53 protein-coding genes (2 of these 53 running past the window's edge) are annotated in these 55,711 nt (G+C 68.6%); 23 read left to right on the top strand and 30 right to left on the bottom strand.

Going from position 1 to position 55,711, the window contains the following annotated elements; translation table 11 throughout:
- Positions 1-790, bottom strand: the 5' portion of a protein-coding gene (locus LGR54_RS20460; RefSeq protein WP_230363807.1) for a phosphoserine transaminase. It extends 386 nt beyond the left edge of the window; 790 of the gene's 1,176 nt are visible here — the first part of the coding sequence; its start codon is at positions 788-790; the stop codon falls past the left edge of the window.
- A gap of 347 nt (positions 791-1,137) precedes the next feature.
- Between LGR54_RS20460 and LGR54_RS20455 the strand changes: the two genes are divergently transcribed.
- A complete protein-coding gene (locus LGR54_RS20455) occupies positions 1,138-1,656 on the top strand; it encodes a helix-turn-helix domain-containing protein (RefSeq protein ID WP_230363806.1) in 519 nt (172 codons plus the stop codon).
- Between the two features lie 171 nt (positions 1,657-1,827).
- Here LGR54_RS20455 and LGR54_RS20450 read toward each other — a convergent pair whose 3' ends face one another.
- Positions 1,828-2,079, bottom strand: coding sequence for a GlsB/YeaQ/YmgE family stress response membrane protein (locus tag LGR54_RS20450; protein ID WP_230363805.1), 252 nt, complete (start codon positions 2,077-2,079; stop codon positions 1,828-1,830).
- 218 nt (positions 2,080-2,297) lie between these two features.
- Between LGR54_RS20450 and LGR54_RS20445 the strand changes: the two genes are divergently transcribed.
- Complete coding sequence (locus LGR54_RS20445; protein WP_230363804.1) at positions 2,298-2,876, top strand: cytochrome b; 579 nt, start codon at positions 2,298-2,300, stop codon at positions 2,874-2,876.
- Positions 2,877-2,989: 113 nt separating this feature from the next.
- Here the strand turns inward: LGR54_RS20445 and LGR54_RS20440 are convergent, their stop codons facing one another.
- Both LGR54_RS20440 and LGR54_RS20435 read right to left on the bottom strand, forming a co-directional pair.
- On the bottom strand, positions 2,990-3,667 hold the full coding sequence (locus tag LGR54_RS20440) for an outer membrane protein (RefSeq protein WP_230363803.1): 678 nt from the start codon (positions 3,665-3,667) through the stop codon (positions 2,990-2,992).
- Positions 3,668-3,828: 161 nt separating this feature from the next.
- Entirely contained in the window at positions 3,829-4,755 is a 927-nt protein-coding gene (locus LGR54_RS20435) for a tellurite resistance TerB family protein (protein WP_230363802.1), read from the bottom strand.
- A 259-nt stretch (positions 4,756-5,014) separates the two neighbouring features.
- Between LGR54_RS20435 and LGR54_RS20430 the strand changes: the two genes are divergently transcribed.
- Genes LGR54_RS20430 through LGR54_RS20405 form a run of 6 tightly spaced genes read left to right on the top strand, consistent with a single transcriptional unit; the run spans position 5,015 to position 12,091 of the window.
- Positions 5,015-6,265 (top strand): sarcosine oxidase subunit beta family protein, encoded by a 1,251-nt coding sequence (locus LGR54_RS20430; RefSeq protein WP_230363801.1) that lies wholly within the window; start codon positions 5,015-5,017, stop codon positions 6,263-6,265.
- An 11-nt stretch (positions 6,266-6,276) separates the two neighbouring features.
- Positions 6,277-6,570 carry a sarcosine oxidase subunit delta gene (locus LGR54_RS20425; protein ID WP_230363800.1) on the top strand — a complete coding sequence of 98 codons (294 nt, stop codon included), beginning with the start codon at positions 6,277-6,279 and terminating at the stop codon, positions 6,568-6,570.
- Positions 6,567-9,587: a sarcosine oxidase subunit alpha family protein gene (locus LGR54_RS20420; RefSeq protein ID WP_230363799.1), complete on the top strand. Its 3,021-nt coding sequence runs from the start codon at positions 6,567-6,569 to the stop codon at positions 9,585-9,587. Before LGR54_RS20425 ends, LGR54_RS20420 begins: the two co-directional genes overlap by 4 nt.
- A complete protein-coding gene (locus LGR54_RS20415) occupies positions 9,580-10,137 on the top strand; it encodes a sarcosine oxidase subunit gamma (RefSeq protein ID WP_230363798.1) in 558 nt (185 codons plus the stop codon). The genes LGR54_RS20420 and LGR54_RS20415 overlap by 8 nt, the downstream gene beginning before the upstream one ends.
- Positions 10,134-11,366: a GlxA family transcriptional regulator gene (locus LGR54_RS20410; protein WP_230363797.1), complete on the top strand. Its 1,233-nt coding sequence runs from the start codon at positions 10,134-10,136 to the stop codon at positions 11,364-11,366. The genes LGR54_RS20415 and LGR54_RS20410 overlap by 4 nt, the downstream gene beginning before the upstream one ends.
- A 41-nt stretch (positions 11,367-11,407) precedes the next feature.
- A complete protein-coding gene (locus LGR54_RS20405) occupies positions 11,408-12,091 on the top strand; it encodes a nucleoside/nucleotide kinase family protein (protein WP_230363796.1) in 684 nt (227 codons plus the stop codon).
- Positions 12,092-12,156: 65 nt separating this feature from the next.
- Here the strand turns inward: LGR54_RS20405 and LGR54_RS26105 are convergent, their stop codons facing one another.
- Positions 12,157-13,281 (bottom strand): FUSC family protein, encoded by a 1,125-nt coding sequence (locus LGR54_RS26105; RefSeq protein ID WP_230363795.1) that lies wholly within the window; start codon positions 13,279-13,281, stop codon positions 12,157-12,159.
- Positions 13,282-13,504: 223 nt separating this feature from the next.
- Between LGR54_RS26105 and LGR54_RS20395 the strand changes: the two genes are divergently transcribed.
- The gene (locus LGR54_RS20395; RefSeq protein WP_230363794.1) at positions 13,505-14,308 is read left to right on the top strand and encodes a DUF72 domain-containing protein; all 804 of its coding nucleotides are present in this window, start codon (positions 13,505-13,507) and stop codon (positions 14,306-14,308) included.
- Positions 14,309-14,314: 6 nt separating this feature from the next.
- On the opposite strand, the gene LGR54_RS20390 is transcribed toward LGR54_RS20395, so the two are convergent.
- Positions 14,315-15,043: a hypothetical protein gene (locus LGR54_RS20390; protein ID WP_230363793.1), complete on the bottom strand. Its 729-nt coding sequence runs from the start codon at positions 15,041-15,043 to the stop codon at positions 14,315-14,317.
- Between the two features lie 167 nt (positions 15,044-15,210).
- Between LGR54_RS20390 and LGR54_RS20385 the strand changes: the two genes are divergently transcribed.
- Complete coding sequence (locus LGR54_RS20385) at positions 15,211-16,320, top strand: AraC family transcriptional regulator (protein WP_230363792.1); 1,110 nt, start codon at positions 15,211-15,213, stop codon at positions 16,318-16,320.
- Here LGR54_RS20385 and LGR54_RS20380 read toward each other — a convergent pair.
- The gene (locus tag LGR54_RS20380; RefSeq protein WP_230363791.1) at positions 16,308-16,745 is read right to left on the bottom strand and encodes an EamA family transporter; all 438 of its coding nucleotides are present in this window, start codon (positions 16,743-16,745) and stop codon (positions 16,308-16,310) included. The two genes, LGR54_RS20385 and LGR54_RS20380, sit on opposite strands and share 13 nt — an antisense overlap.
- 260 nt (positions 16,746-17,005) lie before the next feature.
- Between LGR54_RS20380 and LGR54_RS20375 the strand changes: the two genes are divergently transcribed.
- Positions 17,006-18,265 carry an SRPBCC family protein gene (locus LGR54_RS20375; RefSeq protein WP_230363790.1) on the top strand — a complete coding sequence of 420 codons (1,260 nt, stop codon included), beginning with the start codon at positions 17,006-17,008 and terminating at the stop codon, positions 18,263-18,265.
- 13 nt (positions 18,266-18,278) lie between these two features.
- Positions 18,279-19,460 carry a hybrid-cluster NAD(P)-dependent oxidoreductase gene (locus LGR54_RS20370; RefSeq protein ID WP_230363789.1) on the top strand — a complete coding sequence of 394 codons (1,182 nt, stop codon included), beginning with the start codon at positions 18,279-18,281 and terminating at the stop codon, positions 19,458-19,460.
- 58 nt (positions 19,461-19,518) lie between these two features.
- On the opposite strand, the gene LGR54_RS20365 is transcribed toward LGR54_RS20370, so the two are convergent.
- A complete protein-coding gene (locus LGR54_RS20365; protein ID WP_230363788.1) occupies positions 19,519-20,166 on the bottom strand; it encodes a hypothetical protein in 648 nt (215 codons plus the stop codon).
- Positions 20,167-20,327: 161 nt separating this feature from the next.
- Here LGR54_RS20365 and LGR54_RS20360 point away from each other — a divergent pair, with 161 nt between their 5' ends.
- The 6 genes from LGR54_RS20360 to LGR54_RS20335 all read left to right on the top strand — a co-directional run bounded on the left by LGR54_RS20360 (position 20,328) and on the right by LGR54_RS20335 (position 28,319).
- Positions 20,328-21,326 (top strand): GlxA family transcriptional regulator, encoded by a 999-nt coding sequence (locus LGR54_RS20360; RefSeq protein ID WP_230363787.1) that lies wholly within the window; start codon positions 20,328-20,330, stop codon positions 21,324-21,326.
- 75 nt (positions 21,327-21,401) lie between these two features.
- Complete coding sequence (locus LGR54_RS20355) at positions 21,402-22,187, top strand: YoaK family protein (RefSeq protein ID WP_370638248.1); 786 nt, start codon at positions 21,402-21,404, stop codon at positions 22,185-22,187.
- Positions 22,188-22,357: 170 nt separating this feature from the next.
- Positions 22,358-24,397 carry an NADH:flavin oxidoreductase gene (locus LGR54_RS20350; RefSeq protein ID WP_230363786.1) on the top strand — a complete coding sequence of 680 codons (2,040 nt, stop codon included), beginning with the start codon at positions 22,358-22,360 and terminating at the stop codon, positions 24,395-24,397.
- Between the two features lie 57 nt (positions 24,398-24,454).
- Positions 24,455-26,362, top strand: a complete 1,908-nt coding sequence (locus tag LGR54_RS20345; RefSeq protein WP_230363785.1) for a DUF3483 domain-containing protein — start codon at positions 24,455-24,457, stop codon at positions 26,360-26,362.
- The gene (locus LGR54_RS20340; RefSeq protein ID WP_230363784.1) at positions 26,359-27,555 is read left to right on the top strand and encodes an electron transfer flavoprotein subunit alpha/FixB family protein; all 1,197 of its coding nucleotides are present in this window, start codon (positions 26,359-26,361) and stop codon (positions 27,553-27,555) included. The genes LGR54_RS20345 and LGR54_RS20340 overlap by 4 nt, the downstream gene beginning before the upstream one ends.
- Positions 27,552-28,319: an electron transfer flavoprotein subunit beta gene (locus tag LGR54_RS20335; RefSeq protein WP_230363783.1), complete on the top strand. Its 768-nt coding sequence runs from the start codon at positions 27,552-27,554 to the stop codon at positions 28,317-28,319. The genes LGR54_RS20340 and LGR54_RS20335 overlap by 4 nt, the downstream gene beginning before the upstream one ends.
- 3 nt (positions 28,320-28,322) lie before the next feature.
- On the opposite strand, the gene betA is transcribed toward LGR54_RS20335, so the two are convergent.
- Positions 28,323-30,002 carry a choline dehydrogenase gene (betA, locus tag LGR54_RS20330; protein ID WP_230363782.1) on the bottom strand — a complete coding sequence of 560 codons (1,680 nt, stop codon included), beginning with the start codon at positions 30,000-30,002 and terminating at the stop codon, positions 28,323-28,325.
- Positions 30,002-32,071 (bottom strand): betaine-aldehyde dehydrogenase, encoded by a 2,070-nt coding sequence (betB, locus tag LGR54_RS20325; RefSeq protein ID WP_230363781.1) that lies wholly within the window; start codon positions 32,069-32,071, stop codon positions 30,002-30,004. Before betB ends, betA begins: the two co-directional genes overlap by 1 nt.
- 378 nt (positions 32,072-32,449) lie before the next feature.
- On the opposite strand from betB, the gene LGR54_RS20320 reads away from it, so the two are divergent.
- The 3 genes from LGR54_RS20320 to choV all read left to right on the top strand — a co-directional run bounded on the left by LGR54_RS20320 (position 32,450) and on the right by choV (position 35,601).
- On the top strand, positions 32,450-33,409 hold the full coding sequence (locus tag LGR54_RS20320; protein ID WP_230363780.1) for a choline ABC transporter substrate-binding protein: 960 nt from the start codon (positions 32,450-32,452) through the stop codon (positions 33,407-33,409).
- Positions 33,410-33,532: 123 nt separating this feature from the next.
- Positions 33,533-34,393, top strand: coding sequence for a choline ABC transporter permease subunit (choW, locus tag LGR54_RS20315; RefSeq protein ID WP_230363779.1), 861 nt, complete (start codon positions 33,533-33,535; stop codon positions 34,391-34,393).
- A gap of 11 nt (positions 34,394-34,404) precedes the next feature.
- Positions 34,405-35,601, top strand: coding sequence for a choline ABC transporter ATP-binding protein (gene choV, locus LGR54_RS20310; RefSeq protein ID WP_230363778.1), 1,197 nt, complete (start codon positions 34,405-34,407; stop codon positions 35,599-35,601).
- A gap of 198 nt (positions 35,602-35,799) precedes the next feature.
- Here the strand turns inward: choV and glmM are convergent, their stop codons facing one another.
- The 15 genes from glmM to ruvC form a co-directional block, all read right to left on the bottom strand.
- Complete coding sequence (gene glmM, locus LGR54_RS20305; RefSeq protein ID WP_230363777.1) at positions 35,800-37,143, bottom strand: phosphoglucosamine mutase; 1,344 nt, start codon at positions 37,141-37,143, stop codon at positions 35,800-35,802.
- 275 nt (positions 37,144-37,418) lie between these two features.
- Positions 37,419-39,338 carry an ATP-dependent zinc metalloprotease FtsH gene (ftsH, locus tag LGR54_RS20300; RefSeq protein WP_230363836.1) on the bottom strand — a complete coding sequence of 640 codons (1,920 nt, stop codon included), beginning with the start codon at positions 39,336-39,338 and terminating at the stop codon, positions 37,419-37,421.
- Positions 39,339-39,417: 79 nt separating this feature from the next.
- Positions 39,418-40,527, bottom strand: coding sequence for a tRNA lysidine(34) synthetase TilS (tilS, locus tag LGR54_RS20295; RefSeq protein ID WP_230363776.1), 1,110 nt, complete (start codon positions 40,525-40,527; stop codon positions 39,418-39,420).
- Positions 40,514-41,452, bottom strand: a complete 939-nt coding sequence (gene ybgF, locus LGR54_RS20290) for a tol-pal system protein YbgF (RefSeq protein WP_230363775.1) — start codon at positions 41,450-41,452, stop codon at positions 40,514-40,516. Before ybgF ends, tilS begins: the two co-directional genes overlap by 14 nt.
- A 180-nt stretch (positions 41,453-41,632) precedes the next feature.
- The gene (pal, locus tag LGR54_RS20285) at positions 41,633-42,139 is read right to left on the bottom strand and encodes a peptidoglycan-associated lipoprotein Pal (RefSeq protein WP_230363774.1); all 507 of its coding nucleotides are present in this window, start codon (positions 42,137-42,139) and stop codon (positions 41,633-41,635) included.
- Positions 42,140-42,319: 180 nt separating this feature from the next.
- Positions 42,320-43,612 carry a Tol-Pal system beta propeller repeat protein TolB gene (gene tolB, locus LGR54_RS20280; protein WP_230363835.1) on the bottom strand — a complete coding sequence of 431 codons (1,293 nt, stop codon included), beginning with the start codon at positions 43,610-43,612 and terminating at the stop codon, positions 42,320-42,322.
- Positions 43,613-43,704: 92 nt separating this feature from the next.
- Positions 43,705-44,724 (bottom strand): cell envelope biogenesis protein TolA, encoded by a 1,020-nt coding sequence (locus tag LGR54_RS20275; protein WP_230363773.1) that lies wholly within the window; start codon positions 44,722-44,724, stop codon positions 43,705-43,707.
- 5 nt (positions 44,725-44,729) lie between these two features.
- Complete coding sequence (gene tolR, locus LGR54_RS20270; RefSeq protein ID WP_230363772.1) at positions 44,730-45,185, bottom strand: protein TolR; 456 nt, start codon at positions 45,183-45,185, stop codon at positions 44,730-44,732.
- Between the two features lie 5 nt (positions 45,186-45,190).
- Positions 45,191-45,904, bottom strand: a complete 714-nt coding sequence (tolQ, locus tag LGR54_RS20265) for a protein TolQ (protein WP_230363771.1) — start codon at positions 45,902-45,904, stop codon at positions 45,191-45,193.
- Between the two features lie 257 nt (positions 45,905-46,161).
- Positions 46,162-46,674: a tol-pal system-associated acyl-CoA thioesterase gene (ybgC, locus tag LGR54_RS20260; protein WP_370638247.1), complete on the bottom strand. Its 513-nt coding sequence runs from the start codon at positions 46,672-46,674 to the stop codon at positions 46,162-46,164.
- Positions 46,675-46,771: 97 nt separating this feature from the next.
- A complete protein-coding gene (locus LGR54_RS20255; RefSeq protein WP_230363770.1) occupies positions 46,772-47,194 on the bottom strand; it encodes a DUF2852 domain-containing protein in 423 nt (140 codons plus the stop codon).
- Positions 47,195-47,275: 81 nt separating this feature from the next.
- Entirely contained in the window at positions 47,276-47,902 is a 627-nt protein-coding gene (locus LGR54_RS20250; protein WP_230363769.1) for a TetR/AcrR family transcriptional regulator, read from the bottom strand.
- Positions 47,903-47,935: 33 nt separating this feature from the next.
- Positions 47,936-48,976: a Holliday junction branch migration DNA helicase RuvB gene (gene ruvB, locus LGR54_RS20245; protein ID WP_230363768.1), complete on the bottom strand. Its 1,041-nt coding sequence runs from the start codon at positions 48,974-48,976 to the stop codon at positions 47,936-47,938.
- Positions 48,977-49,064: 88 nt separating this feature from the next.
- The gene (gene ruvA, locus LGR54_RS20240) at positions 49,065-49,682 is read right to left on the bottom strand and encodes a Holliday junction branch migration protein RuvA (protein ID WP_230363767.1); all 618 of its coding nucleotides are present in this window, start codon (positions 49,680-49,682) and stop codon (positions 49,065-49,067) included.
- 13 nt (positions 49,683-49,695) lie between these two features.
- Complete coding sequence (gene ruvC / locus LGR54_RS20235; RefSeq protein WP_230363766.1) at positions 49,696-50,244, bottom strand: crossover junction endodeoxyribonuclease RuvC; 549 nt, start codon at positions 50,242-50,244, stop codon at positions 49,696-49,698.
- Between the two features lie 138 nt (positions 50,245-50,382).
- On the opposite strand from ruvC, the gene LGR54_RS20230 reads away from it, so the two are divergent.
- The gene (locus tag LGR54_RS20230) at positions 50,383-50,736 is read left to right on the top strand and encodes a hypothetical protein (protein ID WP_230363765.1); all 354 of its coding nucleotides are present in this window, start codon (positions 50,383-50,385) and stop codon (positions 50,734-50,736) included.
- Positions 50,737-50,803: 67 nt separating this feature from the next.
- Here LGR54_RS20230 and LGR54_RS20225 read toward each other — a convergent pair whose 3' ends face one another.
- Complete coding sequence (locus tag LGR54_RS20225; RefSeq protein ID WP_230363764.1) at positions 50,804-51,754, bottom strand: DMT family transporter; 951 nt, start codon at positions 51,752-51,754, stop codon at positions 50,804-50,806.
- Positions 51,755-52,105: 351 nt separating this feature from the next.
- Between LGR54_RS20225 and LGR54_RS20220 the strand changes: the two genes are divergently transcribed.
- Entirely contained in the window at positions 52,106-52,852 is a 747-nt protein-coding gene (locus LGR54_RS20220; RefSeq protein WP_230363763.1) for a sulfite exporter TauE/SafE family protein, read from the top strand.
- Between the two features lie 151 nt (positions 52,853-53,003).
- Here LGR54_RS20220 and LGR54_RS20215 read toward each other — a convergent pair whose 3' ends face one another.
- The 4 genes from LGR54_RS20215 to LGR54_RS20200 form a co-directional block, all read right to left on the bottom strand.
- Complete coding sequence (locus LGR54_RS20215; protein ID WP_230363762.1) at positions 53,004-53,750, bottom strand: YebC/PmpR family DNA-binding transcriptional regulator; 747 nt, start codon at positions 53,748-53,750, stop codon at positions 53,004-53,006.
- A gap of 157 nt (positions 53,751-53,907) precedes the next feature.
- Positions 53,908-54,723: a TIGR00282 family metallophosphoesterase gene (locus LGR54_RS20210; RefSeq protein ID WP_230363761.1), complete on the bottom strand. Its 816-nt coding sequence runs from the start codon at positions 54,721-54,723 to the stop codon at positions 53,908-53,910.
- A gap of 2 nt (positions 54,724-54,725) precedes the next feature.
- Complete coding sequence (locus LGR54_RS20205; protein ID WP_230363760.1) at positions 54,726-55,202, bottom strand: hypothetical protein; 477 nt, start codon at positions 55,200-55,202, stop codon at positions 54,726-54,728.
- Between the two features lie 3 nt (positions 55,203-55,205).
- On the bottom strand, positions 55,206-55,711 hold the 3' portion of the coding sequence (locus tag LGR54_RS20200; RefSeq protein WP_230363759.1) for a 5-formyltetrahydrofolate cyclo-ligase. The gene runs 100 nt beyond the window's last position; only the last 506 of its 606 coding nucleotides appear in the window; its start codon lies beyond the right edge, outside the window — the gene reads right to left on this strand; its stop codon occupies positions 55,206-55,208.

Here is a 55,711-nt window from a genome sequence, read left to right as displayed (position 1 = left end):
CCCAGTCCAGTGCATCGAGATAGTCCTCGACGCACAGCATGGATGGGGTGTTGATGGTCTCGCCCTCGAAGATGCCTTCGATCAGCTTGCCGCCCTTGGTCATGCGGAAGATCTTCGGCAGCGGCCAGGCCGGCACGTAGCTCTCGAGCCGCTCCACCGCGCGCGGGGAGAGGATCAGCATGCCGTGGCCGCCCTCGCCGCCCAGCACCTTCTGCCAGGAGAAGGTCACGACATCGAGCTTCGACCAGTCGAGATTCTGCGCGAAGGCCGCCGAGGTGGCGTCGCAGATGGTGAGGCCGGTGCGGTCCTCGGCGATCCAGTCGGCGTTCGGCACCCGCACACCGGAGGTGGTGCCATTCCAGGTGAACACCACGTCGTGGTCGAAATTCACCTCGGCAAGGTTCGGCAGCGCACCGTAGCCGGCCTTGAGGGTACGGGCGTCCTTCAACTTCAGCTGCTTGACGATGTCGGTGGCCCAGCCCTCGCCGAAGCTTTCCCAGGTCAGCACGTCGACCGGGCGGGCGCCGAGCAGCGACCACAGCGCCATCTCCACCGCGCCGGTGTCGGACGCCGGGACGATGCCGATGCGGTAGTCGGCGGGAATGTCGAGGATTTCACGGGTGAGGTCGATAGCGAGCTTCAGCTTCGCCTTGCCGACCTTGGCGCGGTGCGAGCGACCGAGCGGCGCGTCGCCGAGCGCTTCGAGGCTCCAGCCGGGGCGCTTGGCGCAGGGGCCGGACGAGAAATTGGGATTGGCCGGCGTCGTCGCCGGCTTCGCAGCAGTGCTCATGATAACCATCCTCTCAGATGGACGTCCCACGGTGGGGTGGGATAGCCCGAGCGGGGAAATACGCCCGTCGCGGCGGGAGCGCAAGACGGTCGCACCTGCGACACGTTGGAAACCGGCTCGCCCAGCGGGCAGCTGCTTATCGGATGAGCATGCCCGTTTTCATGCCGACCCGGCACCAGGCGCGACAATCGTTTTCGCGATGCAAACTGAAAAGATGGCGAAGTTGACGCAGCGCAATACGTATTCACGCCGCATTTGGAACAAAAAACTGGATATGACGTTCATTTTCTAGTTAGATTCATACCCCCACACTTGTTGTGGATATCGGAATGACGTGAGGGCAGCACATGACGCAGCTTTCCTGGTTTTCGACATCAGGTTTGCGCCTCTTCATCGACAGGATCATCGCGATTCCTGCCGGTGTTATTGCTTCGGGCAGGAAGACGGAAAGTCTTCACCCGGACAATAAAGAGGTATGCACGCCTGTATTCGAATCCGGGAGCTGGTCTACCGACCATTTTCGACGCACGGGAATCAAACAAATGAAAGCAAACGATCTCGTCGCCATGCGCCTGAATTGGGGTCTCACACAGGATTCGCTGGCCGATCGCCTCGGCCTGCCGCGCCAGTCCTATGTCGAGATGGAAGCAGGCGAGCGCCCGCTCAAGAAATCGCACCTTCTTGCTCTCGAAGAAATCGGCATCGATCTGTGCCTCATCAAGAAGGACATTTCGATGCTGATTCCGGAGGTGCGCAGCGCCATCAATTATCTTGCCGAACTCTCGGTCGAGCACGCCACTCCGATGCTGCATGTCGAGGCGGTAGAGGGACGCGCCTGGGCCGCCGCCCAGAGCAAACTTCAATAATCGAAGCAGTTTCGAATCGTCATCGCGAATCACCCGGCGCCATCGCGGCGCCGGGCAAATTCAGGGCGGACAAGGCGCCGGCCGGCGTCGAGGTATAGAAGCACCTCAAAGCGCCCCTAGACTTTCGTCGCCCCCTGCCGATCGCCATGCTGCATCGCATCACGCAACGCGCTAGCTCCGCACCGCCCTCACGCCCCAGATGAGGATGCAGGCGCCGACGATGCCGGCCACCAGATAGCCGAGCCAGCCGCCGAAATTGATCCCCAGGAAGCCGAACAAAAAACTCGCCACGGCCGCGCCGATGATGCCGAGCACGATGTTCAGGAAAATCCCGGTGTCGCTCTTCATCAGGCTGGAGGCGATCCAGCCTGCCACTCCGCCGATGATGATGGCGGCGATCCAACCAATCCGTGCGTCTTCCATCGAAGGCCACTCCCTTGTGCGACGGCAACCGCACGGGCTGTCCCCGGTCGATGCCGCGGTCCCCTAGTGATGTCGGCGCGAGAGCGCCGGCAAGAGAACGAGCATAGGCCGTTTGTGGTTCCATCACACCGCATTGTGCGATTCTGGGCGGTTCCCGTACGACACCGGGCACACTAGAACGAGCGGAACCTCGTCCAACCTACCCGCCCGGAGACGCCATGCCTTTCCAGTCCGACACCGCCCGGCGCTACGGCACGGTCAGCCGCGCCCTGCACTGGGGCATGGCGCTCCTGTTCGCTTGGCAGTTCTTCGGCATGGCGCTGCGGGCGGCGCTCGGGCGCACGCCGGTCGTCAGCTTCTTCGTCGGCAGCCATGTCACGGTCGGGGTGCTGTTGCTGGCGCTGGTGCTGCTGCGCCTTCTCTGGGCGCGGGCCAATCACGGGCATCGCCCGCCCTATGAGGCCGGCCTGCTCGGCCGCGCCGCCCGCCTCGGCCATGCCGCGCTCTACGCGCTGATGGTGATCGTGCCGACATTGGCGGTGCTGCGGCTTTACGGCTCGGGGCGCGGCTATGCGCCGTTCGGCATCGAGATCTTCGCCCCCTCCGAGACCAGGATCGAGTGGCTGATGGCGCCGGCCAACGCGCTGCACGGCCTGCTGGCCTGGGTGCTGCTCGCCTTGATCGCCGGCCATGTCGCCATGGTGGCGGTGCACCAGTTGCTGCTGCGCGACCGGCTCCTCTACCGCATGGTCCGCACCGCCGGTCCGGCCGACCCGGCGCCGGCCCAAGAACGCTAGCGCGTTTTCGAGCGAAGTGGAGTCCGGTTCGCGTGAAGAAAACGCGCCCGAACAAGACCCTAGAGTACGTCCGGTGAACCGGAGTTCACCGGACGTACTCTAGGCGTTCGCGACTAGTCGAGCAGGATGCGCAGGCCGATGCGGATCTCGTGCGCACCCTGGCTCATGTCAGGCAAATCCCCGCCAACGCCCAGATTGTCGAGGCTGAGATAACGGTAGCCGAGATCGAGCTGCCAGTTCGGCGCCAGGTCGATGGCAACGCCGCCCATCGCCGCCCAGGCGAGCCCCCAGCCGGAACCGAAGCCGGGCAGGTCGAGATCGGCATAGCCGAGGCCGATGCCGGCGCCGACATAGGGGGTGAGGCCGTGCCAGTTGCCGAGGTCGAGATAGCCATTGGCGAGCACGGTGCCGACGCTGTAGTCGCCGGAGATGCCGCCGAGGCTGTAATCCGCCTTGGTGCGATAGTCGGCGGTAAGGTCGAGCCGCAGCCAATCGGCGAACCGCCCACCAATGCCGAGGCCGATCAGCGCGGCATCGTCGATGCCGCCGCCGCCGATGGCGAGATCCGGCGTCTCGTTGAAGACGTAGCCGGTATCGAGGCGCAGATACCAGAAGCGGCTTTCCTCGATCTGCGGCGCCTTGGCGAGCAGGTCGTCGGCGGAGAAATCGTCGGCGGGCGGAACGGCAAGCGTGGGATCGGCGGCCAGCGCCACCCCGCCCGGCGCCAGGGCGAGCCCGGCCACCAGTCCGAGGGCCGCGACACCCCGCCTCCAACGCCGACACACGCCCATGCGAACCGCTCCTGCACTCTCCGGCGCAAGCCGCCGGAATCGCTATTCGGAGCGCAGTCTCGCCGCGATTGCTTAAGTGCCGGTTAACCTTAACGGAGCGTTGCCGCGCGAGACGGCGTGAGGACGGGGGCGACGTCGGCCGCCCCCATACTCGTGGTTGGTCAGCCCTGCCGGGCGGCGCGGGCGGCGGATTCCAGATGCGGTGTCAGCGCCGGGTCGAGCCGCAGCGCCATCGCCAGCCGGGCGAGGAAGGCGCGCTCGGAGGTGGAATCCGGGTCGATGGCGAGCAGCGCCGCTATATAGACCTCCGCCGCCTCCTCCTCGCTGGCCACCGTGCGGGCGAGGGTCTCGACGCTCGCCGGGTTGGCGAGTTCGTCGGTGAGGAAGCGCTCGGCCTCGCCGAGATCGGCAATGCCGTTCTCGTGCAGCTTGGCGGAGATCGCCACCCGCTCGGCGTCGTCGATGTGCCCGTCGGCCAGCGAGGCGGCGATCATCGTGCGCAGCAGCGTCAGCGGCAGCTGCGAATCCGAGGTCTGCGAGGGGTTGAACGGCGAGTTGGGCGGCGGCAGCTGCGCCGGGGTCGGCACCGGGTTGCGCGCGACATCGGCGGTGGTCTGCTGCGGCGCCTCGCCGTTGCGGTAGTTGTTGTAGGCCTTGTAAGCGAGCGTGCCGACGAGGGCGAGCCCGCCCAGCGCCACCGCATTGCCGGCCATCTTGCGCCCGCTCTTCGAGCCCAGCACCAGCGAGACCAGCGCCCCGGCCGCCGCGCCGGACGCCAGCGAGCCGCCATTGCTGCCGAGATAGTCCTTGGCCCGGCCCATCAGGTCGCCGGCGGGCTGAGCGGGAGCCGGCTGCGCGGGGGCGGGCTGCGCTCCCGGGGGCCGCGTGCCGCCGAAGCCGTTCGGGCTGCGGGCCGGCGGCTGGCCGCCGCCGAAGCTGCCGGCGAGCGAGCCCAGCTGGCCGAGAATGCCGTCGAGCGGGCTGCCCGGCTGCCCGGCGCGCGCCGGCACCTGCCCGCCCGTCGGCTGCTGCGGGCTGAGGAACTGGTCGAGGAGGCGCTTGGCGTCGAAACTGCGGGGGTCGAACATGCTCGGTTTCCTTCTTGCGTAGGGAGCGAGGTAGGGGCCGAACATGTCTTCCGCAAGGTAAGAGCCGGTCGCCTTTCGCCCGACACCAGAAGCGCAGATCACATTGACGGCATGAAGGCAGCCGGCGCCGCCCCCGGTTTTCCGCGTCGCATTTCTCATGTCGCATCCGTTCAACGACGGCGCCCAAAAGATGCTCGCTCGGCCGGCCTCGCCGGTTCAGCATGGGTCCATCGCGCTCCTTCCGGGCGGAGACCCCGACATGCAGACCTTCTCCGGCTTCAACCTGCTCCGCCGCGCCCTTGGCGGCCACAAGGGCTGGCAGCCGCAATGGCGCACGCCCGAGCCCAAGGCCGAGTACGACGTGATCATCGTCGGCGCCGGTGGCCACGGCCTCGCCTGCGCCTACTATCTCGCCAAGGAGCACGGCATCTCGAATGTCGCGGTCATCGAGCGCGGCTGGCTCGGCGGCGGCAATACCGGCCGCAACACCACCATCGTGCGCTCCAACTACCTGTTCGACGAGAGCGCCGCGCTCTACGAGCATGCGGTGAAGCTGTGGGAAGGCCTGTCCGCCGACCTCAACTACAACGTGATGTATTCGGCGCGCGGCGTCCTGATGCTGGCGCATAACCATCACGACGTGCAGAGCTTCAAGCGCCACGTCCATTCCAACCGCCTGAACGGCGTCGACAATGAGTGGCTGAGCGCGGAAGAGTGCAAGGCGTTCTGCCCGCCGCTCAACATCTCCTCCATGCGCTACCCGATCCTCGGCGGCGCGCTGCAGCGGCGCGGCGGCACGGCGCGGCACGACGCGGTCGCCTGGGGCTTCGCCCGCGCGGCGGATTCGCGCGGCGTCGACATCATCCAGAACTGCGAAGTCACCGGCATCCGCCGCGGCCCCTCCGGCGCGGTGGAAGGGGTGGAAACCTCGAAGGGCTTCATCGGCGCCAAGAAGATCGGCGTCTCCGCCGCCGGCCACACCTCGGTGGTGATGGCGATGGCGGGGGTGCGCATGCCGCTGGAGAGCTTCCCACTACAGGCGCTGGTGTCCGAGCCGGTGAAGCCGGCCTTCCCGACCGTGGTGATGAGCAACACCATCCACGCCTATATCTCGCAGTCGGACAAGGGCGAGATGGTGATCGGCGCCGGCACCGACGCCTACACCTCTTATTCGCAGCGTGGCGCGCTGCACATCACCACCCACACGCTCGACGCCATCTGCGAGCTGGTCCCGCAGTTCCGGCGCCTCAGGATGCTGCGCAACTGGGGGGGCATCGTCGACGTCACGCCGGACCGCTCGCCGATCATCGCCAAGACCCCGGTTCCCGGCCTCTATGTGAATTGCGGCTGGGGCACCGGCGGCTTCAAGGCGACGCCGGGCTCGGGCCACGTCTTCGCCCACACAATCGCCAGGGACGAGCCGCACCCGATCAACGCCCCCTTCACCATCGAGCGCTTCCGCGACGGCTTCCTCATCGACGAGGCGGCGGCGGCGGCGGTGGCGCATTGAGGAGCTGAGCCATGCTGATCATCTCCTGCCCCTGGTGCGGCGAGCGCCCCGAGATCGAGTTCGTCTATGGCGGCGAGGCGCACATCGCCCGCCCGGCCGATCCGTCCGCCCTGTCGGACCAGGAATGGGCGGACTTCCTCTACAACCGCACCAACCCGAAGGGCACCCACGCCGAGCGCTGGCGCCACATCCATGGCTGCGGCCGCTTCTTCAACGCGGTGCGCGACACGGTGAGCGACTTCTTCGTCGCCACCTACAAGCCCGGCGAGCCCCGCCCCGACCTCTCGCAGGATGACGCGAAATGAGCGGCTCCTTCCGCACCCCGTCCGGCGGGCGCATCGACCGCGCCGCGCCGCTCGCCTTCCGCTTCGACGGTACCACCTATGGCGGCTATGCCGGCGACACCCTCGCCTCGGCGCTGCTGGCCAACGGCGTGCACCTGCTGGGTCGCTCGTTCAAATATCACCGGCCGCGCGGCCTGCTCTCGGCCGGCTCCGACGAGCCGAACGCCCTCGTCGAGGTGAAGCGCGACGCCGCCCGCGTCACCCCGAACCTGCGCGCCACCCAGGTCGAGCTCTATGAGGGGCTGGACGCCGCCAGCCAGAACCGCTGGCCCTCGCTCGCCCGCGACGCCGGCGCGGTGAACGACCTGTTCGCCCCCTTCCTGCCGGCCGGCTTCTACTACAAGACCTTCATGTGGCCGGCGGGGGCGTGGAAGCGCTTCTACGAGCCGAAGATCCGCGCCATGGCCGGCCTCGGCAAGGCGCCGACCTTGCCGGATCCCGACCGCTACACCCAGAACTACGCCCATTGCGACGTGCTGGTGATCGGCGCCGGCCCGGCCGGCATCGCCGCGGCGCTGGCGGCCGCCGCCACCAGTGCCCGCGTCATCCTCGTCGACGAGCAGGCCGAGCTCGGCGGCTCGCTGCTCGCCGCGCCGGACGCCACCGTCGATACCAAGCCGGCTACCGAATGGCTCGCCGACGCCCTCGCCGAACTCACGGCCGCCGGCGTGGTGCTGATGCCGCGCACCACCGCCTTCGGCTATTTCCCGCACAACATGATCGCGCTCGCCGAGCGCGTCACCGATCACCTCGCCGCCCCCGGCCCTGACCTGCCGCGCGAGCGGCTGTGGCAGGTGCGAGCCGGCGAGGTCGTGCTGGCCACCGGCGCGCTGGAGCGCCCGCTGGTGTTCCCGGAGAATGACCGCCCCGGCATCCTGCTGGCGGACTCCGCCCGCATTTATCTCACCCGCTATGGCGTGAAGCCCGGCGAGCGGGCGGTGATCTTCACCGCCGGCGACAGTGGCTACCGCACCGCGCTCGACCTCGCCGCCGGCGGGGTCGCCATCGCCGCCATCGCCGATCTGCGCGCCGCCCCCGAAGGCGAATGGCCGGCCCGCGCGCTGGCCGCCGGCATCGACGTGCGGCCTTCGACCGTGGTCACCGGCACCTCCGGCCGGCTGCGGGTGAACGGGGTGCATCTCGCCAAGGTGAAGAACGGCAAGGCCGGCCTGAACGAGCCGGTCGCCTGCGACACCGTGCTGATGTCGGGCGGCTGGACGCCCTCGGTGCACCTGTTCTCGCAGTCGCGCGGCAAGCTGGCCTGGGACGAGACGCTGGGCGCCTATCTGCCCGGCCAGTCGGTCGAGCGCGAACGCTCCGCCGGCGCCTGTCGTGGCCGCTACGGCCTGGCCGCCGCGCTGGCCGACGGCTACCACGCCGGCGAGGAAGCCGCGGCAGCAGCACTGAAGGGTGCGAAATCCCCCACCCGCTCCACCGTCGCCAGCCGCGCCTTCGGCGTCGTCGCCACCGAGACCGGCACCGATGGCTTCATCGGCGCCACCCCGCATGGCCGCAACCCGGCCTTCGCCAAGGCCTTCGTCGACTGGCAGAACGACGTCACCGCCAAGGATATCACGCTGGCGACCCGCGAGGGCTTCCGCTCCATCGAGCATGTGAAGCGCTACACCACGACCGGCATGGCGACCGACCAGGGCAAGACCTCCAACATGAATGCGCTCGGCATCGTGTCGGAGGCGCTCGGGACCAGCGTGCCGAAGATCGGGCTCACCACCTTCCGCCCGCCCTTCACCCCCACCACCTTCGGCATCTTCGCCGGCATCGCGCGCGGCGACCTGTTCGATCCGGTGCGCGTCACTCCCATCCATGGCTGGGCGGAAGCGCGCGGCGCCGTCTTCGAGCCGGTCTCCCTGTGGAAGCGCGCGCTCTACTTCCCCAATCGCGGGGAGGACATGCACGCCGCCGTCGCCCGCGAATGCAAGGCGGTGCGCACCGGCGTCGGCATCTTCGACGCCTCGACGCTCGGCAAGATCGAGGTGGTCGGCGCCGACGCCGCCGAGTTCATGAACCGCATCTACACCAATGCCTGGACCAAGCTCGCCCCCGGCCGGCTGCGCTATGGCGTGATGCTGCGCGAGGACGGCTTCGTGATGGATGACGGCGTGGTCGGCCGCCTGGCGCCGGACCGCTTCCACGTCACCACCACCACCGGCGGCGCGGCCCGCGTGCTCGCCCATATGGAGGACTACCTCCAGACCGAGTGGCCGGATCTCGACGTCTGGCTCACCTCCACCACCGAGCAATGGGCGGTTATCGCCGTGCAGGGGCCGAAGTCCCGCGAGGTGTTGGCCTCGCTCGTCGAGGGCATCGACCTCTCCAAGGGCGCGATGCCTAATATGAGCGTCGCCGAGGGCCGCATCGCCGGCGTGCCGACGCGGCTGTTCCGCCTGTCCTTCGCCGGCGAGCTCGGCTTCGAGGTCAATGTCCCCGCCGCCCATGGCCGCGCGGTGTGGGAAGCCATCTTCAAGGCCGGCGAGCCGTTCGGCATCACGCCCTACGGCACCGAGACCATGCACGTGCTGCGCGCCGAGAAGGGCTACATCATCGTCGGCCAGGAGACCGACGGCACCGCTGGGCCGGACGACGTCAATCTCGGCTGGGCGGTCGGCAAGAACAAGAAGGACTTCGTCGGCAAGCGCTCACTCAACCGCGCCGCCTTCTTCATGCCGGACCGCAAGCAGCTGGTCGGCCTGCTGACCCGGGATCCCAAGGTCGTACTGGAGGAAGGCGCCCAGCTGGTCGCCGATCCCGGCGCGGCGGTACCGGTGCCGATGCTCGGCCACGTCACCTCCGCCTATATGAGCGCCACGCTCGGGCGTTCCATCGCGCTCGCCATGGTGAAGGGTGGCCGGTCCCGCATCGGCCGGACGCTGCACGTGCCGATGCCGAAGGGTGCGATCGCCGTCGGGGTAGTCGACCCGGTCTTCTACGACGCGGAAGGAGCCCGCCTCGATGTCTGACCTCCTGTTCCCGCTCACCGCCCTCGCCGCCACCGCGTCGGACCTCCCGGCCGCCCGGCTGTCGGCGCTGCCGCCGGCGACGCGCCTGGTGTTCCGTGGCCGCGAGTCGGCCGTCGGCCCGGCCGGCATCGCCTTTGGCGCCGAGCTGCCCCGGCAGGCCTGCCGGTTCAAGCGCAGCGGCGACCGCCTCGCCGCCTGGCTCGGCCCGGACGAGTGGCTGCTCATCGCCGAGGATGCCGATCCCGCCGCGCTGATCGCCGAGATCGAGCCGGCAGTGTTCGGCCTGCCGCACGCGCTGGTCGACGTCTCCAGCCGTTCGCTCGGCATCGCGCTGGAAGGGCCGCGCGCCGCCTATGTGCTGAACCAGGGCTGCCCGCTCGACCTGTCGGAGGCCGCCTTCCCGGTCGGCATGGTCACGCGCACCGTCTTCGGCAAGGCCGAGATCGTGCTGCTGCGCGAGACGCCCGAGCGCTTTCGCCTCGACGTCTGGCGCTCCTTCGCCCCCTATGTCTGGGGCCTCCTGGAGGAGGCGCGGCGGGAGCTCGCGTGAGCCCGCCCGGCAGGGTCGACGGCCGGGGCATCCTCGTCCCCGGCCTCCTCGCCTCCACCCCCGACGCCCCCACCTCCGCTTGCGGGCCGAACTCTGCTATCCTCCGGCGCGAAATCTGCATGACGCCGGGCATGATGGACACGTTCGCTTCCGCCTCCAAGCCTGCCGCGCCCAAGACCGCAGCGCCCCCCGCGACCGCGTCGCCGGCGGCCGCGCCGGTGCTGAATGTCGGATTCATCCTCACCGACAACTTCACCCTGTCGGCCTTTTCGCTGCTGGTCGACCATCTGCGCCTCGCCGCCGATGACGGCGACCGCTCACGCCCGATCCTGTGCCGCTGGCGCATCATGGCGACGAAAGCTGAGCCGATCCGCGCCAGCTGCGGCGTCACCGTCGCCCCGGCCGGGCCCTTCGTCGATCCCGCACAGTTCAGCTACATCGTGGTGGTCGGCGGCCTGCTGCACACCGGCGCCCGGCTCGACGACGAGGCGGTGGCCTATCTCAAGCGAGCGGCCAAGGCCGGCGTGCCGCTGGTCGGGGTGTGCACCGGCTCCTTCGTGCTCGCCCGCGCCGGGCTGATGACCGGGCGGCGCTGCTGCGTCTCCTGGTACCACTACCAGGATTTCCTCGACGAGTTCCCGCATCACCATCCGGTGGCCGACCGGCTCTATGTCATCGACGGCGACCGCATCACCTGCGCCGGCGGCGGCGGCACCGCCGACCTCGCCACCGCGCTGGTCGAGAAGCATCTCGGCCGCTCGGTGGCGCAGAAGAGCCGTCATGTGCTGCTGCTCGACCGCGTCCGCCCCGGCAACCAGGCGCAGCCGCACCCGCCCATCGCCGATCTCGTCGCCGACGACCGCGTGCGCCGCGCTTTGCTGCTCATGGAGCAGAACATGGCCGATCCGCTGCCCATCGCCAGCATCGCCCGGCGCCTGCAGCTCTCCACCCGCCAGCTGGAACGGCTGTTCCAGACCGTGATGGGCCGCCGCCCGGCCGAGTTCTACCGGCTGATGCGCCTGCGCTATGCCCGCTTCCTGCTCGACACCACCGGCCGCTCCATCACCGATATCGCGCTGGAATCCGGCTTCTCGGACTGCGCGCATTTCTCGCGCCAGTTCAAGGCGCTGCACGGCTTTACCCCCACCGACGCCCGCACCGGCGTTCCGCCCGCCGGCGTGCCGGCCCCGGCGCCCTCCAGCCTCGCCGGCCAGCGCCTGTTCGATTGAGCGCGACGCCGCACCGCAGGACAAACCACAGGGAAATGACGATGGCGAACGGGATCGGCCTCGAGCCGCGCGCGGAGACGGACGCCGCCCTGGACCGGCTGGTGCGCGACCTCCTCGCCCGGCCCCGCGAGCGGCGCACGGTGGTGGCGGTCGCCGGCGCGCCCGGTTCGGGCAAGAGCACCCTGGCCGAGACGCTGAAGGCGCGTCTCGACGCCGCCGCCCCCGGCCTGTCGCAGGTGCTGCCGATGGACGGCTTCCACTATGACGACCAGCTGCTAGAGGCGCGCGGCTGGCGTCCGCGCAAGGGCGCGCCCTTCACCTTCGACATTGACGGGCTGGCATCGGCGCTGGACCGCCTCAGGCGCGACGACGGGCGCGAGGTGGCGGTGCCGGTGTTCGACCGCGCGCTGGAGATCGCCCGCGCCGGCGCGCGGCTGATCGGCGCCGAGGCCCGCCTCGTCATCGTCGAGGGCAACTATCTGCTACTCGACGATCCCGCCTGGGCCGGGCTGCGCCAGCGCTTCGACGTCACGGTGCGGCTCGACGTGCCGCTGCCGACGCTGGAGGCCCGCCTGCGCGCCCGCTGGGCCGGCTTCGGCTATGACGAGGCGGCGATCCACGCCAAGCTGGAGGAAAACGACCTGCCCAATGCGCGGCTCGTCGCCACGCGTAGTGTCGCCGCCGATGTCGTCGTCGCCAATACTGGCCCGGACGAGGCCCGCTGAACGCGGCCCTGCCTGTGCGCGGCGGCTGCCCCGCTGCGGTCGCGTGATCGCCCGCGAACGGGGTCCTAGCCACCGCCCGGCGGCAGGCCCTCGCGCTGCGCCGAGCGCAGCGGCAGCAGCAACAGCGCCGCGACCAGCCCCACCGCGCCGCCCAGCGCCGTCTCCCAGATGCGCGCCGCGAGAAAGCCGACCGACTGTTCCCCGCTCGCCGCCAATGTCACCACCAGCGTGAAGGCGAAGGCGCCGCAGGCGACGTCGTAGCGCTCAGGCAACGCCATGGCATAGATCACCATGGCGAGCGCCGCCGCGCCCCACAGCAGCAGCGGCGCGTGCACGGCGAGCGGCAGGCAGGCGAGGCCGATCGGCACCCCGATCGCGGTGCCGATCATGCGTTGCCGCACCCGCTCCACCGTGCCGGCCGCCGAGCCGGCGATCACATAGGTGCAGGCGGTAATCGCCCAGTCGGACTGCTGGAGCCCGATCCAGCGGTTCAGCCCGACGACGGCCAGCGCCGCCGCGGCGGCCTGCACGCCCATGGCCAGTTCCGGCCGGGTGCGGCGCAGCCCGGCGACCCGCACCGGCCCGAGGGTGGGCGAGGCGGCGGGATGCTCCGCCGGCCCGCTCAGCACCCGCGGCACCACCGCCGCTATGGTGGCGATCGCCCCCGCCACCGCCACGGTCCGCAGATCGCCGAGGCCCAGCCCGGCGCCATAGGCCAGCAGCTGGCCGATATAGATCTGCGAGCCGATACCGGCGCCGGTAACGCCGAAGCGCCGCAAATAACCGGTGGCGAACGCCCCGCTCACCAGCACCAGCTCGCCGCCCACGGTTCCCGCGCCGCCGAGCCGGGAAGCCAGCAGGATGAAGCTCACCGCCCCCAGCGTCGCCGCGAGGCACAGCGCCGCCAGGTCGCGACTGGAATCGCGCCGGCTGGCGCGGGCCACCGAGACGCTCGCCCACAAGGCGAAGCCGCCGGCCAGCACGCTCAGCGCCGGGCCGGTTCCGAGCGCACTGGTCAGCTCCGGCATCCGCCCCATCATGGCGGCGAGCCCGAAGGCGGTGACGAGCCGCAAGCCCTTGACGCGACGATGCATGCCGGGATCGAGCCGCTCCAGCAGGCCGGCCCCGACCGCCCTCCCGGAGAGACGCGCGGAGGCACCGGCACGCCCGACCGGCACGCCGTCGGCCACCCTGCCCTCCGCCGCCCCGGCGGGCTCCCGCCGCGGCTCCTCCCGCCTTTCCCGTCCGGCCTCGTCCATCGCCCGTCCCGCGCCCATGGGCCACTATGGCGCCAGCCGCGCTCACCCGGCCAGCCCCAATCCGGCCTCCCCCTTGCGGCGAACCCGGCGCTTTCGGATTTCCCCTGCCGGCAAACCGCCCTAGGATCGCGCCGCATCACGCGAGGAGGTCCCGATGAGCACACAAGCCCCCATCCGCATCGGCATTGGCGGCTGGACCTTCGAACCCTGGCGCGGCAGCTTCTATCCCGACGGCCTCGCCCAGAAGCGCGAGCTGGAATATGCCGCCGGCAAACTGACCGCCATCGAGGTCAACGGCACCTATTACGGCTCGCAGAAGCCGGAGAGCTTCGCCAAATGGCATGACGAGACGCCGGAGGACTTCGTCTTCGCGCTGAAGGGCCCGCGCTTCGCCACCAATCGCCGGGTGCTCGCCGAGGCCGGCTCTTCCATCGAGAAGTTCGTCACCAGCGGCATCACCGAGCTGAAGGCCAAGCTCGGCCCGATCAACTGGCAGTTCATGGCCACCAAGAAATTCGATCCCGACGACTTCGCCGCCTTCCTCGCGCTGCTGCCGAAGACCCATGAGGGCCGCACCCTCCGCCACGCCGTCGAGGTGCGGCATGAGAGCTTCGCCAACAAGGATTTCGTCGCGCTGGCCCGCGAGCACGGCGTCGGCGTGGTGATCGCCGGCGACAGTGCGCACCCGCTGATCGCCGATCTCACCGCCCCCTTCGTCTATGTCCGCATCATGGGCACCGGCGAGGCGCACCCGAAGGGCTATTCCGACGCCGAGCTCGACGCCTGGGCGAACCGCGCCCGCCATTGGGCGGCCGGCCGCACCCCGCCGGACCTCGGCAACACGCTCCTCGCCGAGCCGGCGCCGGAGACCCCGCGCGAGACCTTCCTGTTCGTCATCAGCGGCCACAAGGTGCGCAACCCGCACGCCGCCATGGAGTTGATCGAGCGCACGCGCTGACCGGCGTCAACGCAGCGTCAGCCGCACATAGTCGCCGCTCACGGCGAGCTGCGTCGGCGCCGACGGGTCGTTCGGCCGGGAGGTGTCGACCAGCGCCGCCTTGGCATCGACCCGCCAGCCCACCGGCGCGGCGGCGCCGAGATCGACGGTGGCGTCGAGCGCCCCAGCGCTGAGGCGCAATTCGCGCGGCGCCCGTTCCGCCGCCCCGGCGAGGTCGAGCCGCGCCCGCAGCGCCGCGCCGCTCAGCTCCGCCGTCTCCACCGCGCCGTTGAGCGTCACGTCGCCGGCGCGGGTGCCGAGGTCGAGCACGCCGAAGCGCCCGTCGAGCCGCGCCTCCACCGCGTCGAGGCCGATCCGCACCGCCGCGCCCTCCGGCAGCCGCGCCGTCACCTCCACCACGCAGTCGGAGGCCTCGAAGGCCGAGGGCGTGACCACGTTCACATGCAGCACTGTGCCGGCGACCCACATGCGGCTGTCGCTGCGGCAGTCATTGTAGAACCAGCTCGAATACCAGCGCGCGAACCAGCCTTCGCGACGGGTGCCGAGCCGCGCCTCGGCCGGCCCGCCACCGGTGGTCAGTCGCACATGGGCGGCATCGCCGGCGATCTCGATCTCGCGCACCCCGGCAAGGTCGAGCCGCGCCTCGCCGGCGGCGGCCCCGCCCGGCCGGGCGAGCAGCAGGAAGAGCGCGGCGAGCAGCAGGGCGGAAGGCGTCGGGGGAAAAAGCGGCAGCATGGCGGGTCTCCGTCGAGAGCGCGATCGCGACAGGTCGATCGCGGGTTGGCATTCCCCGCCATCCCGTCGAAACAGCGCCGCCGCCGCGACCTCGATCGCGTTTCAGGTCGACCTCGAGCGCGATCCGGGCCAGAACAGGCCGAATCCGCCGCGCGTCACCCTCCCCGATGATCTTCGTCCCGCTGCCCTTCGTCGTCGCTTTGCTGCTGGTCCTGCTCGCCATCCGCCTCGCGCGGACGCAGGAGGACGGCCGGCATCACCGCCTGTTCCTCGCCCTCATCGCCGCCTATGCGTCGCAATCGGTGCTGATCGGCCTGCACTGGGGCTACGATATCCGCGCCGTGCTGCCGTTCCAGGTGGTGCTGGCGAGCCTGATCGCGCCGCTGGCCTTCCTCGCCTTCCGCAGCCTCGCCAGCGCCGGACCGGAGAACGGCACGCACCCGACTTGGCTGTGGGCGCATCTGCTGCTGCCGCCGCTCGTGGTCGCCGGGCTGGTGCGGTTCCTGCCCTCGCCGGTCGGCCCAGTGGTGGTGGCGCTGTTCCTCGGTTATGGCGCCGCGCTGTTCTGGCTGGCCCGGCGCGGACCGGACGCGCTCATCTCCTCGCGGCTCGACGGCGCGCTGCGCTCCTATCGCGCGCTCATCTTCACCGCCGCGGCGCTGGTCGGCTCGGCGCTGGTCGACGTGGTGATCTCCTTCGATCTCGACTGGAGCGGCGGGCGCCACACGCCTTTGATCATCGCGCTGTTCAACATGGTGACGCTGCTGGCGCTCGGCACCGCCGCCGCCGCCGCCGATGCCGATGCCAGCCCGCCTTCTCCCCCGGCGCCCGAGGCGCGGGCCACAGAACTCGCTACGGAATGCCCCGCTCTCCCGGCGCCGGAGCAGCCCGACGAGGCCGACGAAGCCTCCCTGCGCGCGGCGGACCTCGCCATTCTCGCCCGCCTCGACGCACTGATGGCCGAGCGCCGGCTCTACACCGATGTCGACCTCGATCTCGGCCGCCTCGCCCGTCGCCTCGCGCTGCCGGCGCGGCGACTGTCGGAGGCGATCAACCGCGTCCACTCGATGAGCGTGTCGCATTATGTGAACGGCCTCAGGGTCGCCGAGGCGCAGCGCCTGCTCGGCGAAACCGACCTGCCGGTGACGCGGGTGATGCTGGAAGCCGGCTTCCTCACCAAGTCGAACTTCAACCGCGAATTCCGCCGCCTCGCCGGCATGAGCCCGTCGGAATGGCGGGCGACCCGCCGGCTCGGCAGCGCCGATCAGCCCTTATAGGCGACCAGCACCGCCCCGGCGGCGATCAGAGCCACGCCGAGCCAGTTCGGCCCGGAGAGCTTCTCGCCGAGGAAAAGCACCCCGAACACCGCCACCAGCACGACGCTCATCTTGTCGACCGGCGCCACCCGCGCCGCGTCGCCGATCCTGAGCGCGCGGAAATAGCAGACCCAGCTCAGCCCGGTCGCCAGCCCCGACAGCACCAGGAACAGCCCGCTGCGCGGGCTTATCGTGCCGAGCCCCTGCCAGCCGCCGGTGGCGGTGAGGATCAGGCTGATGGCGGCGAGGATCACCACCGTGCGGATGAAGGTGGCGAAGTCGGCCCCGACATTCTCCACGCCGATCTTGCCGAAGATGGCGGTCAGCGCGGCGAACCCCGCCGAGAGGATGGCCCAGAACAGCCAGGATTCGAGCGGTGCGTTCATCTCGCCATTCCCCATGTCGCGTCGCGTCTCGCGCGGTATCCGGCGCCGGACGGCGCGCCCGCGTCTGCCCAAAATGCCGGCTTGCCCGCTCCGCTGCCCGCCAATGTCGCTTTTAGAAAAATCGTCGTCGCAATCGTGAAAGTCAGCACGCGGCCTCCGTCGAACAATTCCAATCCGAGGCCACGCACCGCGCGATACCGCGCGGGGGAAGCCGGCGCCGGGCCGGCGGGCGTTGCCGATCCGGGCGAGGGAGACCTGCGATGCTCGATTCCACCGATACGCCGCTGAAGGCCCTGCTGCGCCGGCGCAAGCCCGGCCACAGCCTCGAGGCTCCCTTCTACACCAGCCCGGAGATCTTCAAGGCCGATCTCGACATCATTTTCGGCCATCACTGGATCTTCGTCGGCGTCGAGCCGGACATTGCCGAGCCCGGCGACGCCATGACGGTGGAGATCGGCACCGCCTCGGTGATCATCGCCCGCGACGACGACATGAATGTCTGCGCCTTCCACAATGTGTGCCGCCACCGCGGCGCCCGGCTGGTGCTGGACTACAAGACCACGGTCGGCAATCTCGTCTGCCGCTACCATTCCTGGACCTACGGCCTCGACGGCAAGCTCCTGTTCGCCGAGCACATGGGCGGCGGCTTCGATCCGTCCTGCCACGGGCTGAAGCCGGTGCATGTGCGCTCGCTGGAAGGGCTGATCTTCATCTGCCTGTCGGACGACCCGCCGGCGGATTTCGACGTGATGGCGGCGAAGATGGCGCCCTATCTCGCCCCGCACGATCTGAAGAACGCCAAGGTCGCCTTCGAGAAGGACATCATCGAGCCCGGCAACTGGAAGCTCACCATGGAGAACAACCGCGAGTGCTATCACTGCGCGGGAAACCATCCCGAGCTCACCGTGCCCCTGTTCGCCTATGGCTTCGGCTTCGCGCCGGAGGAGCTCGACGAGCACGGCCGCAAGGAGGCCGAGGACTACGCGCAGCTGATCACCTCCTCGCATCGCGAATGGGAGAGCTGCGGCTTTCCCTCGACGATGATGGAGCATCTCGACGACATGATCACCGGCTTCCGCACCGAGCGCCTGCCGCTGGCCGGCGACGGCGAGAGCCACACCGGCGACACCCGGGCGGCGTGCAAGAAGCTGCTCGGCCGGATCAACGACCCCAAGCACGGCGCGCTGCATTTCTGGACGCAGCCGAATTCGTGGCACCATTTCATGTCCGACCACGCGGTGGTGTTCTCGGTGCTGCCGCTCGACGCCGAGCGCTCGCTGCTGCGCACCAAATGGCTGGTGCACAAGGACGCGGTGGAGGGGGTCGACTACGACGTCGAGAACCTCGTCGCGGTGTGGGACGCCACCAACGACCAGGATTCGACGCTGGTCGGCTACTGCCAGGAAGGCGCCCGCTCGCCGGCCTACCAGCCCGGCCCCTATTCGCCGCACACCGAGATGCTCGTGGACAAGTTCTGCAACTGGTACATCGGCCGCATGGCCGACCATGTCGGGCGGTGAGGGGCAGACAACCATGGACGCCCTCGCCCCGCTCCCCTCGCCCGAACCCGCCGCCCTGCGCCTCGCCGCCTCGCTTCCCGAGTGGAACCCGGAGGCCGACGACGCCCTCGTCGTGCGCGCGGTGCGCGACGAGACGCCGGATGTGAAGACCTTCGTGCTCGCGCCGCGCAGCCCCTGCGTCTTCCGCTATGCCCCCGGCCAGTTCCTCACCTTGGAGCTGGAGATCGGCGGCGAGACCATCAACCGCTGCTACACCATCGCCTCGGCCCCCACCCGTCCGCACACCCTGTCCATCACTGTGAAGCGGGTGCCCGGCGGCCCGGTGTCGAACTTCCTGCACGACCACATCAAGCCGGGCTCGGTCATCCGCGCCGTCGGGCCGATGGGGGATTTCTCCTGCTTCCTCCAAGGAGCCGGGGGTGCCGGCGGCCGGGCGCCGAAATACCTGTTCCTGTCCGGTGGCTCCGGCATCACGCCGCTGATGTCGATGGCGCGCTCGTTCCACGATCTCGCCGAACCGCGCGACATCACCTTCGTGCATGCCGCCCGCTCGCCGGTGGACATCATCTTCCGCGACGAACTGGAGTTGATGGCCCGCAACCAGCCCGGCCAGTTCCGCTTCGCGCCGATCTGCGAGGCGGACAGCCCGTTCGAGCCGTGGCACGGCCTGCGCGGCCGGCTCAATCTCGGCCTGCTCAACCACATCGCGGCCGACTACAAGGAACGCGAGATCTTCGTCTGCGGCCCCTCGCCCTTCATGGCGGCGGTGCGGGAGATGCTGAAGGGCGCCGGCTTCGATATGGCCCGTCATCACGAGGAGAGCTTCGACTTCGCCGAGCTGGCCAGCGCCGAGCCGCAAATAGCCGCCGAAGTCATCGCCGCCGAGGCTATCGAGGCAGAGGCCGAAGCCAGGGCGGCCGAACCGCAGGTCGCGACCTACACCGTCACCTTCGCCAAGCAGAACCGCAGCATCGAGGTCCGGTCGGACACGTTCGTGCTGGATGCCGCCCGCCGCAACGGCGTGCGCCTGCCCTCCTCCTGCTCGAAAGGGCTGTGCGGCACCTGCAAGTCGAAGCTGGTCTCGGGAACCGTCGACATGAAGCATGGCGGCGGCATCCGCCAGCGCGAGATCGACGCCAGCATGGCGCTGTTGTGCTGCTCGAAGCCGACCTCCGACCTCGTCGTCGATCGCTGATCGGCCTCACTGCACACATCTGTCGGCCGGACCGCGCGAATCGGTCCGACCATCCACCTCACTGCACAGAGGCGGAGCCCGGACGCACCAGGCCAGTGGCGAAATCGGAGGCGCCGTCGACCGCCTTCTTCAGCGTGCCGGCCGCCTCGCTGCCCGCCGACACCACCGCCGCCTTCGCCTTGTCGATCATCTCGACGCCGTCTTCCCATTTCGGCAGCGAAAACAATGCGTTGCTCTCCTGAGACTCGGGCGCGTCGACCACCTGGTAGGTCGGAGCGGCGGCCGTGGCAGTGGTCGCCTCGGTATAGTTGGACCGCTCGATCAGCGGATCGCGGCTGTCGCAATCGTCGGTGCAGCGGTCGAAGCGCTCGACCCCTTGCGGCAGCGCCGCGACGGTCGGCTTGCGAGCCGCCTCGTCAACCTTATGATTCACAACGGCTTTCTCTATCTTCGGCGGCGTGTACACCGCGTCCGATTCGATGGCGCGCACATAGGTCGGCGCCGGATGACCGCCGTGAGTGTCGGGTGCCGCTTCCGCCGGCGGCGGCAGGACCACCTGCGCCACCGGCTGGGGAGCCGGGGCGTCGCCGGTGAAAATCGCCGCGCGCATCAGCACCGTGCTGCCGGCCGTCACCGCCAGCGCGAAGCCGAACGGCAGCGCCGCCCGACGCATCCAGCCTTGAGAACGGAAGAAAAACAATGACATGACAAGAATCCCACGCGACGAGAAAACCCCGTTCGCCTATTGATGTCATCCGTCAGGACATTTTTGCGGCAGCTTTCTTGCCTCCTCATGTCGAGGAGTGGGAATTTTGACAGCAGCCGGCCGTCAGATTCCGGCCCAGCAAGCCCCCCGGAACGCCGCCCATGCGCCCGACCCTCGATCTCGCCAGCATCGCCTCGGTAGGCTTCCTCACCCTGCCGAACCATTCCATGGTAGCGACCGTCAACGCGCTCGAAGCGCTGCGCATGGCGAATTATGTTTCTGAATCAAATATTTACTCGTGGCATCTCCTGACGCCTGACGCCGCCGCGGTCGAGGCCAGCAACGGCCTTTCCCTCTCCCCGGCCCGCCCGCTGGCGGAGGCGAAGGCGGTCGATCTGCTGCTGGTCTGCGGCGGCATCGATATCCGCCACGCCGCCTCCCCGGCCGTCACCGATGCGCTGAGGCGCCACGCCCGGCGCGGCACCGCGCTCGGCGCGCTGTGCACCGGCAGCTTCGTGCTCGCCGAAGCCGGCCTGCTCGACCACCGCCGCTGCGCCATCCATTGGGAGAACCTCGCGGCGATTCGCGAGGAATTCCAGCATGTTGACTTCATCGAGGCGCCCTTCGTCATCGATGGCGACCGCCTCACCTGCACCGGCGGCGTCGCCCCGATGCGGATGATGCTGGCGCTGATCGCCGCCCGCTGCGGCCGCGACCTCGCCGACCGGGTGGCGGAGCAGTTCATCCTGGAGCCCGGCACGCCCGCCCGCCGCCCCTCCGCCCGCCCACGTCCGGCGCTCCCGGATCCGACACTCGCCCGCGCCGTGCGCCTCATGCAGGCGACGCTGGAGGAGCCGCCCGGCATCGCGGCCATCGCCCGGCGCATCGAGGTGTCGCCGCGCCAGCTGGAGCGGCTGTTCCGCCACTATCTCGGCGCGACGCCCACCGCCTATCATCTCGGCTTGCGCCTTGATCGCGCTCGGGAATTGCTGCGCCTGTCGACGTTGCCCGTCACCGATGTCGGCCTTGCCTGCGGTTTCCGCTCGGCGGCACATTTCTCCACCGCCTATGCGCGACGCTTCGGCCGGCCACCGCGGGCCGAGCGGGCCGCCGCCGATCTCGGCGCACTACCTATGGCATTGACCGGACAAAGAGATTAATCCCGCGAGGACAGCAGACCGCTTCGCCGATTTTCCCGTTCCAGAAGGACGCGGCCTCCACCGCGCTGATCGCCGATGACCGCGCCAGATACCCCCGACGACCCGCACCGGCTGGCATGGCGCTATTCGGATTTCACCGCCGGCATGCTCGCCTCCGAACGCACGCCGCTCGCCGATGCGCGGGTCGGCCTCGCCATGACCTTCGTCGCCGGCGCCACCAATGCCGGCGGCCTGCTGGCGGTCGGGCAGTACACCTCGCACATGTCCGGCATCATCTCCGCCATGGCCGACAATGCGGTGATCGGCGCCTCCGGCCTGGTGATCGCCGGCATCGGCGCCCTGCTGCCCTTCATCCTCGGCGCCGCCGTCTCGGCGGTGCTGGTAAACTGGGCACGGCTGCACCATGTCGGGCGCGAATACGCCATCCCCTTGACGCTGGAAGCTTTTCTGCTCCTCGCCTTCGGCCTGCTCGGCAGCCTCGCCCACGCCTCGCCGGTGGCGCTGGTGGCGGATGTGGCGGTGCTCTGCTTCATCATGGGGCTGCAGAACGCCACCGTGACCAAGCTGTCCGGCGCCAAGATCCGCACCACCCACATGACCGGCGTCGTCACCGATCTCGGCATCGAGCTCGGCAAGCTGTTCTATCTGAACCATAATCGCCGCCGCCGGCCGGGCGCGCCGCTCATCTATGCCGACCGCGAGAAGCTGAAGTTGCTGGCGATGTTCGTCGCGCTGTTCTTCGCCGGCGGCGTGATCGGTGCGCTGGGCTTCAAATATATCGGCTTCGTCTTCTGCGTGCCGCTGGCGATCCTCATCCTGATCCTCGCCGGCCCCTCGGTTTTCCGGCGGCTGATGCGCTGAGAAGATGCGCTAAGAACTCTCCGCGACGGCAGCGATCGTCGGTACGAAAGGAAGGTCGTCGCAACCCTTCCGGCGGCATGGCGAAAATCTTCTGTCCGCCATAGGCGAATGCGACCTATCGTGAGACGATCCACGACGATGGACCGGTGCTAGGGAGCGCGCGCCGTCACATGATCCCGCATGCCGAGGCCCTGCTTAAACCTTTGACTATCAAGGGCTTGACCATCCGCAACCGGGTGATGTCGACCTCGCACGCCCCTGGCTATGGCAAGGACGGCAAGCCGCAGGAGCGCTACCAGCTCTACCATGCCGAGAAAGCCCGCGGCGGCATCGGGCTGACCATGTTCGGCGGCTCCTCCTCGGTGGCGCTCGACAGCCCGGCGACGCCCTGGGCGCAAATCTCGGTCGCCGACGACAGCGTCATCCCCTATTTCCAGCAATTCGCCGAGCGGGTGCATGCCCACGGCGCCAAGCTGATGATCCAGCTCACCCATATGGGCCGGCGCACCAAGTGGGACACCGAGAACTGGCTGCCGACCATCTCCTCCTCGGCGCGCCGCGAGCCGGCCTCGCGCACCATTCCCCGCGCGATGGACAAGAACGACATCCGCCGCGTGGTGCGCGCCTTCGCGGAGGCGGCACGGCGCTGCAAGGAAGGCGGGCTCGACGGCTGCGAAGTGTCCGCCGCCCACGGCCATCTCATCGACCAGTTCTGGTCGCCATCGGTGAACCACCGCACCGACGAATATGGCGGCAGCCTCGAGAACCGCATGCGCTTCGGCCGCGAGGTGCTGGAGGCGATGCATGAGGCCACCGGCGGCGACTATGTCATCGGCATCCGCATGTCCGGCGACGAGATGCTCGAGGACGGGCTGTCGCAGCAGGACTGCCTGGAGATCGCCGCCACCTATGCCAGGGACGGCCTCGTCGACTTCGTCAACGTGATGGGCGGGCAGGCGCGCGACGAGATGAGCCACGCCATCTCATTGCCCAACATGTCCTTCCCGGTGGCGCCGTTCCTGTTCCTGCCCAGCGCCATCAAGCGCGAGGTCGAGGTGCCGGTGTTCCACGCCCAGCGCGTCACCGACCTCGCCACCGGCGCCCGCGCGGTGGCGGAAGGCCATGTCGACATGGTGGCGATGACCCGCGCCCACATCGCCGACCCGCACCTCATGCGCAAGCTGATCGAGGGCCGCGACGACGACATCCGCCAATGCGTCGGCGCCGGCTACTGCATCGACCGCATCTATGTCGGCGGCGACGCGCTGTGCATCCAGAACGCGGCGACCGGCCGCGAGGCCACGATGCCGCATGTCATCGCCAAGGCTGCGACCAGCCGCCGAGTGGTGGTGGTCGGCGCCGGCCCGGCCGGGCTGGAGGCGGCGCGGGTTTCCGCTGAGCGCGGCCACCGCGTCGTGCTGTTCGAGAAGGACGACAAGCCGGGCGGCCAGATCAACATCGCCGCCCGCGCCACTTGGCGCGAGGCGCTGTCCGGCATTCCGCGCTGGCTCTACGCGCAGGTCTCGAAGAAGGGCGTCGACATCCGCCTCGGCACCGAGGCGACCGAGGCCGCCATCCTCGCCGAGCAGCCGGAAGTGGTCATCCTCGCCACCGGCGGCCTTGCCCATACCGGCTTCGCCAAGGGCGCCGAGCGTGCGGTGACCACCTGGGACGTGCTCGCGGGACGCGCCGAGCCCTCCGGCAGCGTGCTGCTCTATGACGAGATCGGCGGCCACAACGCCGCCTCCACCGCCGAGGTGCTGGCCCGCAAAGGCTGCCTCGTCGAGATCGCGACGCACGATCTCCAAATCGGGCAGGAGATCGGCACCACCAACAAGCCGATCCATCTGCGCGAGCTCTACAAGGCGGGGGTGATCCTCTCGCCCAACATGGAGCTGATCGAGATCTATCCCGAGGGCAACCGCCTCGTCGCCGCGCTGCGCAACACCATGACGGAAGCCGAGGAAGAGCGGATCGTCGACCATGTGGTGGTCGATTACGGCACGCTGCCGGTGGAAGGGTTGTTCCAGTCGCTGCGCGCGGGCTCGGTGAACGACGGCGAGACCGACCTCGACGCGCTGGTCGCCGGCCGGCCGCAACGCTGGACCGGCGCGAACGGCTACGCGCTCTACCGCATCGGCGACGCCTGGACCGGCCGCAACATCCATGCGGCGATCTATGACGCGCTGCGCCTGTGCAAGGATCTCTAGGAGCCGCCTGGTGACGCCGCCGCCCGCGACGCCACCGACGGCAGCTGACGGACGCCCATGAACGCCGCCTTTGGCCTCAGTCTCGTCCTCGTCGCGCTCGCCCTGCTGGCGGCGGCCGAAGGCGTGCGGATGGCGCGGCGCTGGCGCGTCGGCCGGCCGGCCAGAATCGATTGGCCGACCGGCCTCGCCGCCATTCCCAAGCGCTATCTGGTCGACGTCCATCACGTGGTGGCGCGCGATCCCTACGCGGCGCGCATGCATGCGCTGGCGGCCGGCGGCCTCCTCGCCGGCTCGGCGCTGGCGGTGCTCGGGCTCGTGCCGCCACTGGGTCACGCGCGCTTCTATTGGGGGGTGGTGGCGCTCGCCTTTCTCGTCGCCCTTGCCGGCGGCGCGATGGTCGGCCGGCGACGCTATCCGAGGAAGCCGGCGCGGCTGTCGGGCGGCGCCTTCCAGCGCCTGCCGATGCTGCTCGCCGTCTATGTCGGCGGTGGACTTCTGGTGGCGATGGACGCCGCATTCGGTCTGGCGGGCCCGCTCGGCTGGCTCGGCCTCGTGATCGCGGCACTCGGTGGCTTCGGCCTCGTGCGCATGATCGCCGACGGGCCCATGCGCCATGCGTTTGCCGGCGCCCTGCATCTCGCCGCCCATCCGCGCCCCGGACGCTTCGAAGGCGAGCGGGCGACGGCGCTCCTCCCCGCCGATCTCGACGCCCCGCGCCTCGGCGGGGCGGTACCGGCCGACTTCGCCTGGAACCGGTTGCTCGGCTTCGACGCCTGCATCCAGTGCGGCCGCTGCGAAGTCGCCTGTCCGGCCTTCGCCGCCGGCCAGCCGCTGAACCCGAAGAAGCTGATCCAGGACCTCGCCGGCAGCTTCAAGGCCGAGCCGCCCACCTATGCCGGCAGCCCCTATCCGCAGGCGCCGCCGGTCGCCGGCCTCGGCGGGCCGGAACGGCCCATCGTCGGTGCCGGCGCGCTGATCCACCCGGACACGCTGTGGTCGTGCACCACCTGCCGCGCCTGCGTCGAGGAATGCCCGATGATGATCGAGCATGTCGACGCCATCGTCGACCTGCGCCGTTTCCAGACCATGGAGCTCGCGGCCGTGCCGGCCGGCGCCATCCCCGCGCTCAGCGAGAGCCGTTATGCAGAGGAGCCCGGCGGCCGGCCGCTCGCCGCCCGCACCGATTTCGCCGCCGGCCTGCCGCTGCCGCTGATCGCCGCGAAGGGCAGCTGCGACGTGCTGCTGTGGCTGGGATCGGGTGCCTATGAGCTGCGCCACGGCCGCACGCTGCGGGCGCTGGTGGAGCTCATGCGCAAGGCCGGCATCGACTATGCGGTGCTCGGGCCGGAGGAGCGCGACTGCGGCGATCTCGCCCGCCGGCTCGGCGACGAGGCGACCTTCGCCGACCTCGCCCGCGCCAATATCGCCACCCTGTCCCGCTATTCCTTCCGTCGCATCCTCACCGCCGATCCGCATGCGCTGCATGTGCTGCGCAACGAGTACCCGGCCTTTGGCGGCCGCTATGAGGTGATGCACCACAGCGCCTTTCTCGACGAACTGGCGGCCGACGGACGCCTCGCCCTCGCCGCCGCGCCGGCGGGACGCCTCGCCTATCACGATCCCTGCTATCTCGGCCGCTACAATGGCGAGACCGACGCGCCGCGCCGCCTGCTCGACCGCCTCGGGCTGGAACGCGTCGAGATGGAGCGCCACGGCAAGCGTGCCATGTGCTGTGGCGGCGGTGGCGGCGCGCCGGTGAGCGATGTCGCCGGCGAGCGTCGTATCCCGGATCTGCGCATGGCGCAGGCGCGGGCGGTGGGCGCCACCACGGTGGCGGTCGCCTGTCCGCAATGCGCCGCCATGCTGGAGGGCGTCACCGGCGACGTGGCACAGGTGCGCGATCTCGCCGAGCTGGTGCTCGCCGCTGTCGAGGCCGCGCCGGTCGCTCAGGGAGCGGCGCGATGAGCCGGACACGCCGCGACCCGCGCGAGGAGCGCGAGGTTCGCCGCCTTGCCGGCAGCGCCCGGCCGCGCTGGCGCCTCGACCTGCCGCCTTCTGTCGGCCGCCTCAGGCGCGACCCGCGCCGGGAAGCCGAAGCCGCGCGGGTCCCCGGCGCGGCGCGGCTGCGGCTCGACCGCTCGGGCCGGGCTGCCGGCCCCCTGGCAGCTCCGCCCCTCGCGGCCGAGCCGCTCGTCGCACCCACCATCCGGATCATCGAGGCCCCCGCTTTCCTCATCGCCGTGGTGCCCGACGCTCCCGGAGGCCGGCTTACCCCGCTCGACCGCCAGTTGCTCGGCACCGCCCGCCTGCTCGCCGATGCCGGCGGCGGCGCGGTGCTGACCCTGACCTTCGGCGCGGTCGACGGTCTCGGCACCGCCGGCGTCGACCGCACGGTTGCGCTCACCGCGCCGGCCAGCGGCGATCCCGCCATGCGCATGGGCGCCCTCGCCGCCCTGTTCGCGGCCCTGCAACCGCGTCATATGCTGTTTCCCGAAAGCGCGGCCGGCGGCGATCTCGCCCGCCGCCTTGCCGCTCGCATCGGCGAAACGCTGTTTACCGGCGCCGAAAGCCTCACCGCCAGGCTCGCCACAAGGCCGGCCGGCAATCGCCATGTCGAGCAGCGCACCGCGCCGCCGCGCCTCGTGACACTGGCTCCGGACGCCCAGCTGCCGCACACCGGCCCCGCCCATGAAGCGCGTCGGCTGGAGCCGCCGGAGATCGCCCCGACACCCGCGCATGAAGCGATCCTGTCGGTCGAAGACCTGCCGGTCGCCGCCGACGCGCTGCCATTGGCGGAAGCGGATTTCGTGGTCTCGGCCGGCAGCGGCGTGACCGATTTCGAGCTGTTCCGCGAGCTCGCCCGGGCGCTGGGCGCCACGCCGGGAGCCAGCCGCATGGTGTGCGATGCCGGTCTGATGCCACGCGCCGCCCAGGTCGGCGCCTCCGGTACGGTGCTGGAAGCCGCCTGCTATCTCGCGCTCGGTATTTCCGGCGCGCCGCAGCATTTGCAGGGCGTCGCCCGCTGCGAGCACGTGGTGGCCGTCAATACCGACCTGCATGCCGCCATGGTCGAGCGCGCCGGCCTCGCGATCATCGCCGATGCCCAGCAGGTGATGCCGGCACTGATCGCCGCGCTGAAGGCGGAGGGCCGGCAATGAAGACGCTGGTGCTGCTGTCCGATGCTCGCCACCCGGTCTCCGGCCGCCCGGCACCGGCGCCGACTGAACTGCAAGCCATCAACCTCGCCCGCAGCCTCGCCGACGAGGTGACCGGCCTGCATGCCGGGCCGGACGCCGAGGCGGCACGCGGCGCGCTGGGCCACGGCCTCGCGCGGCTCGAGCACCGCAAAATCCTCGCCGGACACGACCCGCTACCCAGCCTCGTCGCCGCCATCGGCACCGAGGCGCCCGACCTCGTCCTTGCCGGCCGGCGCGCCGGCGCCGGGGACCAGACCGGCCTGCTGCCCTACCGCCTCGCCGAGGCACTCGGCTGGCCGATCGTCGCCGATGCCGTCGCCCTTGCGGTGGAAGGTGGCGTGCTGGAGGTGATCCAGGCGTTGCCCAAGGGCGCTCGTCGCCGCTGGCGGCTGCGGCTGCCGGCGGTCGTCACCGTGCATCCGGCCGCCCCGGCGGCGGCGAGCTTCGCCCTCGGCGCCGCGCGCGAGGGACAGGTCGAGACAGCCATCGGTATCCCCGCCCCGCCCGACGAGCCGGCGATGGAGGAACGTCCCTATCGTCCCCGTCCCCGCCTCATCGCCTCGGCGGCGGCCGGCGCCGGTGCCGCCGAGCGGCTGAGGGCAGCGACGCAGGCGGCCGGTCCCGGCGGGCGGGTGATGGTCGATCCCTCGCCCGAGGAGGCCGCGCAGGCGATCCTCAACCATCTGCGCGCCATCGGTATCTTGAAGCCGGCGGCCGGCGGCTGAACCTCAGCGCTGGGCGTGCTGCCAGTTCGCCGCCTTGTAATAGGGCGCATTGGAGGGGGCGAGCGCCGGCCGGCCGAGAATGTGGTCGGCCGCCTTCTCCGCCAGCATGATGGTCGGCGCGTTGAGATTGCCGGTGGTCACCGAGGGCATGATCGAGGAATCGACCACCCGCAGCCCCTCGACGCCGATCACCCGCGCCTGCGGATCGACCACCGCCATCGGGTCGGCAGGCGCGCCCATCTTGCAGGTGCAGGAGGGGTGATAGGCACTCTCCACCTTGTCGCGGATGAAGGCGTCGATGGCCTCATCGTCCACCACATCGGCCCCCGGCTGGATCTCGCGACCGCGATAGGGATCGAACGCCTTCTGGGCGAAGATCTCGCGGGTGAGCCGCACGCAGGCGCGCATCTCCGTCCAGTCGTCCGGGTGGCTCATATAGTTGAAGAATAGGCGCGGCTTCTCCGCCGGGTCCGCCGACCGCAGGCGCACCCAGCCGCGGCTCTTGGAGCGCATCGGCCCGACATGCGCCTGGAAACCATGCTCGGAGGCCAGCCCCTGGCCGTCATAGGTCACGGCGAGCGGCAGGAAGTGATACTGGACGTCGGGATAGGCCACCCCCGGCCGCGAGCGGATGAAACCGCAGCTCTCGAAGTGATTGGTCGCGCCCAGCCCGTCCTTGCGCAGCAGCCAGCGCAGGCCGATGCCCGCGCGGGCCGCCAGCCCCATGGAGGAATACAGCGTGATCGGCTGCTTGCAGGCGACCTGGAAATAGAATTCGAGGTGGTCCTGCAGGTTTTCGCCCACCCCCGCCCGGTCGGCGACCACCTCGATGCCATGTCCGCGCAATTCAGCACCCGGCCCGACGCCAGAAAGCTTCAAGAGTTGCGGCGAGTTGACCGGCCCGCCGGCGAGGATCACCTCGCGCGCCGCCTTCGCCTGCCGGCGCACGTCGCCCTGCTCATAGGCGACGCCGATGGCGCGGCGCCCCTCGAACAGCACCCGCGTCACCCGCGCATGGGTCTCGACCTTGAGGTTCGCCCGCTGCATCGCCGGGCGCAGATAGGCTTTGGCGGCGGACCAGCGCACGCCGTCCTTCACCGTCATGTCCATGCGCCCGAAGCCTTCCTGGGCGTAGCCGTTGATGTCCTCGCTCGCCGGATAGCCGGCCTCGAGCGCCGCGTCGATGAAGGCGTGGTGCAGCGGGTTGGCGAGGCTGCCATAGCGGGTGGCGAGCGGCCCCTCGCTCCCACGATAGGCGTCGCCCCCCTCCTGCCGGCTCTCGGCGCGCCGGAAATAGGGCAGCACATCGGCATAGGACCAGCCCTGCGCGCCCTGCTCCTGCCAGCCGTCGAAATCGGCGGGGTTGCCGCGGACATACACCATGCCGTTGATGGAGGAGGAGCCCCCCAGCACCTTGCCGCGCGGGCAGTGCATCCGCCGCCCGCCGAGGCCGGGCTCGGGCTCGCTCTCATACATCCAACTGTAGCGCGGCATGTTCATCGGAATGGACAGCGCGCTCGGCATCTGGATGAAGATCGAGCGGTCGGAGCCGCCGAACTCAAGCACCAGCACCCGGTTCTCGCCGCTGGCGGTGAGCCGGTCGGCCAGCACGCAACCGGCCGAACCGGCGCCGACGATGATGTAGTCGAACTCCTGGTCGAACCCGTCCGCCGTGCCAGCCATCAATAGGGGGCCTCCACCGGGCCAAGATTGACGTAGACGCTCTTCAATTGGGTGTAGTGCTCGATCGCCGCCTTGCCGTTCTCGCGGCCGAGACCGGATTGCTTGACGCCGCCGAAGGGCAGCTCGATCGGCGTGACATTGTAGTGGTTGATCCAGCAGGTGCCCGCTTCCAGCCGGGCGATCACCCGGTGGGCGCGGGCGAGATCGCGGGTGAACACGCCGGCGGCCAGCCCGAACCGCGTGTCGTTGGCGCGCGCGATCACCTCGCTCTCGTCCTCGAAGGACAGCACCGCCATCACTGGGCCGAAGATCTCCTCGCGCACGATGGCCATGTCGTCGCGGCAGCCGTCGAACACCGTCGGCGCGACGAAGCAGCCGCGATCGAGCCCGCCCTTTGTTACCCGGTATCCGCCGGTGAGCAGCCGCGCCCCGCCGGCCCGGCCGCGCGCGATGTAGGAGAGCACCTTCTCCATGTGTGGCGGCGAGATCAGCGCACCGACCTGCGTCGCCGGATCGAGCGGATCGCCGACCACCATCTTCTCGACGCGGGCGACCAGCTTTTCGAGAAACGCCGCCCGCACGCCTTCCTGCACGAAGACACGGGTGCCGTTGGAACACACCTCGCCGGCCGAATAGAAATTGGCGAGCAGCGCGCCCGAGACGGCGTCCTCGAGGTCGGCATCCTCGAACACGATCAAAGGCGACTTGCCGCCGAGCTCCAGCGTCACCTGCTTCAACGTGGCGCTGGCATCGGCCATCACCTTCTTGCCGGTGCCGACCTCCCCGGTGAGCGACACCTTGGGGATGGCGGGATGGCGGGTGAGCAGCCGCCCGGTCTCGGCGAAGCCCTGCACCACCTGGAACACGCCCTCGGGCACGCCGGCCTCGCGCATGATCTCCATGAGCTTCACGGCGGTGAGCGGAGTGAGCTCGGCCGGCTTGAAGATCATCGCATTGCCGCAGGCGAGCGCCGGTGCCGCCTTCCAGCAGGCGATCTGCAGCGGGTAGTTCCAGGCGCCGATGCCGGCGACGACGCCCAGCGGCTCGCGCCGCGTATAGCCGAAGGCAACGGGGCCGAGGTCGACATGCTCGCCGGTAAGCGTGGCGGCGAGGCCGGCATAGTAATCGAGGCAATCGGCGCCGGAGAGCACGTCGACGACGCCGGTTTCCTGGATCGGCTTGCCGGTATCGAGGGTCTCCAGCCGGGCGAGTTCGTCATTGCGGCTGCGCAGGATATCGGCGACGCGCTTAAGGGTGCGCCCGCGCTCGGCGCCGGTCATCGCCGCCCAGTCCTTCTGGCCCTTGCGGGCGGCGGCAACCGCCGCCTCGACCTCGGCCTCGCCGTCGATGGCGATCTCGGCCAGCACCTCGCCAGTCGCCGGATTGACGGTCTCGAAATGCCGCGCCCGCCGAACCGCCGGCCCGCCGGCGGGCGCGGCACAGGGCGTTGCGGCGATCTGCGCATCGACGAAGGCCGACGCGATGGCCCGGGCCGAAGCCGAATCCGTCTCGCCGGTGGCGGACAGAGTGGAGCGCAGCCACAGGCCGTCGATGATCGCCGCCACCGCGATGGCGATGCGGTCGGCCTCCTCCTCGCGCACCAGCGGACGCACCGCATGGCGCAGATTGGAGCGCATGCGCGACTGGTAGACCTTCTGCACCCGCCGCAGCCGCTCGGAATGCAGCGCCTGCCCCCAGAAGGCCAGCCAGACGCTGCTGCTCGGCTTGCCGAATTCCTCGGGGGCCAGATTGGCCTCGATCACCGCCTCCACCCGCTCGCGCGGCGAGGCGGCGGCGGCGAGGCGCTGCGCCGTGCCTCGCGCGACGCGCGCGGCTAGGAAGCGCAGCGTCGCCTCCAGCAGCCCGTCCTTGTCGCCGAAATAATGGGCGACCAGCCCCGGCGAGACGCCGGCGCGCCCGGCGATCTGCGCCAGCGTCGAGGCGTTGAAGCCAATCTCGGCGAGCGAATCGATGGTCGCCTCGATAAGCTGCTGGCGGCGGACCTCCTCGCTTTCGCGCCGTCGTCCACCGGTGGCGGCGGCTTCGTCCTGGCGAGCGTGGTTGTCCATGCGCGATCTCCATCGGGTCGATTATTGATCGCTCATATAATAACCGAGCCGACAGGCGATGTCGAACCCTCGAATTCTGTGCAACGCACCAGAAGGGAGCGATGAGCCGCCTGAAATCGCCGCTGCTGAAATCCCGTTCAACGGCACGATTTCAGCGTCGAAAAATTACGCATGACAAACGGACGAATTCGTTATTGAATTGTCATTCAAAAGAGCCGCAAGCGGCCGGGATGCATAGACCACTTCTTCCGGATAGACTGCCGGAAGCAAGACACTGGACCGTCGAGCATGCCGCCCGCGCGCCGCTTTTCATCGACGCGCCCAATGACGAGCGGCAGCCCGCCGGCCAGTTCCTTGACATAATGGGAACAGCGAAAGATGCGCAGCCTCTCCACCTTCGCCACCGTGCTTCTCGGCCTCACCGTCCTTGCCGCCCCGGCCGCCTGGCAGGGCGCGCAGGCCGCCGAGCCGGCCGCCTGCAAGGCGGTCAAATTCGCCGATGTCGGCTGGACCGACATCACCGCCACCACCGCCATCACCTCCGCCATCCTCGAAGCGCTCGGCTATGCGCCGAAGACGCAGGTGCTGTCGGTGCCTGTCACCTACAAGTCGATGCAGACCAAGGACATCGACGTCTTCCTCGGCAACTGGATGCCGACCATGGAAGCCGATCTGAAGCCCTATCGCGACGACAAGACCGTCGACGTCATCGGCGTCAACCTCGAGGGAGCGAAGTACACGCTCGCCGTCCCCGCCTATCTCTATGATGAAGGCCTGAAGTCCTTTGCCGACATCGCCAAGTTCAAGGACAAGCTCGGCGGCAAGATCTACGGCATCGAGCCGGGCAATGACGGCAACCGGCTGATCCTCGACATGATCAAGGACGACAAGTTCGGGTTGAAGGGCTTCGATCTCGTCGAATCCAGCGAGCAGGGCATGCTGGCGCAGGTCGAGCGCGCCACCAAGCGCAAAGAGCCGGTCGTCTTCCTCGGCTGGGAGCCGCACCCGATGAACTCGAAGTTCCCGCTGAAATATCTCGACGGCGGCGACGAGGTCTTCGGCCCGAACTATGGCGGCGCCACCGTCTACACCAATACGCGGGCCGGCTATGCCGCCGACTGTCCGAATGTCGGCGCGCTGATCAAGAACCTGAAGTTCTCGCTCGGCGACGAGAACGTGGTGATGGGCTACATCCTGTTCGACGGCACGGAGCCGGGTGCCGCCGCCAAGAAGTGGCTGAAGGACAACCCGTCCATCTGGCAGCCCTGGCTCGCCGGCGTGACCACGATCGACGGCCAGCCGGCCGTGCCGGCGGTCAAGAAGAGCCTGGGCCTCTAATCGGCCTCACGACCCGCGACCCACCTCCTCCGTAGCCGCGGAGGAGGGTCCCCGTCCGCAGACCGACCGGCCAAGGCGTCCCGGCGCCTGAGCGCGCCTGAGGTGCGTCCATGGAGAGCGCCCATGTTTGACTGGCCCATCTATGACTGGCTGACCGCGCACAAGATCCCGCTTGGGCTGTGGCTGAAGAACGCCGTCGACCTGCTCACCGAGCATGGGGAAAGCGTGTTCGACTTCATCTCGCTGGTGCTCGGCTCTCTGATCGCAGGTCTCACCAGCGCTCTGCTCTTCGTGCCGCCGCTGCTGCTGATCGCGCTGTTCGCGCTCGGCGCCTGGCTGGTGCACCGCTCGGTCGGGCTGGTGGTCTTCATCGTCGGCGCGCTGCTGCTGGTCGCCAATCTCGGCTACTGGCAGGCCACCATGGAGACCCTGTCGCTGGTGCTCTGCGCCACGCTGGTCTGCGTGGTGGTGGGGGTGCCGGTCGGCATCGCCGCCGCCCACCGGCCCTGGCTCTATGCCGCGCTGCATCCCGTTCTCGACCTGATGCAAACCATTCCCACCTTCGTCTATCTCATCCCGACGCTGGTGCTGTTTGGCCTCGGCGTGGTGCCGGGACTGATCTCGACGGTGATCTTCGCCATTCCGGCGCCGATCCGCCTCACCCATCTCGGCATTTCCTCGGTGCCGGCCAATCTCTACGAGGCCGGCAAGGCCTTCGGCGCCACGCGCACGCAGATGCTGTGGAAGATCGAGCTGCCCTATGCGCTGCCGACCATCATGGCCGGCGTCACCCAGTGCATCATGCTGAGCCTGTCCATGGTGGTGATCGCCGCCCTTGTGGGCGCCGACGGCCTCGGCAAGCCGGTGGTGCGGGCGCTGAACTCGGTCAACATCGCCATGGGCTTCGAGGCCGGCCTCGCCATCGTCGTGCTCGCCATCGTGCTGGACCGCGTCTGCAAGCGGCCGCACCGGCGCAAGGGGTAGGAGGACGCGCCATGCCCGCCGTCGAATTCCGCCATGTCGACATCGTCTTCGGCTCCGACCAACAGGGCGCGCTCAAGCTGATCGACGAAGGCCGCACCCGCGAGGAGATCCTCGGCAAGACCGGCGCCGTGCTCGGCGCCGCCGACGTCAATCTCGCCGTGGAGCGCGGCGAGATCTGCGTGCTGATGGGGCTGTCCGGCTCGGGCAAGTCCACCATCCTGCGCGCGGTGAACCGGCTCAACGAGGTGGCCCGCGGCGAGGTGATCGTCGAACATCGCGGCCAGCCGGTCGACGTCGCCCGCTGCAACGAGGCGACGTTGCGCGAATTGCGCATGCACACCGTCTCCATGGTGTTCCAGCAATTCGGCCTGCTGCCCTGGCGCACCGTGCGCGACAATGTCGGCTTCGGGCTGGAACTGCGCGGCATGGGCGCCGCCGAGCGCAATCGCATCGTCGACGAGAAGCTCGCCATGGTCGGGCTGAGCAACTGGGCCGGCAAGTTCACCCACGAGCTGTCCGGCGGCATGCAGCAGCGCGTCGGCCTCGCCCGCGCCTTCGCCACCGACGCCGACATCCTTTTGATGGACGAGCCCTTCTCGGCGCTCGACCCGCTGATCCGCGACAAGCTGCAGGACGAACTGCTCGACCTGCAGCGGCGCATCCACAAGACCATCGTCTTCGTCAGCCACGACCTCGACGAGGCGCTGAAGCTCGGCAACAAGATCGCCATCATGGAGGGCGGGCGCATCGTGCAGGCCGGCACGGCGGAGGACATTCTGCTGCGGCCGGCCAATGCGTATGTCGCCGAATTCGTGAAGCACATGAACCCACTCAACGTGCTGCGCGGCACCGCGGTGATGCGCCCGGCAGCCACGCTGCCGCGTGAAGGGGCGAAGGTCATCCTGGATGGCGCCGCCGGCCGGATCCGCCTGCGGGTCGATGAGGAGAACCGCCCGGTCGGCCTGGAACTCGATGGCCGCGAGGGGCGCCTCGCCATCGCCGATGGCGAAGCCGGGCACATCGACGACGAGGCGGCGCGGCTGTGCGACGGCATCGTCGCGCCGGTCGATCTCAAGCTGAAGGCCGCCATCGAGCTGAAGCAGCACACCGCCTTGCCGATCTTGCTGGTGGACAATCTCGGCCGGCTCGCCGGCCTGTGCGACGATGACGAGATCTATCGCGGACTACTTCGCCGCATCGGCAATTGAGCGTTCAGCCCGCCTTTCCCTCTCCCCGTCGGGGAGAGGGAAAGGCGCAGCGGGTCAGTGTGGGGCCACGCCATTGCGGAGCGAAGAAGGCCCCCTCACTCCAGCCTTCTCCTCAACGGGAAAAGGGAAGCTCTCCCTTCACGGGATAGGTCGGCAACTGCGTGACGGACTCTGAGGTGGTCAGGAGGCGGACAGCACTCAGGCCGCCGCCACCGTCACCGCCTCAACGACGTCGTTCACCACCGCCTCGACGAGGTCGCGGTCATCACCTTCGCCCATGACGCGGATCACCGGCTCGGTGCCGGACGGACGGATCAGCAGGCGACCATGGCTGTTGAGCTTGAGCTCGGCGGCAGCGATCGCCTTCTGCACGCTGTCCGCCTCCAGCGGCCGGCCGGCCTTGTAGCGGACATTCTTGAGGATCTGCGGCAGCGGCTCGAAGCGATGGCAGGCTTCGGAAACCGGCCGCCCCAGCCGCTGCACGACTGCCAGCACCTGCAGCGCCGCCACCAGGCCATCGCCGGTGGTAGAATAGTCGGAGAGGATGATGTGGCCGGACTGCTCGCCACCGACATTGAAGCCATGGGTCCGCATATGCTCGAGCACATAGCGGTCGCCGACCGCGGTGCGCTCCAGCGACAGCCCGAGCGACTGGAAATACCGCTCCAGGCCGAGATTGGACATCACCGTGGCGACGACGCCGTCGCGCGACAGGCGGCCATCTTCCTTGAAGCTCGCGGCGACCACTGCCATCAGCTGGTCGCCATCGACCAGATGGCCCTTCTCGTCGACGATCAGCACCCGGTCGGCGTCACCATCGAGCGCGATGCCGATATCGGCGCGCACTTCGCGCACCTTGGCCATGAGCGCTTCCGGCGAGGTGGAGCCGACCTCGCGGTTGATGTTGAAGCCGTCCGGCTTGTCGCCGATCGTCACCACGTCGCAGCCGAGCTCCCACAGCGCTTCGGGAGCGACGCGATAGGCCGCGCCATTGGCGCAGTCCACCACCACCCGGATGCCGTCGAACGACTGGTTGCGCGGCAGAGTGCGCTTGGCGAATTCGATATAGCGGGCGTGCACGCTCTCGATGCGCTTGGCGCGACCGATATTGGTCGGCGTCGCCAGCTTGGCCGACATGTCGCCGCTCAGCAGTTCCTCGATCTCCGCCTCGATGGCATCGGAGAGCTTGTAGCCGTCAGGACCGAACAGCTTGATGCCGTTATCGTCGAAAGGATTGTGCGACGCCGAGATCATCACGCCGAGATCGGCGCGCATGGAATGGGTCAACATGGCGACGGCCGGCGTCGGCATCGGGCCGAGCAGCAGCACGTCCATGCCGACCGAGGTGAAGCCGGCCACCAGGGCGTTCTCGATCATGTAGCCGGACAGGCGGGTATCCTTGCCAATGACCACGCGATGGCGGTGCTCGCCGCGCTGGAACACCAGACCGGCGGCCATGCCGACATGCAGGGCAAGCTCCGGAGTAATGACGCCGTTCGCCCGGCCGCGAATGCCGTCGGTCCCGAAATATTTGCGCGTCATCGAAGGTCTCCGGCCGGCCGGGAAGCGCGCTGTTCGCGCGTGCGCCCGTCAAACATACGTAGAGGGATTCGCTTACGCGCTCCCTTCATTGTTCCCATGTATCATTCAACATGGCTGAAGAGGCTTCACAAAGTGTAAGCGTTTCTTTCGCTGACAAATACCCGCAATGCGGCGCCTTTCAGGCGCGCCGACGATCCTCGCAAACAAAAACCCCGGCGCGAGGCCGGGGTTTTCCGAGAGAGAGAACAGGCGAAGACGACCAGACCTGCGGGCGATCAGGCCTGCGGCTGCGGCTCCATGCCGGCGTCGGGACGCGGCGGCCGGTTCTTGCCGGCGCTCGGCACCACCGAACCGCGCACATTGGCCGGCTCGATCGTGGTGTCGCGCACCGGCGGATGACCGTCGAGCAGGTTGACGATCTCGTCGCCCGACAGCGTCTCGTATTCCAGGAGCCCCCGGGCGAGCGCTTCGAGCTGTTCCTTGTTCTCGGTCAGGATCCGCGTCGCCTCGACATAACCCTCGTCGACCAAGCGGCGCACTTCGCTGTCGATGGTCTGCGCGGTGGCCTCGGAGACGTTCTGCTGGCGCTGCATCGACATGCCGAGGAACACCTCGTCATTGTTCTCGCCATACGCGACCTGGCCGAGCTTGTCCGAGAAGCCCCAGCGCGTAACCATCATGCGGGCGAGGCGGGTGGCCTGCTCGATGTCGGACGCGGCGCCGGAGGTGACCTTGTCATGGCCGAAGATCAGCTCTTCCGCCACACGGCCGCCCATCATGATGGCGAGGCGCGAGGTCATCTGCTCGTAGGACATGCTGAGCTTGTCGCGCTCCGGCAGCTGCATCACCATGCCCAGCGCGCGACCGCGCGGGATGATGGTCGCCTTGTGCACCGGATCGGTCGCCGGCACCTTGAGCGCCACGATGGCATGGCCACCCTCGTGATAGGCGGTCAGCATCTTCTCGTCCTCGGTCATGACGAGCGAGCGACGCTCGGCACCCATCATCACCTTGTCCTTGGCGTCCTCGAAGTCGCTCATCGTCACCATGCGCTTGTTGCGCCGGGCGGCCATGAGCGCGGCCTCGTTGCAGAGATTGGCAAGGTCGGCACCGGAGAAGCCGGGGGTTCCGCGGGCGATCACCTTCAGGTTGACGTCCGGAGCCACCGGGATCTTGCGGGCATGCACCTTGAGGATCTGCTCGCGGCCGACCACGTCGGGGTTCGGCACGATGACCTGGCGGTCGAAGCGGCCTGGACGCAGCAGCGCCGGATCGAGCACGTCCGGACGGTTGGTCGCGGCGATCAGGATGATGCCCTCATTGGCCTCGAAGCCGTCCATCTCGACCAGCAGCTGGTTCAGCGTCTGCTCGCGCTCGTCATTGCCGCCGCCGAGACCGGCACCGCGATGACGGCCGACCGCGTCGATTTCGTCGATGAAGATGATGCACGGCGCGTTCTTCTTCGCCTGCTCGAACATGTCGCGCACGCGGGAGGCGCCGACGCCGACAAACATCTCGACGAAGTCGGAACCCGAAATGGTGAAGAACGGCACATTGGCTTCGCCGGCGATGGCACGGGCAAGCAGCGTCTTACCGGTGCCGGGCGGGCCGACCAGCAGCACGCCGCGCGGGATGCGCCCGCCGAGCCGCTGGAACTTCTGCGGGTCGCGCAGGAATTCCACGATCTCGGTGAGGTCGCTCTTCGCCTCGTCGATACCGGCGACGTCCTCGAAGGTGACACGGCCATGCGCCTCGGTCAGCAGCTTGGCGCGGCTCTTGCCGAAGCCCATCGCCTTGCCGCCGGCACCCTGCATCTGACGGGACAAGAAGATCCACACGCCGATCAGGGCGATGAAGGGCAGCCAGGAAATCAGCAGGCTGACGAACCACGGCACGTTGTCGGTCAGCGGCTTCGCCGTGATCGACACGCCCTTGCCGTAGAGGCGCTGCACCAGCGAGGGATCGTTGGGCGAATAGGTCTGGAAGGTGCGCCCGTCGGTGAAGGTGCCGGAGATCTCCGGCCCCTGGATGACGACGTCGCGCACGCGGCCCTGATCCACCTCGTTGAGGAGCTGGGAGAAGCTGATGTCGTTCGCGGCCTGACGCTGCGCCGGATTCTGGAACAGCGAGAAGAGCGCCAGCAGCAGGAGAACGATGATCACCCAGAGGGCGAAATTCCGAATATTGGCGTTCATCATGGTCCTTTCGACGCCGGTTCATGCCCGGCGTTGGGTGCCGCCGGCGCTGGCGGCCCTCCCTTTATCGTATCGTAATTTAGGTCCGGCCTTGATCCTTGCCAAGATGCACAGCCGAAACCTCCTGCGCCCCTCCATGCAAATTCACGTCAGCGAGAGCGGCGACACGCCTGCGGGCAGGCGCCGGGACGAAGATCACCGTCCTTGATGTCGCACGCAGAAGCGTGCCGGCCAGCGTACGCGCGCCAGTGCCGCCGGTACGGATCCATTCATGCAGAGCCTCAAGCTTGCCCAGCTCGGGCACCCCTTCGGTGCCGAGCGCGCGGACCGCACGTCCCAGCAGCCGCAGACCAACCTCCTCGGGCAGATCGAGAAAAGCCGCACGCGGCAGCCGATAGGCGCCGGGCGACGTTACGTCAAGCAACTCCGACGCGGCATGGCTCACCATGGCCTCCAGCGCCGCATCGGCACGGGCGGCCCTCTCGGCAAGGCGCGCCAGACGTTCGGCCCCCAGCCCTTCCCTCTCCAGCAGCGGCATCAGCAGACGCAGCCGGGCGCGGGCGAATCGCGTGTCGCGGTTGGAGGGATCTTCCACGAAGCCGACCCCGGCCCGATCGCAGACGGCGATAAGTTCGGCCTTGCGCACCCCGAGCAGTGGCCGCAGCAGAGCGACGCCCTCCAGCGGGCGCTCGGTCGCCATACCGGCCAAGCCGGAAATGCCGGAGCCGCGCATCAGTCGGAACAACACGGTCTCCGCCTGATCGTCGAGCGTATGGGCGGTGACGATCCCGGTCGCCCCGATGGCCTCCGCATGGCGGGCCAGCACCGCATAGCGGGCTTCGCGTGCAGCCTCCTGCAAACCGCGCATGGTCAGTGGCATCCCGAGTTGCAGCACCTCATGCGCCAGGCCAAGGTCGATCGCCAGGCGGCCTACCGCAGCGGCCTCCGCCGCGGCCTCAGGGCGTAGGCCGTGATCGACGCTGGCCACGCACAGCCTCGGGCCCTCGGCTCGCACCCGGCGCCACTGCCGCGCCAGCAGCATCAGCGCGGTAGAGTCCGGTCCACCCGAAACGGCGAGAAGCACCGTGCGATGGGCCAGAAGCCCCGAGAACAGTCGTTCCAGTCGATCGGCGCTCCACGCCGCGTCGGAAGATAAGTCGGGGAGCGATCCGTCGTCAGCAACCGGCACGCTTCTGCTCCCGCTCCACTCCCTGCTTGATGGAAGCGGAAGCACGCGGGTACTTGTTGTTGACGGCGTTGAGGGTCGCGCAGGCCGCATCCTTCTCACCGATCGCGGCCAGCGACTGCCCGAGACGCAGCAGCGCGTCCGGCGCCTTGACCGCATTGGGATAATCGGCGGACACCTTCAGGTAGCTCTGCGCCGCTTCCTTGTAAGCCTGTCGCGAATAGTCCGACTCGCCAAGGCCGAAATAGACGTCCGGCAGCAGCCGGTCATTGGGATATTGCTGCACGAAGCTCTTGAAGGTCTGCGAGGCGAGTGCGTAGTCCTGCCGCTGCATGTAGCCGACGCCGAGATCGTAGAGATCCTTGGGGCTGTTGGTCGGCGGCAACGTCGTCGCACCGCCACCGGCGACCGCGCCCGACAAGGTGCCGAGATCCATCGGCGCGGCGCCGGCACCGCCCGCCGCCGGAGACGGCCCGGCCCCAAGCGGACGCGGCGCCCCCGGCGCCGCCGACTGCTGCGAGGGGTCGAAGGCATCGGAGCGACGCCCCGGCTGCGCAGCCGGGCCGGCCGGGGGCTCGGCAGATGGCGCACGCGCGGGCGCGCCGCCGCCCATGCGCATGTCGAGCTGTTCCTGGAGATGCTTGACCTGCGTCTCCAGCTGCTGATTGCGGTATTGCAGCTGCTCGATCATGCCGGTCATCTGCCGCAACTGGTTCTCGATACGGTCGATGCGCACCGAGGTGCCATCATCGGGCGCCTCCGCCGGCGCGGCCTGCTGGTTGTTCGGGCGCACCTGTCCCGGCGGCCGGAAGATGTTCCCGAAGAAATTGTTATCCGCCTGTGCGAAGGCGGTATCGGCAGCCGGAACCGCCGAGATCAGAGCGACACAGGTGAGGGCGACGGACAAGCGCGCGGCGAACGGATTCATGGCGAACGGTACAGGCCTCAATGTCACGCGGCGCGGGCCGGGAAGCACCGCGTCATACCATTTGAACATACCGGCTCGATCGCGTCCAAAGTTTGACCTGTCGCCAGCCCTTGAACGCAAAACAAAACCCGGCCGGAGCAGTGCGCCGGCCGGGTTTGAAACAGCCGAGAAATGCGCGGATCACGAACCCGTGGCGTTCAGCACGGTGACGGCGCGCCGGTTCTGCGACCAGCAGGAAATGTCGTTGCATACCGCCACCGGGCGCTCCTTGCCGTAGGAGATGGTGCGCATGCGGTTGCCGTCGATGCCACGGCTCGCGAGATAGTCGCGCACGCTCTGGGCGCGGCGGGCGCCGAGCGCGATGTTGTATTCGCGGGTGCCGCGCTCGTCGGCATGGCCTTCGATGGTGAAGGTATAGCGGCCATAGGCCTGCAGCCACTGGGCCTGCTTGTCCAGCGTGGCGCGCGCCTGCGGCGTCAGATCGGTCTGGTCGCTCTCGAAGAACACGCGATCGCCGACCGACACGATGAACTCCTGCGGGCTGCCGGCCGGCGCGGAGCCGAGCTGGCCCATGCCGGGGCCACCCTGCCCGTCCATCGGGTTCTTGGCGCAGGCGGCCGCAAGCATAGCGAGACCGACGACAAGGGCGAGACGCGCCCCGCCGATATGGCGCAACATACGGATCATTCCGCTCAACTCCTCAATCCCCACGACCGGGGCGAACCCGATCTAGCACTCATCTGGTTAATCGAAGGTTCCGTCAACCTTTACGAAACCTTGCGGGAAACGGCAAAATCGGACGGATCATCGAAACCGTCCATTATCGTAAATCACGCCTTAACGCCGCAGCCAGCTGCCGGCACCCGCTCACGAACGCAGCGGCGACCACGCGGGGTCGGACGCATAGCTCGGGGTGGGAATGCGCTGCTCGTTATAGCCGGTGATGTCGACCGAATAGAGCTGCGGACCCGCCGCCCCAGCGGGATCGCGGAAGAACATGATCACCCGCCCGTTGGGCGCGAAGGTCGGCCCCTCATTGTGATAGCCCTCGGTCAGGATACGCTCGCCCGACCCGTCGGGACGCATCACGCCGATGGCGAAATGGCCACCGCCCTGCTTGGTGAAAGCGATCACGTCGCCGCGCGGCGACCACACCGGCGTCGAGTAACGTCCCTCGCCGAACGAAATCCGGTGCTGGTTCGAGCCATCCGGGTTCATGATGTAGATCTGCGACGTGCCGCCCCGATCGCTCTCGAAGCAGATCTGCGAGCCGTCCGGCGAGTAGCACGGAGCGGTATCGATCGCCGAGGTGTCGGTGAGCCGCGTCGTCGCCTTGGAACGCAGATCCATGACGAAGATGTTGGAGTTGCCGCCCTGCTGAAGCGACAGGATCACCCGCTGCCCATCCGGCGCGAAGCGCGGCGAGAAGCTCATATTCGGGAAGTTTCCGACCACCTCGCGCTGGCCGTTCTCGATGTTGAGCAGATAGACGCGCGGCTCGGCGCGGCCATAGCTCATATAGGTGATTTCCTGGCTGGTCGGCGAGAAACGCGGCGTCAGCACGAGGTCGTCGCCGCGCGTGAGATAGGTCACGTTGGCGCCGTCCTGGTCCATGATGGCGAGGCGCTTGATGCGCTTTTCCTTCGCGCCGCTTTCGTCGACGAAGACGATGCGGGTGTCGAAATAGCCCTTCTCGCCGGTCAGCCGCTCATAAATGGCGTCGGCGATGATATGGGCGACGCGGCGCCAGTTCTCCGGCTGGGTGAAATATTGCTGGCCGATCAGCTGCTGGCCGGCGAACACGTCCCACAGGCGGAATTCGGCCTTCACCCGCCCGTCGGGCTGGCGCGTCATGCGCCCGGTCACCAGCGCCTGCGCGTTGATCACCCGCCAGTCCTGGAAGCGCGGCGAGGCGTCCGGGTTGGTGATCTTCTCGACGAAGGCGGCCGGATCGAGCGGCGCGAACAGGCCGGAACGGCGCAGATCGGCAGTGATGATCTGGGTGACGCCCTTGCCCGCCTCGGCGTCCTGCGGACTGCCGCCGCCGACGAACTCGGTGATGGCGATCGGCAGCGGCTGCACGGAGCCGGAGGTGACGTCGAGACGCAGTGCCGCCTGGCTGCGGCTGGGCAGCAGCAGCCCTCCTCCGAGCGCGGCCATGCCGGTCACCACGGACCGCCGACCGATGAGACCGTAACCTTCCGTATTCTTGTACGTCATCATTAAATCTCGACCTCGGACGAACGGTCCCATCAGTAGTTCAGCATGGACGGATTGAAGTCGACCGTCAGGTCCCGCCAGGTGTCATATTTCTCGGGGCGTAGCATCGGGAACGGGTTGTCCTGATGGGCGGCGAGGTTGACGGCGCGCATCGCCGTCTCCTGCACCACCTTGGCATAGGGGTTCCCCGCGCCCTGTACTTCCACCAGTTGCGGAACGCCCTGGAGCCGACGATCAGGCCCGAGGATGAAGCGGATCGAGACGGTGATCCGCTCGACATCCACGCCGCCAGCCGGCAGCGACCAGAACTGACGGATATAGGCGCGCAGTGCGTCGATCTCGGTCTGCGAGAGCGAATTCGCGTCGCCTCGGGTGGCTCCCAGCGACGTCATCGAATTCATCGTGTCGCCGAGCGCCGCCTGCCGCCGCGGATCCTGCTTGTTCAGCAGCGCCGCGATCTGGTTGGGATTGAAGTCGCGCTGCTCCTTCGGCGGTGCCTGCACCACCTTGGGCGGAATGTCCTTCGGCTTCTTGGGCGGAGCCGGCGGTGGCGGGGGAGCCGCCTGCGCGGCCTGCGCCGGCTTCGGCTCGTCCTTCTTCGGCTCCGGCGGCTTGGCCGCCATCGATTCGGCATCCTTCGGCGGCGCCGGCTCGGGCTTCGCCTGAGGCTGCGGCGGGGCCGGCTTCGGCTCCGGGGGCTTGGCCTCGGCCTGCTGCTGCGGGGCGGGCTCGGGCTTCGCCTCGGGCGGCGGAGGCGGCGGCGGGGCCGCGGCTTCCTTCGCCGCCTTGACCTCCGGCTTCTCCGAAACCTTGGCGTCGAGATTTTCCGCCTGCTTCGGCTTGTCGATCTTCTCGACCACCGGCTTGGGCGCCTCGGCCTTCGGGGCGTCCTTCTTGCCGGACATCATCTTCGACAGCTCCGAATCGGAGACGATGTCGATCGGCATGGATTCCTGCACGATCTCGTAAGGGTTCGGAGACGCGAAGGAGATGGCCATGAAGCCGATGATGCCGATATGAAGGACAGCCGAAGAGACGAGACCCGCGCGCATGAAGCTCAGTTCCCCTGCTCGACTTCCGAGACCAGCGCAACGCGCTTGAACCCGGCGCCCGACAGGCGGCCCATGACCTTCATCACCGCGCCATAGTCGACGGTCTTGTCGCCGCGCACGAAGATGCGCTCGTCATAGCCGGCCTTGGCGATCGCCTGCAGCTTCGGCACCAGTTCGTCGACGGAAATCTCACTGTCCTGCAGGAAGACCTTGCCTTCATTGTTGATGGAGACCACCAGCGGTTCGCGGTCCTGCGAGACCGCCTGCGCCTGGGTCTGCGGCAGGTCGAGCGGCACGCCGACGGTCAGCATCGGCGCGGCGACCATGAAGATGATGAGCAGCACCAGCATCACGTCGACCATCGGCGTGACGTTGATTTCGGACATGACGGCGCCACCGCCGCCGCGACGACGTGAACGCCGCGACTGCCAGCCTCCGCCCCCGCCTCCCGACATACCCATGCGCGTCAGCCCCGTTCATCGATCTGGCGCGACAGGATCGCGGAGAACTCATCCGCAAAGCCCTCCAGCCGCAGCGCCAGCCGGTTCACTTGTGACACGAACTTGTTGTAGAAAATCGTCGCCGGGATGGCGGCGATAAGGCCGATTGCCGTTGCGAAAAGGGCTTCCGCGATGCCCGGCGCCACAACCGCGAGGCTGGTGTTCTTCGAGGCGGCAATCGACTGGAACGAGGTCATGATGCCCCACACCGTGCCGAACAGGCCGATGAACGGGCCGGCCGAACCGACGGTCGCCAGCACCAGGAGCCGTGCCTCCAGCCGCTCGACCTCGCGGGCGACGGTGACGTCCATCACCTTGTCGAGCCGCTGGGTCAGGCCCGCGAAGGAACGCGCACCGCCCTCATAGGAGCGCTTCCACTCCCGCATCGCCGCCACGAAGATCGCCGCCATCGCATGATTGGGGCGCGAGGACAGCGAGCGATACAGCTCTTCGAGGCTCTGGCCGGACCAGAAGGTCTGCTCGAAACGGTCCATCTGCCGCTTCATCCGGCCGAACAGGATGGTCTTGTCGATGATGATCGCCCAGACCCAGACCGAGGCGAGCACCAGACCCGCCATCACCACTTTGACGATGAAATGTGCCTGAAGGAACAGCCCGATCAGCGAAAGATCGGCGCTCGGGGCGGCCATGGCCGTTTGCGCCACGTCAGCAGGATTCATGTGATCTCAACCTCAAGCACCAGAGCCCGCCCGCCCACTCGGACGGACGGCACGCATAACGCGCGGACGCCACGGCGGTTTAATCGACACAAATGGACGTTCCCCCGACGGAAGCCGGGTCCTTGCATCCATTCGTTCACCCCTGTTCGTCGGTGAATCCGACGAAACTTGGGCGTGCGACGCCTCACGCCACGCTGATTAAGCACTTGCTAGGGTTAATGCCACGTTAGCGTTGCGGCACCGCAACACCGATCTCTTCAGACCTGTGGTGCCTCGTCCTGCGCCGCGCGCATGGCGGCACGCAAGGCGTCCGGGATGCGACGGGCACGCCCTTGCGAGACGAAGGCGACCTTCACCCGCCCCTCGACCAGCAGCTCGCCGCGACGCATCACTTTTTGCAGCAAAGTGATCGAGGCGCCGGCCACCTCGATGGGGCTGGTGTGGATTTCCAGCACGTCGTCGATGCGGGCCGGGCGCACGAAATCGAGCTGCATGGAGCGCACCACGAAGGCGAAGCCGGGCGCCTCCGCCAGCGCCTCGCCGAACAATTCGCCCTGCACCACGCCGATGAGGCGCAGATGGTCGGACCGCGCCCGCTCCATGAACCGCAGATAATTGGCGTGGTAGACGATGCCGGAGAAATCGGTGTCCTCGTAATAGATCCGAACGGGGAGCACATGGCCGCCCGGCACCAGCCGCCCGGCGAGATGGAGAAACGGATCGGCCGCGAGCTCGCGGGGATCGAGATGGGGCGCACGGGGATCTTGCACGCGGGGTTCCTGTCCACTCATGCCGCCCTCATAAACGAGACCGCGCCCCTTGTGAACAAAGGGCGCGGCCAAACTTCACGCAGATGCGAAGGCGTGATCAGTTGCCGGTGGCACCGTCCGCCGGGGCCTCGGGCGCCTGCGGGGCCGGGCGGCGACGCTCGGCCATGAACTGGTCGAACTCCGCCTTGTCCTTGGCCTGGCGCAGGCGATCGAGGAAGCCGCGGAAATCGCTCTGCTCTTCCTCGAGGCGACGCAGCGTCTCCTGGCGATACTCGTCGAAGGCGCGGTTACCGCTGGGGGGCATGCCGCGTCCCCAGCGGCCGAACGCGTTACGGAACGCCTCGCTGCCTTCTTCCTGCCACCGCGCGAAGCCGCGCCGTCCACCGCAACCCATACGTCCACTCCCGATTGTAAAGGCGAGGATCGCCAAACCGAGCGGCCACCAAGCCATGAAGCCCAGCACCGTCAGCGCGATCCAGGCCGGTTTGCCGTAACTGTCGAGCTTGTATGCGAGCTCCATGGCTGCCGTCCCGGTTAATGTTAAATACATTTACATATATGGACACGGCACGGCCGGTTGTCAATGCCGCAGCGTCGCGGATCAGGCGGAAGGTCCGCCGAGCCCCTTCAGATAGACGAGAAATCCAGCTTCCAGCAGCTCGTCCGGGGTCATCGGCAGCTTGCGCCGGGCGCCGTCGGCGCGGGCGAACAGCGAGGCGACGCCATGCGCCAGCGACCAGGTGTGCAGCGCCACCATCAGTGCCGGCGGCCGGGCCGGCATGTGAGAGACCAACACTTCCGCCGCCTCGCGCAGCACGGCGAAGGCACGGGCGCCGGCCTGCTGCAGGCCCTCATGCGCTTCCAGCGGCACGCCGGATTCGAACATGGCGATGTAATAGGACGGTTGCTGCCGGGCGAAATCGAGATAGGCGCGGCCCATGCGCTCATAGGCGGCGGCCGGCGACGGGCGTCCCTCCTGCCACGCCGCCTTCAGCACCTCGGCGAAGCGATCGAAGCCGGTGGTGGCTACGGCGGCGATCAGTTCGTCGCGATCACGGAAATGCCGGTAGGGCGCCGCCGCGCTCACGCCCGCACGGCGCGCCGCCTCGGCGAAGGTGACGCCGGCGATGCCCTTCTCGGCGATCAGCTCAAGCGTCGCCTGCATCAGGGCTTCCCGCAGGTTGCCGTGATGGTAGGAACGCGTCTCGCCTTTTCCGGTCCAGCTCATGTGAATGTGAATTACATTAGCGCGACGGCGGCGTCACGCATCTTCGCTGTCGTCGAACAGCGGCATCTGGTTGACCGAGGTAGGTATCGCCAGCCCCATATGCTTGAAGGCATGCGCCGTCAGCACCCGCCCGCGCGGGGTGCGCTGCACGAAGCCCTGCTGCACCAGATAGGGCTCGATGATCTCCTCGATGGCGTCGCGCGGCTCCGACAAGGCCGCTGCTATGGTCTCGACGCCAACCGGGCCACCGCCATAATTAACTGCAACTACAGTGAGATAGCGGCGATCCATCTGGTCCAACCCCAGCGCGTCGACCTCCAGATGGCCGAGCGCGTGGTCGGCGGCCGCGCGGTCGATGATCTCCTTGCCGGCCACCAGCGCGAAATCGCGAACCCGGCGCAGCAGCCGCCCGGCGATACGCGGCGTGCCACGGGCGCGGCGGGCGATCTCACGGGCGCCGTCCTTCGAAATCGGGATGCCGAGCACCCGCGCGCCGCGGGACACAACAAGCTCAAGCTCGCCGATCGTGTAGAAATTCAGCCGGATCGGAATACCGAAGCGATCACGCAAAGGTGTCGTCAGCAGACCCGAACGGGTGGTGGCTCCAACCAGCGTAAACTTCGACAGCGAAATCTTGACGGAACGTGCCGCCGGCCCTTCGCCGATGATCAGATCGAGCTCGTAATCTTCCATCGCCGGGTAGAGGATTTCCTCCACCGCCGGATTCAGCCGGTGAATCTCGTCGATGAACAGCACGTCGCGCTCTTCGAGATTGGTCAGCAGCGCCGCGAGGTCGCCGGCCTTGGCGATCACCGGGCCGGAGGTCGAGCGGAAGCCGACGCCCAACTCGCGCGCAACTATCTGCGCCAGCGTGGTTTTTCCCAATCCGGGCGGCCCGACGAACAGGACGTGGTCAAGCGCCTCGCCGCGCGCCTTGGCCGCCTTGATGAAGATATCGAGATTGGCGCGCGCCTGCTCCTGGCCGACGAACTCGGCCAGCATCTGCGGACGCAAGGTGGCTTCCGCGAGGTCTTCCTCACGCTTGTCGGGGGCAACCAGCCGCTTGGCGTTCATCGTCCGCCCCGCCGCCGGTCAGTGCAGTGAGGTGTGCGATGCGGCCGATTGCCGGGCATGGATGTACTGTGAGTGCAGTCGAGGCCACTCATCGCGCCAGCTCCTTCAGCCCGAGCCGGATCAGCCGGGCGGTATCCGCCCCCTCCCCCGCCTCGCGCAGCGCCGCGGCCACCGCCGCGCTGGCCTGCACCTGCGCATAGCCGAGATTGACCAGCGCCGAGACGGCGTCCGCCACCGGCGCCGGGGCGGAGCGGGCCGCCACCTGCCCGGCGAGGCTGGCGACCGCCGGGTCGACATCGGCGAAACCCGGCGCCTTGTCCTTCAGCTCGGCAACGATGCGCGCGGCGACCTTCGGGCCCACTCCGTTGGCCCGCGCCACCATCGCCCGGTCGCCGAGCGCCACCGCATTGGCGAGTTCGGAGGGCGACAGCACCGAGAGCACGTTCAGCGCCACCTTGGCGCCGACGCCCTGCACGTTCTGCAACAGCAGGAACCACGCCTTCTCCGCCTGCGAGACGAAGCCGTAGAGCCGGATCATGTCCTCGCGCACGAAGGTCTCGATGAACAACGTCGCCGCCTCGCCGGGCGAGGGCAGCGCCTGCAGGGTGCGCCCCGAGCAGTGGACGAGATAGCCGACCCCCTGCACGTCGAGGATGACGTGGTCCTCGTCGGAGGAATCCACCAGGCCCTTGAGCTTGCCGATCATCTGAGCCTGCCGATCATCGTGCCGCCGCCTTGGCCACCTTGGCCGTCACCCGCTTCTCGAACGAGGCGCGCAGCGCCGCCGCGCCCCTATGCTGGACATGGGTGACGGCGACCGCAAGCGCGTCGGCCGCGTCGTCGGTCTCGAAATCCGCCTGCGGCAGCAGCACCTTCATCATCATGCGGATCTGCGCCTTCTCCGCCCGCCCGGCGCCGACCACGGTCTTCTTCACCAGCAGCGCCGCATATTCGGCCACCGGCACCCCGGCAAGGGCGGGAGTGAGCAGCACCACCCCGCGCGCCTGGCCGAGCTTCAGCGTCGAGGCGGGATTGACGTTGACGAAGGTCTCCTCGACCGCCGCCTCGTCGGGCGCGAAGGCGGCGATGACAGCGGCGAGCTCGCGATGCAGCACGGCGAGGCGCTCGGCGAGCGTGCCTTCCTCCGGGGGCAGCACCGTGCCGCAGGCGATGAAGGAGAGCTTGGTCCCGGCGGCCTCGATCACCCCCCAGCCGGTGCGGCGGAGGCCGGGGTCGAGGCCGAGAATGCGAATCGGAGCGGACGCCATACCTTAGGAGGTACCCGAACAAACGACGAACGGCCAGTATGCGGGAGATCAGAAAGCCCGTGATTTCGCCACAGGCGAGGCGCATGGTTAACGCGGGATTAAGGGGCGGCACAGACCCCAGACACCCGGAGGAACGCCATGACCCACAGCTTTACCCGCTTTGCCGGCCTCGCGGCCGGTACCCTGCTGCTTGCCGGCCCGGCACTCGCCGCCGGCATGCTGACCGGCGCCGGCGGCAAGACGCTCTATGTGTTCGACAAGGACACCGGCGGCATGTCGGCTTGCTACGACGCCTGCGCCACCAACTGGCCGCCCTATCTCGGCAAGACCGGCGACGCGATGAAGACCGGCTGGACGCTGGTGCCGCGCAAGGACGGCGCCATGCAATGGGCCTATGACGGCAAGCCGCTCTACTACTTCGCCGGCGACAAGAAGGCCGGCGAAAAGGCGGGCGACGGGCGCAACGGCGTCTGGCACGTCGTGAACGACTAGGTCGCCGCAGCCACGCGGCCTTCCCGCCCATGGCCGGATGACGTCCGGCCATGGGAAGGTTGAGCTGTCAGTTCCGGCGTGCCGGCGTCAGCGCCCCGCTGGCCAGCACCACGCCGACGCCGGTGGCGGCGATGCCGATGATCGCCGCCGTGTCCGGGTGCTCACCGAGGAGCGGCACCGCCAGCCCGGCGGCCAGCGCCGGCACCAGGCCGGTGAAGGCGGCAGCGCGCGACGAGCCGAGCTTCTCGATCGCCATGCCGAAGGCGACCAGCGCCACCACGCCCGAGCCGACGCCCTGCACCAGCACCAGCTGCAGCACCTCGGCGCCATAGCCCGCCTGCAGCGCCGAGACGACGCCGGGCAGGCCGACCGGGGTGAGGATGATCGCCGACCACAGGCCGATCAGCCCCACCAGTTCCCTGGCGTCCATACCGGTGCGGCGGAAGGCGAGCGTGTAGCCGGCCCACAGACTGGCGCCGGTGAGCAGCAGCAAATGGCCGCGCCAGGCACCATCAGCCGAATTGATCAGCCCGCGCCCGCCGAGGGTGACGACGCCCAGCGCGATGCAGACGAAGCCGGCAGCACGCAGCCAGCCAAGCCGCTCCTTGAACGCCAGCACCGAGATCACCGCCACGATCAGCGGCATGGTGCCGGGCAGCAGCGGCCCGACATCGGCGGCCGGCACGAAGCGCATGGCGTTGGCGACCACCAGGAAGAAGATCGCCCCTGAACCCATGAAGCAGAACAGGAACGGCACCACCCGGCCGCGCGGCCACAACCCGATCTTCAGCCACCAGGGCGCCAGCACCAGCGCCGGCACCACGAAGCGCAGCCAGCCGACCGCCGAAGGGGTGACATGACCGGCCACGGCGTGACGGGTGGAGACGATCCAGCCGCCCCATATGGCAACGGCGAACAAGGCGAGCGCACCGCCCACCAGCCGGTCGGTCCGCTCGGCGGCGGCGCGGGCCGCAGCGGCGTCGGCCTCCGCCGCGGCGCAGATTTCTGAAACGCTCATGGCACTATCCCGAGTGGCACCGCCACGATTCCCGATGGCGCGCCTATTTGTTGGCGCCAATGTGGGGGTGCCGCGGCCCGGCGACAAATGAGTTTTGCCGATAGGGTGTTTCACCAAATGTGATGGAAGCGGCGAATTGACAAGAAACGGCGATTGACCGGCACGGGGCCGAGGGCTAGCAAGATGGCCACGGTGCCGCGCGTGCCGTTTCACTTTCGGCCGCCCTCGCTTTCCGCCAATCTCGCTTCCGGTTCCGCCGCGGCCCGTCCCTCACGGTGCATTCCTCGCGGTCCGTTTCTTACGGCTCGCTTCTTGCGGTTCGCCGCGAGCCCCCTTGGCGCAGGTGCGTTCATGTCCTTCGACGCGGCCCTGATCTGGGCCATCGCCACCGCCCTCCTCGCCGGCGCCACGCGCGGCTTTTCCGGCTTCGGCGGCGCGCTGATCTTCATGCCGCTGGTCGGCGCGGTATTCGGGCCGAAGCTGGCGGCGCCGACCTTGCTGATCATCGACACCGTGCTGACCCTGCCCATGGTGTTCCGGGCGCTGCGCGCCTGCATCTGGCGGCAGGTGGCGCCGCTCGCCATCGGCGCGGTGGTGGCGGTGCCGTTCGGCGTGTGGCTGCTGGAACGGGTCGACCCGGTGACGCTGCGCTGGGCGATCGCCGCGCTGGCGGTGGCGCTGCTGATGCTGCTGATCTTCGGCCGGGGCCTGAAGGCACCGCATTCGCTGGCCGCCCGGCTCGGCATCGGCGCGCTGGCCGGCGTGCTCGGCGGCGCCGCGCAGCTCTCCGGCCCGCCGGTGGTGGTGTACTGGCTCGGCACCGGCCAGAACGCGGCGCTGGTGCGGGCGAACCTGTTTGCCTTCTTCGCGCTGGTGACGGTGGCCTCCGCCACCGCCTATTTCAGCCACGGACTGATCGACGGCGAGGTGCTGAAACTGTCGCTGGTGCTCGGCCCGACCTATGCGCTCGGCCTCGTCGCCGGCGCGCGCGGCTTCCGGCTGGCCAGCGACCGGCAGTTCCGGCTGATCGCCTATGCGATCATCGCGCTGGCGGCGGTGGCCAGCATACCGCTGCTCGATCCGCTGCTGCGGCCCTGAGGGGCGCCGCAACAAAAATGCCCGGCCGGAGCCGGGCATCCTGCGCTCACGCGCTCAGAGGGTCTTCGTGAAGATGAGCGCTCACGCGCTCAGGGCGTCCTCGTGACGATAAGCGCTCACGCGCTCAGGGGCTCCTAGTGAAGATGAGCGCTCACGCGCTCATCTTGGCGATCATCGCCTCGGAGATCTCGAAATTGGCGTAGACGTTCTGCACGTCGTCATTGTCGTTCAGCGTGTCGACGAGACGGATCAGCTTCTCCGCCACCTCGTCGTCCACCGCGATGGTGTTCTGCGGGCGCCAGACCAGGCCCGACTTGCGCGGCTCGCCGAACTTGGCTTCCAGCGCCGCCGCCACCTCGTGCAGGTTCTCCATCGAGCAGACCACCTCGTGGCCGTCCTCGGAGGAGGAGACGTCGTCGGCGCCGGCCTCGATGGCGGCTTCCATCATCGCGTCCTCGGACGCCTTGGCGGCGTCGAACTCGACGACGCCGATGCGGTCGAACATGAACGACACCGCGCCGGTCTCGGCCAGCGCGCCGCCCGACTTGGTGAAGTAGGAGCGCACTTCCGAGGCGGTGCGGTTGCGGTTGTCGGTGAGCGCCTCGACGATGACGGCGACGCCGCCGGGGCCGTAGCCCTCATAGCGGATCTCGTCATAGTTCTCCGCATCGCCACCGGCCGCCTTCTTGATGGCGCGGTCGATATTGTCCTTCGGCATGTTTTCCGCGCGGGCCGCGAGGATGGCGGCGCGCAGGCGCGGGTTCATGTTGGGATCGGGCATGCCGAGCTTGGCGGAGACGGTGATTTCGCGCGCCAGCTTGGAGAACAGCTTGGAGCGCACCGCGTCCTGCTTGCCCTTGCGGTGCATGATGTTCTTGAACTGCGAATGCCCGGCCATGGCCGCCTCCACTTCGCGCGGGCCAGACGGACGCGGCCCTGCGTCAGAAATTCCAAGAAAATTCGTGTGGCCGGCTTATAGGCGAGAGCAGGGCCGCGCGTAAAGCGGGGGCCTTCATCGCCGCGCGCGCCGAACGCCGGCCGCAGCAGGCGGAAAACTACCAGAACGCCGGCAGCACCGGCTCCAGCAGCCCGCCGATGCGCACCGGGGCGACCTTCACCGCCCGGCCGTTGGCATCGGTCTCCACCGCGAGGCCGGACAGCGTGCCCGGCCCGGTCGCCGGCTCGAAGCGCGAGGAGCCGATCTTGCGGGTGAAGCGGCGCAGCGGCTCTTCCTTGTCCATGCCGATCACCCCGTCATAGGCACCGCACATGCCGACATCGGTCATGTAGGCGGTGCCCCCGGGCAGGATGCGGTGATCGGCGGTCGGCACATGGGTGTGGGTGCCGATGACGAGGCTGGCCCGGCCGTCGCACCAATGGCCGAAGGCCTGCTTCTCGCTGGTGGTCTCGGCATGGAAATCGACCAGCGCCGCGTCGCAGACCAGGCCGAGCGGCGCGGCGTCGAGCTCGCGGTCGATGGCGGCGAAGGGGTCGTCCATCGGATCCATGAAGGTGCGGCCCATGACGTTGACCACCAGCACGCGGACGCCGGACTGGGTCTCCACCAGCGCGGCGCCGCGCCCCGGCGTGCCGGCGGGATAATTGGCGGGGCGCACCAGGCGCGGGGCGCGCTCGATGAAGACGAGCGCCTCGCGCTGGTCGAAGGCGTGGTTGCCGAGCGTGACCGCATCCGCCCCGGCGGCGAGGAACTCCTCATAGATGCTCTCGGTGATGCCGAAGCCGCCCGCGGCGTTCTCGCCGTTCACCACCACACAGTCGAGCGACCACGCCTTGCGCAGGCCGGGAAGCTCGTCGAGCACGACCTGCCGCCCGACGCGGCCCACCACGTCGCCGAGAAAGAGTATGCGCATGATCAGCTCTTCAATTTTCCGAAAGACAGATATTTCGTGAACAGCTTACGTAGTTCAACGTCTTGGTTCAGATAGGCTTTTTTAATTTCATACTGCCTATCTAGGTGCTCCCGCCGACTCGCTTCGTCTTTCGCGACCTTCCCGGCGGGCAAAACCAATACCTGCCATTCACGCTTCAATTTTTCAATAAATTCAGTCACATCGCGGCCAAACAAAAACTCGGACCGGCTCGCCATCTCGTGCAAAGACCTTATGTCCTCGGTATCTGCGCTGCCGTTCTGCAGAACCCGAGCTCGGTATCTCTCAATCAAATCGTAGACAGCCAATCGTCTCTCAAAAAGGTCGAGGCGAAGCTTGTCTTTGGCAGTACGCCACTGGCGATACGCGATCATGGTGGCAATGCCGCCAATCACTAATGCCACGATTGTCGGACCTGACGCCTTCACAACTTCCAGCCAGTATGGCAGCCCGTCCGCCAAACGTCAGTCCTCCGCCGTCACCGTGATGATGCCGGCGTCGGTGACGACGGCGTCGAGCCGCTCATCATGCGACTCGGCGGGGAGACAGGGAAGCTCCTGCACCGCGAAGGCATAGCCGACCGCCTCGACCCGCTTCGCCCGCCGCAGTGCCGCCAGCGTGCGGTCGTAATAGCCGCCGCCATAGCCGAGCCGGTGCCCGCCCGGATCGAAGGCGGCAAGCGGCACGACCAGCACGTCGGGTATCACCAGCGGCGCGCTCTCCGGCGGCACCGGAATGCTCAAACGGCCGGGACCGGGCACTTCGACCAACGGCACGCCGGCGCTCCACAGCCGGAACAGCAGCGGCGCCTTCATGTCCACCACCACCGGCAAGGCAAGGTTCGCCCCGGCGGCGCGCAGGCCGGCGGCCAGCGGGCCGGTGTCGATCTCGGTACCGATGGGGGCGAACAGTGCCACCACCTCGCCCTCGACGTCGCCGAGCCAGGCGAGCGCATGCGCAGCCGCGCGCG

It is taken from the genome of Ancylobacter sp. Lp-2 (genome assembly GCF_020523795.1).
GTDB lineage: Bacteria > Pseudomonadota > Alphaproteobacteria > Rhizobiales > Xanthobacteraceae > Ancylobacter.
The sequence above is the reverse complement of the archived record's forward strand: the minus strand, read 5'-3'. Positions and strand labels throughout refer to the sequence as shown.

Excerpts from the sequence above, each read along its gene's own strand:
- LGR54_RS20455 (WP_230363806.1), top strand. The coding sequence starts at position 1,138 with ATGACGCAGCTTTCCTGGTTTTCGACATCAGGTTTGCGCCTCTTCATC.
- LGR54_RS20450 (WP_230363805.1), bottom strand. The coding sequence starts at position 2,079 with ATGGAAGACGCACGGATTGGTTGGATCGCCGCCATCATCATCGGCGGA.
- LGR54_RS20445 (WP_230363804.1), top strand. The coding sequence starts at position 2,298 with ATGCCTTTCCAGTCCGACACCGCCCGGCGCTACGGCACGGTCAGCCGC.
- LGR54_RS20440 (WP_230363803.1), bottom strand. The coding sequence starts at position 3,667 with ATGGGCGTGTGTCGGCGTTGGAGGCGGGGTGTCGCGGCCCTCGGACTG.
- LGR54_RS20435 (WP_230363802.1), bottom strand. The coding sequence starts at position 4,755 with ATGTTCGACCCCCGCAGTTTCGACGCCAAGCGCCTCCTCGACCAGTTC.
- LGR54_RS20430 (WP_230363801.1), top strand. The coding sequence starts at position 5,015 with ATGCAGACCTTCTCCGGCTTCAACCTGCTCCGCCGCGCCCTTGGCGGC.
- LGR54_RS20425 (WP_230363800.1), top strand. The coding sequence starts at position 6,277 with ATGCTGATCATCTCCTGCCCCTGGTGCGGCGAGCGCCCCGAGATCGAG.
- LGR54_RS20420 (WP_230363799.1), top strand. The coding sequence starts at position 6,567 with ATGAGCGGCTCCTTCCGCACCCCGTCCGGCGGGCGCATCGACCGCGCC.
- LGR54_RS20415 (WP_230363798.1), top strand. The coding sequence starts at position 9,580 with ATGTCTGACCTCCTGTTCCCGCTCACCGCCCTCGCCGCCACCGCGTCG.
- LGR54_RS20405 (WP_230363796.1), top strand. The coding sequence starts at position 11,408 with ATGGCGAACGGGATCGGCCTCGAGCCGCGCGCGGAGACGGACGCCGCC.
- LGR54_RS20395 (WP_230363794.1), top strand. The coding sequence starts at position 13,505 with ATGAGCACACAAGCCCCCATCCGCATCGGCATTGGCGGCTGGACCTTC.
- LGR54_RS20390 (WP_230363793.1), bottom strand. The coding sequence starts at position 15,043 with ATGCTGCCGCTTTTTCCCCCGACGCCTTCCGCCCTGCTGCTCGCCGCG.
- LGR54_RS20385 (WP_230363792.1), top strand. The coding sequence starts at position 15,211 with ATGATCTTCGTCCCGCTGCCCTTCGTCGTCGCTTTGCTGCTGGTCCTG.
- LGR54_RS20380 (WP_230363791.1), bottom strand. The coding sequence starts at position 16,745 with ATGAACGCACCGCTCGAATCCTGGCTGTTCTGGGCCATCCTCTCGGCG.
- LGR54_RS20375 (WP_230363790.1), top strand. The coding sequence starts at position 17,006 with ATGCTCGATTCCACCGATACGCCGCTGAAGGCCCTGCTGCGCCGGCGC.
- LGR54_RS20370 (WP_230363789.1), top strand. The coding sequence starts at position 18,279 with ATGGACGCCCTCGCCCCGCTCCCCTCGCCCGAACCCGCCGCCCTGCGC.
- LGR54_RS20365 (WP_230363788.1), bottom strand. The coding sequence starts at position 20,166 with ATGTCATTGTTTTTCTTCCGTTCTCAAGGCTGGATGCGTCGGGCGGCG.
- LGR54_RS20360 (WP_230363787.1), top strand. The coding sequence starts at position 20,328 with ATGCGCCCGACCCTCGATCTCGCCAGCATCGCCTCGGTAGGCTTCCTC.
- LGR54_RS20355 (WP_370638248.1), top strand. The coding sequence starts at position 21,402 with ATGACCGCGCCAGATACCCCCGACGACCCGCACCGGCTGGCATGGCGC.
- LGR54_RS20350 (WP_230363786.1), top strand. The coding sequence starts at position 22,358 with ATGATCCCGCATGCCGAGGCCCTGCTTAAACCTTTGACTATCAAGGGC.
- LGR54_RS20345 (WP_230363785.1), top strand. The coding sequence starts at position 24,455 with ATGAACGCCGCCTTTGGCCTCAGTCTCGTCCTCGTCGCGCTCGCCCTG.
- LGR54_RS20340 (WP_230363784.1), top strand. The coding sequence starts at position 26,359 with ATGAGCCGGACACGCCGCGACCCGCGCGAGGAGCGCGAGGTTCGCCGC.
- LGR54_RS20335 (WP_230363783.1), top strand. The coding sequence starts at position 27,552 with ATGAAGACGCTGGTGCTGCTGTCCGATGCTCGCCACCCGGTCTCCGGC.
- betA (WP_230363782.1), bottom strand. The coding sequence starts at position 30,002 with ATGGCTGGCACGGCGGACGGGTTCGACCAGGAGTTCGACTACATCATC.
- betB (WP_230363781.1), bottom strand. The coding sequence starts at position 32,071 with ATGGACAACCACGCTCGCCAGGACGAAGCCGCCGCCACCGGTGGACGA.
- LGR54_RS20320 (WP_230363780.1), top strand. The coding sequence starts at position 32,450 with ATGCGCAGCCTCTCCACCTTCGCCACCGTGCTTCTCGGCCTCACCGTC.
- choW (WP_230363779.1), top strand. The coding sequence starts at position 33,533 with ATGTTTGACTGGCCCATCTATGACTGGCTGACCGCGCACAAGATCCCG.
- choV (WP_230363778.1), top strand. The coding sequence starts at position 34,405 with ATGCCCGCCGTCGAATTCCGCCATGTCGACATCGTCTTCGGCTCCGAC.
- glmM (WP_230363777.1), bottom strand. The coding sequence starts at position 37,143 with ATGACGCGCAAATATTTCGGGACCGACGGCATTCGCGGCCGGGCGAAC.
- ftsH (WP_230363836.1), bottom strand. The coding sequence starts at position 39,338 with ATGAACGCCAATATTCGGAATTTCGCCCTCTGGGTGATCATCGTTCTC.
- ybgF (WP_230363775.1), bottom strand. The coding sequence starts at position 41,452 with ATGAATCCGTTCGCCGCGCGCTTGTCCGTCGCCCTCACCTGTGTCGCT.
- pal (WP_230363774.1), bottom strand. The coding sequence starts at position 42,139 with ATGATCCGTATGTTGCGCCATATCGGCGGGGCGCGTCTCGCCCTTGTC.
- tolB (WP_230363835.1), bottom strand. The coding sequence starts at position 43,612 with ATGGCCGCGCTCGGAGGAGGGCTGCTGCTGCCCAGCCGCAGCCAGGCG.
- LGR54_RS20275 (WP_230363773.1), bottom strand. The coding sequence starts at position 44,724 with ATGCGCGCGGGTCTCGTCTCTTCGGCTGTCCTTCATATCGGCATCATC.
- tolR (WP_230363772.1), bottom strand. The coding sequence starts at position 45,185 with ATGGGTATGTCGGGAGGCGGGGGCGGAGGCTGGCAGTCGCGGCGTTCA.
- tolQ (WP_230363771.1), bottom strand. The coding sequence starts at position 45,904 with ATGAATCCTGCTGACGTGGCGCAAACGGCCATGGCCGCCCCGAGCGCC.
- LGR54_RS20255 (WP_230363770.1), bottom strand. The coding sequence starts at position 47,194 with ATGGAGCTCGCATACAAGCTCGACAGTTACGGCAAACCGGCCTGGATC.
- LGR54_RS20250 (WP_230363769.1), bottom strand. The coding sequence starts at position 47,902 with ATGAGCTGGACCGGAAAAGGCGAGACGCGTTCCTACCATCACGGCAAC.
- ruvB (WP_230363768.1), bottom strand. The coding sequence starts at position 48,976 with ATGAACGCCAAGCGGCTGGTTGCCCCCGACAAGCGTGAGGAAGACCTC.
- ruvA (WP_230363767.1), bottom strand. The coding sequence starts at position 49,682 with ATGATCGGCAAGCTCAAGGGCCTGGTGGATTCCTCCGACGAGGACCAC.
- ruvC (WP_230363766.1), bottom strand. The coding sequence starts at position 50,244 with ATGGCGTCCGCTCCGATTCGCATTCTCGGCCTCGACCCCGGCCTCCGC.
- LGR54_RS20230 (WP_230363765.1), top strand. The coding sequence starts at position 50,383 with ATGACCCACAGCTTTACCCGCTTTGCCGGCCTCGCGGCCGGTACCCTG.
- LGR54_RS20225 (WP_230363764.1), bottom strand. The coding sequence starts at position 51,754 with ATGAGCGTTTCAGAAATCTGCGCCGCGGCGGAGGCCGACGCCGCTGCG.
- LGR54_RS20220 (WP_230363763.1), top strand. The coding sequence starts at position 52,106 with ATGTCCTTCGACGCGGCCCTGATCTGGGCCATCGCCACCGCCCTCCTC.
- LGR54_RS20215 (WP_230363762.1), bottom strand. The coding sequence starts at position 53,750 with ATGGCCGGGCATTCGCAGTTCAAGAACATCATGCACCGCAAGGGCAAG.
- LGR54_RS20210 (WP_230363761.1), bottom strand. The coding sequence starts at position 54,723 with ATGCGCATACTCTTTCTCGGCGACGTGGTGGGCCGCGTCGGGCGGCAG.